This window comes from Allolucifera butyrica (assembly GCF_900476375.1).
In the GTDB taxonomy this organism is placed as follows: domain Bacteria; phylum Bacillota; class Negativicutes; order Sporomusales; family UPPP01; genus Lucifera; species Lucifera butyrica.
Genome location: NZ_UPPP01000134.1, coordinates 57,672 through 115,342, shown reverse-complemented (window position 1 = coordinate 115,342; position 57,671 = coordinate 57,672). Strand labels below are relative to the sequence as shown.

Sequence of the window (57,671 nt, the reverse complement as noted above, 5' to 3'; positions counted from 1 at the left end):
GGTGGCGTTTCCCCGATAATATCCCGGCAGGTACATAACTTCTGCGGGGATTGAACTGTTTTCGCCGTGTGGGATAACTTATGTACAATTTCCTTGGCAATCGTTTGATCGGGAAACAAGGTCTTAACCATAGCCCCGACAATTGTATTGCCTGTTTTTAACGGAAACCGGGCCACTAAAAATTCCTTGCCGTTTAGCCGCAGGGTCTCGCCCCAGATCGAATATCCCTGGCTCACTGTATCCAATAACCGGCAGCCGGGAATTATATCCCATACTTTTTTCCCCACCAGATTTTCCTGACGGGATTGCAGCACCTCGGCAAAAAAACGGTTCAAAAAAATGACCGTTCCCGTTTCATCAATCGCCAGAATTCCCTCAAACGGATTCTCAACAATCCCGTTAAGCCTGGTATCGGCAAAAATCCCGGTCGGTTCCGGACAAACCCCAGTCATGAAGCACCTCTCCCTGTGAGAAAAACCGCTAACGCGGTTTTTCGGTAATTGGTCCTGCATCTGCTACCATTCTTCTCTGCCATGTCGCAAAACATACACTTTGACCGGTTTAATGCCAAAGTGATCCGCCTCTCGGACTGTCGATTTGGCAACATCAATCCGGTTTCCCTTGATTGCTCCGCCGACATCTTCGGCTACGGCATACGCGCCATGCCCGTCAGGATAGCGGATGAAGACACGGGAACCCAGGGGAATTACCCGCGGGTCAACGGCAATCACGCCGGGACGGACCCTAGTACCCATATACGTTTTATTGCCCCACTGATCGTTGTCATGCCTGCCCGGGGCATAGGCAGTTGCCGTAATATTCAGCACTTTTTTAACATCCTCCGGCCTGTGAGCCGGTTCCTGCCGCTGAGACGGTTCCTGCCGGCGCGGCCCAGCTGAAGCGGTACCGGCCGCCGGCGGCTGAGGTGATTTTTCGCTAACGAGATCCGGATTCGGCTGTATCAGCGGACTCGTGGCCGGTGTTTGTCCGGCCGGCGCCTGGGCCGTGGTATTTGCGGCGTCGCCGTTGCCGTTGCCATTACCGTTGACATTGATATAAGGCGAACCGGAGATTCCCGGTACCAGAGCCGCCGATAAAATAGCGGCACCGGCAAGAGCGGCGGCAAGATGTTTATATTTTCTTTTAATTCCTTTATGGCGGCACATATGTTTCATTTCGACGCCTCCCTTGGTCAGATGTCACTTATAGTCTTTGCCAAACTATCCGTGTCATGCTTACCAAATTCTGCATCTACTTTGTCAAATAGTTTTGCCCATTCTCCAATGCCGTATTTGCCAGATCAATGCGTGTATTGGACTCCTGCAGGGCCAGACGGGCGGCATTATAATGCTGCGAATCCTTATCCCCGGTAATCATTTGCTGGCTTTCATGATTCGCAATCCGGCGATAATTAATGACCTGAACGCTCTCCGTTACCGCCAGGCGCACTTCATCCTGAACCGCAACGGACAGAGAATCGACCGCCGGTAAACGGTAAAGCGCATTTTGTAACTCTTCCAGGTCCCGGTCCAGTTCCTGCATACGTTTTCCCGCTGTGACCCGGTCCAGCTCCCCTGTGTCCAGCTTCTCAAACACTTCCTTACTGGCCGTCAGATTGTCCGCCACTTTCCGGCAGTTACCGGTATACGCCGTCTTCCATCCCTGCCATTGGTCCGGATTAGCGGCCGCCATTGCGTAATCCGTATATAAAAACACGACTATTCCCGCAACCAGCATCAACAATGTTCTTTTCATTTTTAGTCTCCTTGTTTCTTCGCTAACCCGGCAATTTTTTTCGCCGGGTGATATCGAAAATTCCACACGCCCCTTGAATTCTCCTCTTATTGTTATATAATGTAAACATTATCTTTTATTTTCGTGTCAAAGGAGTCTTGCTTATGCAGTATCGGTCCAACCTTCTCCTGCTGCTGGCGGCCGCAATCTGGGGATTGGCGTTTGTGGCTCAACGGGTCGGCATGGAGCATGTCGGTCCCTTCACTTTCAACGGGGTCCGGTTCGCCTTAGGCGGTTTTTCGCTAATTCCGCTTCTCCTTTACAGCAACCGGCAGCTTTCTGAAAACAAGGATACCGGACGCAGCTTTTGGAACGGGGCCCAAGCCGGCGTACTGGCGGGTACCGTCTTGTTTATCGCCGCTTCGCTGCAGCAAATCGGCCTGATTTACACAACTGCCGGCAAGGCCGCCTTTATTACCAGCCTGTATATTGTACTCGTCCCTATTGCCGGTATCTTCCTGTTGAACCAGCGTATTTCGGTCTCAACCTGGAGCGGCTGCGCCCTGGCTCTGCTCGGCTTATATTTTTTAAGCGTAAAAGAACAGTTTTCCATTGCTTACGGCGATTTTCTGGAGCTGGCCGGCGCCTTGTTCTGGACGGCACATATCCTGCTCATTGACCGGTTTGCCCGCCGCATGGATGCTTTAAAGCTGGCTTTTTTTCAATTTATTACCTGTTCGTTCCTTAGTCTGGCAACGGCTTTATGGTTTGAAACAATAACGCCCGGCAGTCTTTGGCAAGCCGGACTGCCGATTTTTTACGGCGGTGTCTTTTCGGTGGGCATTGCTTATACCCTGCAGATTATCGGCCAAAAAAATTCCGCTCCCTCGCATGCGGCCATTTTACTCAGCATGGAGACCGTTTTCGCGGCCCTTGGCGGATTTATGCTGCTGGATGAGCGGTTAGGCGCCAAAGAATTGCTGGGCTGCGCATTCATATTTGCGGGAATGCTTCTTTCCCAGTTAAACGGCCTCCGGTCACTCAGACAAAAAACAGCAACAACCTGACTATTAGTCAGGTTGTTTTTTCTTGATATAAATAATAATCACGGATTACCGTCAAGTCGGCAGTAAATTCAAAGATCAGAGGAACTCCCGTCGGTATTTCAAAATCTACAATGTCTTCTTTGCTGATCTGTTTGATATGCTTAGCCAAAGCCCGCAGACTGTTACCATGGGCAACAATAAGCACCTGCTTACCTTGCCGGATCCACGGCGCGACCTGTTCTTGCCAATAAGGCAGGACCCGCATTTCAGTATCTCTTAATGATTCGGCCGCCGGCAGGACGCTGGGCGGAACCTGGGCATAACGCAAGTCCCGTCCGGGAAAACGGGGATCATCGGTTGCCAGCGGCGGCGGCGCTACATCATAACTCCGGCGCCATACCTTTACCTGTTCTTCTCCGTATTTTCGGGCGGTATCCGTTTTATTCAGCCCTTGCAAAGCACCGTAATGGCGCTCATTGAGCTTCCACGATTTATGCTCCGGAATCCAAAGCTGATCCATCTCCCCCAGCACAAGGTGCAGCGTTTTTATCGCTCGCTGTAAATAAGAAGTAAAGGCGAGATCACAATGATAACCGGCCTGTTTCAGAGCAGCGCCTGCCTTCTTTGCTTCCGCCCGGCCCTCCTCGGTAAGATCAACGTCCGTCCAGCCGGTAAATTGGTTGGTTTTATTCCACTCACTCTGTCCGTGCCGGATAAAAACCGCTTTATAACAATTGTCCTTTTTCATGTCGTCCCTCCCATCTCCTCACCCCTTAGCGGTCTGAATATCAAATCATTTCGACAAATAAATTTATATACCTGTCATTATTTACAAATTATAATTTTCCCAAATACTTTCTGATCCCATGAAAAGAATGAATTTATTTGTCGCATTATGCAGGAAAACGGTAACAATATCAGAATATAAGTGACAAGTCCCTTTATAAGACCGCCGGGATGGTCTTTGGTAGGAAACCCGGTGTCTTTAAGCTTTGGAAAGTAGGTTGCTAGAAAACCGGTCCCCGGTTACTAACACTAAATAGAGGACGGTGTAAATCATGGCGAAAGAAAAAGACGGAATTTTGCTGGAAACAGGCACCAATGAATTTGAAATTGTTGAATTCATCGTAGGCGCAGTTCATTATGGCATTAATGTGGCTAAAGTAAGAGAAATTATCAAGCCAATCCCCATTACCAAACTGCCTGGGTTGCCGGCGCATGTGGAAGGAGTCATTGAACTGCGCGGCCGGGTTATCCCGCTGGTCAATTTAGGCAGCCGCCTGTCGGCTGCTGCTTTTGATGAAAAGGAAAAATACATCATTGTTTGTGAGTTTAATCAAACATATATTAGTTTCCTGGTTAACACGGTTTTACGCATCCACCGTATTTCCTGGGAGCGCATGGAATCCGTGCCGTCGGCGGCCGCTACGGAAATTGCCACCGGTCTGATTAAAATGGATGATAAATTGATTGTGCTGCTGGACTTTGAACAGCTGCTCGCAGAAATCAACCCGGAAATTTCCCAAAAACTGAACTTCACGCAAAAATCCAGTGAAACGGCAGCCCAAAAGCGCGCAACAAAGAATATTGTTGTCGCCGAGGATTCAAAGATGCTGCGGGATTTGCTGTCCCATACGCTGCGTAATTCCGGCTATACGAATCTTACAGTGCATGAAAATGGCAAAACGGCTTGGGATGCACTGGAAAACTATGCCCGGCAGCCCGGCCCGGTTGAACAATATGTGAACCTTGTCATTACAGATATTGAGATGCCCCAAATGGACGGCCATCATTTATTAAAACGGATCAAAGAACATGAAAAACTCCAGGTTCTGCCGGTTTTTATCTTCTCTTCCTTAATCAACGAAGAAATGCGCCGCAAAGGCGAAGGCCTCGGTGCCGCCGTGCAAGTAACAAAACCGGAAATTGCTCTGTTAATTGATGAAATTGACAAATACATTTTATAATTCACAGTATCATTCCTTGATTCCGCCGGCTTATGCCAACGGAATCATTTTTTATATCTGGAATCGTCAAACCGTAATCTTCCGCCCGGCAATATACCGTTCCGCAATATCGGCGGCATTGCCCGTATAAATAAACTGCTGCAGTCTTTCTAACAGGGAGCGGCCCCGGGCATGCTCCGCCCGGTCGTCAACGATCAAGGCATCGAACGAATAACCGGGTTCAAAACTACCCACGGCGCCAAAAAAGCGGCCGCCTCCTTTGGTTGCCATATAGAACGCCTCACTAAGCGTCAGCGGTTTGCATTCCGGCTGCATGACATAATATAACTTAGATAGCTGAATCGCGCTTACTATGGTTGCCGGCATAAATAAAGACTGCCCTGCGCCGATATCGGTGCCGAGTCCCACCGGAACTCCCGCCGCCAGCATCTTACGGACAGGCATGATGCCGCTGGCCAGGTTTAAATTGGAATCGGGACAGTGCACAGCCATGACCTGAGCCATTTTCATATGTTGAACCGCCTCTGCCGTTAAATAGATGCAATGAGCCATTACGGTAGGCGTCTGCCCGAACAACTGAAACGAATCATAGACCTTATGATACTCTGCCTGGGCCGGAAATAATTCAGCCACCCATCTGACCTCAGCCTGATTTTCCGACAAATGCGACTGCACCGGTAAATTATATCTGACTGCCAGCGCGCCCAGTCCGCGCAAAAGTTTTTCCGTGCTCGTCGGGGCAAACCGCGGCGTAATAACCGGTTTTACCAGGGGATGGTCCTGCCAGCGCCGGATGATTTCCTCCGTGTCCCGCAGCGACTGTTCCGTCTCTTCCCTCAAATCATCGGGGCAGTTCCGGTCCATATTGACTTTACCTACATAAGCGCCGATTCCCTTCCGGGCCAGAATATTAAATAACAATTCACTGCTCTCTTTATGGATTGTGGCAAAAACTACTACCCGGGTAGTGCCCTGCCTGACAATTTCCGCCGCAAAAGCCTGATAAGCCGCCGCCGCATAATCCCTAGCGGCAAAACGGGCTTCTTCTTTAAAAGTGTATTCATTCAGCCACTCCAACAGCTGCAGGTCCAACCCCAGCCCGCGCTGATTAAACTGGGAAGCATGCGTGTGCAAATCGACAAAACCGGGGATGATCAGCCGGTCCCCATAATCTTCAACCCTGCAGGCCGCATATTCCGCCGGCAAAGACCGGCAAATCTCCCGCACAACACCCCTCTCCACAATCAGGTAGCTTTCCTGATGCAGAGTAAACCCTTCCGGACCGGGAGTAAAAACAATATTTCCTTTCACAGCAAAGACATCCTTGTTCATAAAGCACTCTCCCCATTTCGGTAAAATATCTGCCGGACAAATCAATCTTAGCCGGGACAACAGATAACTTTGAATTCATTCGCCATAAGGAAGAAAATTCCTATCCTACCAGACAAATTCCATTCTGTCCCAATTAGTTTGAGCCAATCATCGCTGCGCTATAATAGTTTTCCTGCTTGGGGGATACAATAAGAAAAACCGCCAATGCGGTTTTTCGGCTCATGGCACAGAGCTCAAAGCGGTTTTTCGCCCATAGAACCGGGCAGGCTCAGGAACAAACCGGTACAGGAGGATTGGCAATGGAACAGACCGAATTGACAGCCGCAGAATCAGGCAGTCTTTGGAACAACTATCTCAACACTAATATAGCGGTATGCATGATGCACCATTTCTTACTACATATTGATGACGTTGAAATACGCTCCGTCGTCGAAGCCGCTTACCAGCTCGGCGAAAATCTTGTCACCGCCGTCGGCAAGCTGCTTACCGCCGACAAGATTCCTCTTCCCACGGGGTATTCCGTGCACCAGGACGTCAATACCCGCGCACCGCGCCTTTATCTGGATTCCTTTTATCTCGCCTATATCAAAAATATGACCCGGATCGGCTTATCTGGATATAGTTCAGCCTTTGCCGCCGCCAGCCGTTCCAACGTGCGCAATTTTTATCATGACTGCATCAAAGCGTCCGCTCTTTTGGATGAAAAAATAACAGCCGTCCAGTTAGCCAAAGGGCTTACAGTCTGTACACCCCATTTGCCAACCGCCCGGATCGGCGAGACCGTCCAAAGCATGGATTTCCTGGGCAGTCTGTTCGGTAAACAGCGCCCCCTGCTGGCCACAGAAATCGACACTTTGTTTTTAAATTTTCAGACCAACAGTGTGGGCAAAGCCTTACTCATGGGTTTCAGCCAGACTGCAGCAACCGACGGCGTGCGGTCCTTAGCCGTCCGGGGTACGGAAATCGCGCATAAGCATATTCAGCTTTTTGCCAAACTGCTCACGTCGGAAGACCTGCCCGCTCCGTTACGCCAGGAGGCTGCGGTCACCGATAATACCATTCCCCCTTATTCCGACCGGCTGATGCTGCATCATCTCCTGCTGCTGATAGCCTACGGCCTGGGAAATTACGGCCTGGCCCTGGCGTTCAGCATGCGGGCCGACCTTGTCACGCTATATACCCGTCTTGGCCTGGAAGTCAGTCAGTATTTGGAAGACGGTATGTACCGGTTTATTAAAAATAACTGGCTGGAATGGCCTCCCCATGCCATTGACCACAAAGCTCTGGCGGAGCATGAGATCCGGCTGTGACTTCGGGGTCAAGAAAAAGGCCGGCAAAATATTGCCGGCCATAGAGGTGGTGGGTATTTAAATTGGATTAATTGATAATGTAGTCCGGGGAAAACTCCAGGCTGTAAAACCATTCAGCATACAGTTCCTCGGGGAAGTCATCGTTTGCGCCAAACAATCCGGGGTTGGAATCGTTAAGAAAACGTTCATTCATCTTGACAGCCCCCTTTGTCACAAAGATTTGAAAATGCAAAAAACCTACGCAGTTTAAATGCGTAGGCCCCATTGCCAACAACTTTATATAAATAATATAACAACTAAAAAGCCCTTTGTCAATATACAGTCACTTATTTTTTTCCCTGAACCAGTCCATAACAAAAGCAGTCCAGGCCCAGTTAATATCCTGCGATGGCTGGCAGTGCACCACTTTGACGTTCTATCAAACGAAAAACCATCTTGCCTAAGCCAATCTCTACCGCCGCTCTGCCGGTGGAGATTGGCTTAAAGTTTCATTTTATGGACCCTCATCATTAATGTCAAGCCGGTTTAACAACGAATCACGTCAACGCCCATGTAGGGCCGCAATACTTCCGGCACAATAACAGAGCCGTCCGCTTGCTGGTAGTTTTCTAAAATAGCGGCTACCGTCCGTCCGATCGCCACCCCGGAACCATTCAGGGTATGCACGAACTCCGGTTTTGCTTTCGGCTCACGCCGGAACTTAATATCAGCGCGGCGGGCCTGGAAATCTTCAAAATTGGAACAGGAAGAAATTTCGCGATATTTATTAAAACTGGGCAGCCATACTTCCAGGTCATAGGTCTTAGCCGAAGAAAATCCCATGTCGCCGCTGCACAGCAGTACGACCCGGTACGGCAGTCCCAGCAGTTGCAGGACCCGTTCCGCATTGTTCGTTAGTTTTTCCAATTCATTATAGGACTCTTCCGGTAAAGAGAATTTTACCAATTCCACCTTGTTAAACTGGTGCTGCCGGATCAATCCCCGGGTATCCCGGCCGGCCGCCCCCGCTTCCGCACGAAAACAGGCGCTGTACGCCGTGTAATAAAGCGGCAGGTCCTTAGCATCCAAAATCTCCTGCCGATGCAGATTAGTCACCGGTACTTCCGCGGTAGGAATCAAATAATAATCCAGTCCTTCCAGCTTGAACATATCCTGGGCAAATTTGGGCAGTTGGCCCGTACCGGTCATACTGTCCTTATTGGCAATAAACGGCGGAAAAAATTCGGTATAACCATGCTGCCCCGTATGCAAATCCAGCATGAAGTTAATCAACGACCGTTCCAAACGGGCTCCCAGGCCCCGGTAAAAGGTAAAGCGGGCACCGGTTACCTTGCCCCCCCGTTCAAAATCCAATATGCCCAGCTTTTCGCCGATATCCCAGTGAGGCAGCGGTTCTTTGTCAAAAGAGCGCGGCGTTCCCCAACGCCGTACTTCCAGATTGTCATTTTCATCCTTACCTACGGGTACGGATGCGTGCGGCACGTTGGGAATGGTCATAATGATGCCGTTTAAAGCGCTTTCCACTTCTTTCACCCGGGTATCCAGCACACTGATGCGGTCGCCGACTCCCCGCATTTCTGCAACCAAATCGTCCGCATTCTGACCGGCTCTTTTCATTTTACTGATTTCCTGCGAAACGGAATTTCGCCGGCTCTTCAGGGTTTCCGTTTCCGCCAATAACTCCCGCCGCTCCTTTTCCAGCGCCATAAATTCATCCAGACTCATGGCGGCGCCCCGGTTCGTCAGCGCCTCCTGGACCTTATCCGGATTACTGCGCACAAACTTCATATCCAGCATATTCCCAGCCCCCTATTAAACTGTTAGCCTATTTACAATCTATATTTTTAACCACAAAAGACACAATAAAAACTCTCAGCCCCGGCAACATCCGGAGGAGAGCAAGCGCTATCCAGGGTGTACTACTATTCTATATTAGAATATTATATATTATTCACCAAAAATTGTAAAGTTGATAAGGCGATTCTTCTGCCGTTAACGGCTATCCTTTAGAACGGTTGGCGCTCTTTAAAAACGCCAACACCGTTTGTCTGCATCCCTGGTTAGAAGCAGACAAGCGGTGTTGGTTTATTTTCTGTATTCCGGTTAAAATCCGGCTTCACCGGCGATGACAACGACAGCGATCCGGTTTTTAAAACGCATCCCATTATGGATAATACCTGTATAGTTGCACATACTGGCCGGCAAATTGCAATTTTCACACTTTCCAGTCAGAGTACAAGGTGTCCGGTGACCATTCCGTTTCGCATTCAATGGCGCTATCTTCTTAATTCGCCGAAAAGCCGCTTCCATATCCTCTACCATTTTGTTTACGCCGGCGACGATGATTACTTTCTCCGGGCCGAAAATCATAGCCGCCACCCGGTTTCCTGAACAATCGGTACATACAATCTCCCCCTTACTGGTGATTGCATTGGCGCCGGTTAAAAAATAATCCGCCGCTAACGCCTCTTTATAATACTTTATATGCTGCGCCGGGGTACAGTCCCGATACCGGTCAATTAACCGGTATTTTCCCGTTCGCAAATGAGACAGGATATCCATTTGCTCCAGAGTAACAGAACCGCCAAGTCCTATGGACACGTTCTCCGGGATCAGTTCCAGCACCTGATCCCGGGCCGCCGCCAGATTTGCGGCGTAGTACGTGTCAAACCCTTTATGGGACAAGACTTCCATCATCCTGGCTGCTATTTCATCATACCGTTCTTTTTTTTCACTGTTCACGCTAACACCTTCATAATTCACTGGCCCTAAAATTTTTCGTTTTTTTAAATTTAAGCCAATTTTGATAGCCAACCGGATTGTTGCCCCATAGATTTTCATAATCCCAGCCTGTCAGACTTTCCACGATACTACGTGTTTTCCCATCGACGGCCTGTTTCGAACCACCGCTTTTGAGACGGGCAATTTCACTTTTTAATATGGCATGAGTCTCATCGGTGATTTTAAATTGAAAAGAGGAAACGATGCCCAGCAGCAGGAACAAAAGGGGAACGATTACCAATACCGCCACAATCGCTGTTAAGGCTTCCGGCGGCTGCCGTGTCACCCCCGATGTAAAATGAAATTCCTGTAATATTACGCCGACTAAAAAAATGGCCAGGGCTTGCGACGCTTTCCGCAAAAAACTCATAAACCCGGCAAAAACTCCTTCTCTTCTGGTGCCGGATATGATTTCATCCACGTCGGGAACAAAGGTATAATTATTCCAGGGAATAAAATTAATTCCACCCCTGCCCAGTCCGGCCACCGCAGAAACAGCGTATAATGCCAGCATACTTCCCATACCGGCTCCATAGATCAGCCAGTAGCCGAAAATACTGACCATAAACAATAACGTCACAACCCGGAACGAAGTCCCCGGACTGAGTTTGATTGTTACATAGGCAGCGATACCGACCCCTAAAATCTGAAACAGATACATGGCCGAAATCAAATTCGAGGCGGCCACCGCATTCTGGAAAAGAGCAAAAACAACAAAATAGGTAAACACGGCATTAAACGTGTCCTGAGCCAGATAGCCCCCGAGATACATGCCCAGATGCGCCCGGAACGTCCGGATCCGGAGGGTTGTAATTAAATCAATATAGATCTTTTGCACATTTTGCCAAAAACTTAATTTACCTTTCGGCAGCTTCGCCTCCGCCGCTTCCACTTCCGCCAGGGACCGTTCCCAGGTAAATAAGTAGACAAGCGCCAATACCACCATGAATATTGCCGTAAAAATAGCACCGGCATACAAAAAGGAAGCTGACGATTCCTTACCCAGGGCGTTGATAAACCGTCCCGGCAGATAAGCGGCCACAAAGGCGGAAAACTGAGCACAATACATTCTGGCGCTGGTAAGCTTGGCCCGGATCGTAAAGTCCGATGTCATTTCCGCCGCCAGGGTGTCGTAAGGAATCAAAACCATGGTATAGACAATTTCAAAGCCAATATAGGTCAGGAGATAATACAAATAAGAAAAACCGCTCACCCAAATGAACGAATAGACGACAACCAAGGGAATGCCCAGCAGCAGAAAGAATTTTCTCCGGCCGAACCGGCGGCCTAAAGAAGTCTTATGAAAATTGTCGGTAATAAAGCCCATAGTCGGACTGGCTACCGCATCCACGACCCGGGCCAGCGCAAAAATGGAACTGGCTGCAATCAGCGACAAGCCGCAAAAGGTAGTATAAAAATACAACAACCACGCGCTCGTTAACGCAAACGCCCCGGCGCCGATAAAATCGTTTATGCCATAGGAAAAGTAATTTATAAATTTCAATTCCCTATTTCTCACGCTCATGCAAACTCACCCAGCCTCTCTCATTTTGTATTCTCACGGTCAACCCGGTAAAAGCCAGCCTAAATAAAGCGGTATAAAAATTCCGTTAAGCACAATATGGCCAGCGATTGCCCATAAGGCATAGAGGTAAGCGGAATCTCTTTATATTCCTGAAGACTATTAAAAACAGGCGTCCCGAATGATACACTTTTGAGCTCGCCGTCAACGCCGATATGCTCCATAATGCCCTGCACCGCCCGCAGGGCCACCGCTTCATATTTCTTACCAACATAGCGTTTCCGTACGGCCTTTAAAATTCCGTAGGCAAACCCCGCGGTGGCCGAGGCCTCCAGGTAGGACCCGGCATCATCCAGAATGGTATGCCATAACCCGCCGCTATCCTGACAGTCCGCCAGGGCTGCGATCTGATTCTGTAAAATATCCAGCAGGAACCCGCTTACCGCTTCGTCCCGTCCGGCTGCCAGCAGTTCGACAAAATCGGGAATTGCAACTGTTATCCAGCAATTTCCCCGAGCCCATAAAGCATTGGCAAAATTATGCCGTCCGGCAAACGTCCAGCCATGAAACCAAAGACCGGTTTTCTTGTCCGTCAAATATTTGCTATGCAGCAAGAATTGCTTTTTCGCTTCCTCTATGTACCCGGGCCGGCCAAGAGCCTTACCGGCTTTGGCCAGCGGCAAAACGCTCATCATTAAGGTATCGTCCCAAAGCTGCTGTTTGTTTTCGCTGTTATACACGATATGCTGAAAGCCGTTCTCTTCGGTTCGCGGCAATTCATGCATCAGCCAGTCCATCCATTGCTCCAGATATGGCAAATAGGCTTTGTTGCCTGTATTTTCGTATAAATAAGCCAGCGTTAGAAACGGAGCAACCGTATTAATGTTCTTGGTTGTCGTTCCTTCCGCAAACCGGTTATGAAACCATTCCCGGATAATCCGCAGCGCTTTCTCACTTTGCGTTAATTCATAATATTTATAGATTCCGTATAAGCCGATGCCGTGCGTCCATTCCCAGCCGCTCCAGCCTTTGGTATCAATAATCCTTCCATCATCCAGTTTCAAAAGAAATTGTCCTGTTTCGTCTTTAATATTAATCAGATTATCCATAAGCAAATTTAATTTCCGGAGAACTTCTTGTCTTTCCAAGCCTGCTGCCTGATTTGGCATGAATGGATTCCTCCCCTTCTCCCCGCATTTTCGTCGTCCCGGGATTCCCGCCCGGACCGAGTTGCAATTTTACTGTTTAAAAAGTTATCAATATTGCAAAAATTAAAGCGATGCTTTAATCACCCCCTGACGTTTATTTTTTTTACTTTACCGGTTCTCACTTCCCTCAAAATATAGTAAAATCAGCTTGTACAGCCATGGGGAAAAACCGCTGATGCGGTCTTTCAGTTTATAATTTCCTATTTGGAAATCGTATTTATTATTTGGAAATTTCATTTGTATTATATATTATTTTGCCAAACTATTCAATTGCAAATAGTGTGTAATTTCTAAAAAATATATAAAAAGGAAGGGTAACTCTATGGACGAAAAAAAACAGCCCTATGGGACTGTTCTGATTAAAGCATCACTGATTCTCGATTTTTTAGCGAATTGTAACGAACCGCAGCCGTTAAACGCCATTGCCAGGGAAACCGGTCTAACCAATTCTACGGCTTTAAAAATTTTAGAAACCCTGCTTCAGATCGGCTACGTGAAAAAGGACCGGGACAAGAAGTTCAGCATTGGCACTTCCCTGATCCACTATTCCCATAAGGCCATTAATGATTTGGAAATCAAAGACATTGCTCAGCCTTACCTGGAAGAACTGCAGCAAATAAGCGGCGAAACGGTTCATTTAGGAATTCAGGATAAAGACAACGTAATTTACATTACCAAAATTGAGAGCACAAAAGCCGTCTGCACATACTCCACAATCGGCAAAAATCTTCCCATGTATTGCTCCTCCATGGGAAAATCCATATTGGCGGCCCGCTCCGATGAATACCTTGCGGGTTACCTGCAGCGAAATCCGCTGCACCCGTTTACCAGGAATACCATTACCAGAGAACAGGACTTCCGGCGGGAAATTGCCAAAGTCAGAGAACAGGGCTATGCGATCGATAACTGTGAACATGAAGAAGAAGTGATTTGTATCGGCACGGCGTTAACCAAAGGAGGAAAAATCCATGGCGCAATCAGCATAGGCATTCCCGAATACCGGGCAACCGCCCCGGTACGGCAGGAGATTATTGCCGCCGTGCTGCAATGCAAACAAAAGACACTGCAGCATCTGGAATGAGAAAGACCGCTGACGCGGTCTTTCAATTTAAAAACTGCTTTGCCGGATTTTCAATTTTGTCGCCACCACCACTTTTTTAGGAATATTTCTGCCATTAAAACTTTCTACCAATAAGTCCACCGCCGTTTCCCCCATGAGCTCCGTATATACTTTTACCGTACTCAGGGGCGGTGAAAAATAACGGCAAATGCTGATATCATTAAAGCCAACAATATTAACCCGGCCGGGAACGGGAATTTCGGCCTCATTCAACGCATTCAGACAGCCAATGGCCATAGAATCGTTGCCGACAAAAAAAGCCGTGGGCAGTTGGTCGCCATGATCATCAATGGCCTTCTTCATTAACTCGTACCCGTCCGTCACGGTAAACCGCCCGCTATAGATATAGTCCTCCCGCAAAAGTTCCTTTTCCTTCATATAAGCCTTAAAGGTAGACCGCCTTCCGTCATAGGCCGACGCTTTATTACCGCCAATATAGCCGATCTCTTTATGGCCCTTTGCCAAAAAATAATCAATCACCTTACGCGTGGCCCGTGCATGATCAATGACAACATAATCGAAATGATCCTCATCATGAACTAAGCAATCGACAAATACCATGTTGGGCGTAATGTCTTTAAAGCAAGCAATTTCCTCTTCGCTATAGACCCCCAGTAAAATAATTCCCTGTATATTCTCCTTGGTAAGCTCCGTAATACTATTGCGGAAAAACTTTACAATCCCCAGGCTAAGCTGGTCACAGCGCCGCTCGATACCCAGCCGGATAGACATATAGTATAAATCATTCAGCTCTTCCTCCTGGGTACGCCAATTAATCAGCGCAATTTTGGAAACTGCCGTCTTACGGGCCGTGCGTTTTTCATAGGCCAGCTCTTCCGCAATCTCAAAGACTTTCTTTTTCGTTTCCTCACTGACCGACAGGGTTGAATCATAATTTAACACTCTGGAAACCGTCGCAGTCGAAACCCCTGCTTTCTCTGCTATGTCTTTAATTGTCGCCATCTTTCTATCTCCTGTTCCTTCCCCCCGGAACGATTTTAGCTGCCAGCGGCACAGTTTGAACCGTAATTTCATCGGGCTGCAAAAAATCATTTTCTCCCTTTACTGTAATAACTCCCGGCTGCCGGGCCGACCGCACATACACGGCCGCCTGCCCTCCCTCAAGCACCAGGGGATTTTCTCCCACCAGACTCCCTGCGCCTTCCAGGAAAAGACGAATTGCAAAATTAGCCAATGACAAGGGCTGATCCTTTTCATCAACCGCCTGCACTACAATCCGGGTCATATCACTCCCGTCGGCGGTGAGTTCACTGTGGTCGGAAAGCAGACGGATACGATACGGATCCCCCTCCAGCTTCAGGCTCTGCTCGGCAACGATTCTGCCGGCTAAATACCCAACAGCCCGGATTTCCGTATCAGAATCAGGCGGCCAGGGCAATACCTTTTTAAAAGTAAAAGGCGGATGCGGCAAATTCGGATAAACAACCCGGTCCGGATTCCGGATGCCTAAGGATTCCCCGTTAACAAAGAGTTCCACCTGGTCGCAGTTGCTGTAAACCGGAATCACGTCCTCGCCGTCTTCTTTAAAGGAGGGAACCAGCCGTCTGGCGATAAATAGGGTAATCCCATACTTTATATCCCGCTGGCTTTGATAAAAGTAGGCGGCATACTTGGGAATCCGGAAGATATCCATCACGCCGTGATAGCAAATATGGTCACCGGCGCCAAAGTTGACATGCGTGTTATAGTCAAAAGCGCACCAGCCGGACGCTCCGGCTAATTCGGGAATCCCATAGGCAACATTTTGAATCAGAGCATGCTTTGCCGCATGCTCCAGCAAACGGCTGTCATTGTCATATCGGCGGGTCGGAAACATATGCCCCATATACTCCGTCACGACAGACGGCTTATAGTTAGGCAAATGCAGCTTTCCTGCCAGATTCTGCAGAAAATCATTAAAGCCGTATACATCTTCCAAAAACTCGCTTCTTTCCAAATAGCGGGTCCCAATCGTCGGCCTGGTCGGATCCAGGCTGTGGGCCAACGCATTGGTTGCCGCATAAAAATCGTGGTCGTCCAGCGACTCGTTAATCCGTACTCCCCAGAGAAAAATAGACGGATGATTGCAATCCCGCCGGATCATTCCTGCCAAGTGATCTTTGGCGATTTCCTGCCAGGCTTTATCGCCGATATGCTGCCAGCCCGGCAGTTCCTCCAGCACCAGCAGGCCGATTTCGTCGCACCGGTCTAAAAAAGACGGATCTTGAGGGTAATGGGACGTCCGGACATAGTTCACTCCCAGTTCATATTTTAATATTTCCGCGTCCTTGCGCTGCAGCCGGTTCCCCATGGCCTGCCCGACATAGGGAAACATCTGGTGCCGGTTTAAGCCCCGCAGCTTCAGGGGCTGATTGTTCAGATAGAATTTCCCGTCTTCCCGGAACTCAATTTGCCGCACGCCAAATATCTGCTCATATTGATCCACATCCCGTCCGTCAATCAAAAGCGTAAGTACGGCTTTATACAAATGCGGTTCATCAATTTCCCACAGTTGAATCCCCTGAAAAAGATCAAACCGGACAGCCGCGACCGTGACAGTCTCCGGGCTCAGCCGTACCTCACCCGAGACCAGTTCGGCAACCCATTCATCCTGATAGACAACAGTTGCTTTGAGCCGGGCTACCTGGCCAGCCTGCGTCTGATTTCTTACTTCCATACGGATATCGACCGCTACGCCGGTTTCATCAATTTGCGGCGTCGTAATACAGGCCGTTTCGATCGCAACGGGATGAACAATCCGCAGGTAGACATCACGGTAAATACCGCCGAAAAGCATATAATCGACAACATATCCTTCCGGCGGAATATCCGGCCTGCGGGTAGAATCCAGCCGGACTGCCAGGACATTGTCGTCCTCGAACAAAAGATAGTCCGTTATATCAAACGAAAACGGCAGATAGCCCCCTTTGTTTTCCCCCAGAAAGTGTCCGTTAATATAAACCCGGGCAACGCTCATAGCCCCGTCAAAATCCACCCATACTCTTTTGCCGCGCCAACCGGCGTCAGCGGTAAAATTGCGCCGGTACCAGGAAACAAACTGATAATCCTGTTCCTTAAAATAGTGATGCGGCAGTTCAATATTTGTGTGCGGCAAATGGACTTCCTCAAAAAGTTGCACATCCAGACCCGGTTGTTCTCCCCCGGCAATATCCCCGGCAATAAACAGCCAGTCTGTATTAAAATTCAGAACTTCTCTGGACATCCGATCGCTCAACTCCTTATAATCCCACTTTTCGCAATCCTCTGTCATTCGACAATAGTCGCTATAAGTTCAGGGTGCGAAATGTGGGTATATTCTTGCCCGGCCAAAAATCTGAACCCGGCAGTTATCCTTTCACGGCGCCGCCATAGATTCCGGATACGAAATATTTTTGGAAAAACAGAAAGATTAGAAACACCGGCAACACACCGATCGCTGCTCCCGCCAGTACTTCCCCGTATTGTATAACCTGCCCCGGCTGAACCAGCATAGACAAAAACAACGGCAGGGTCATCTTCGCCTGATCCTGAAGAATAATCAGCGGCCACATAAAATTCCCCCATTGTTGAATAAAGCTCAGTATCGCTAAGGCCGCCAGCGCCGGATACACCGTAGGCAGTACGATCCGGTGAAAAATACTGAGTTCACTGCAGCCATCAATACGGGCCGCCTCTAACAGTTCGGCAGGAACATTCATCATATTCTGACGCATAAAAAATACGCCGAAAGAGTTAGCCAGCGAAGGGATAATAACTGCCTTCAGTTCATTCTGCCAGCCCAGCGCCGTCATCATTTTAAATAAAGGAATCATAATCACCTGCTGCGGCAGCATCATGGTCACCAGAATGAGAAAGAATAAAGCCTCTTTATACCGGAACCGGAATTTGGCAAAAGCATAGCCGGTCAAAGCCGATAAATACCCTGTCAAAACCGTAAAGGTGACAGCCACAAACAGACTATTGCCAAATGTCGTCCAAACAGGGCCTTTTTCTTGCAAGTGAGACAAATTGGTAACGAGGCCGCCACCGGGCCAAAGATGCGGCGGTAATTGGAAAATCTGGGAATCATTCAAGGTAGCCGCAATAAATAACCAGTAAAAAGGATAGGCCGAAACCACCAACCCGCTTGCCAATAACAGATACGTAAACCAGTTGCTTTTTTGCCGCCGGGAATGCTTCACTAAAATTCACCGCCTTGGGACATGCGAATTTGACAATAGCTTAAAATCGCTATAATCGCGGTCAACACATAAGCTGCCGCCGAAGCATAGCCAAAATGAAAACTTTGAAAGGCATACTGATAAATATACATAACCGGAGTTTCCGTCGCATTATTCGGGCCGCCGTTAGTCAGGAGAAAGGGCTCCGTAAACAGTTGCAGCGTGCCGATAATTGACATGATGGCACAAAATAAAAAAATGGGTTTTAGCAGCGGCAACGTAATCCGGAACAATTTATCGGCTGCCGACGCACCGTCAATATCGGCCGCTTCGTACATACTCGCCGGAATTGTCTGTAAGCCGGCCAAGAGGATGATAGCGTTATATCCAGTCCAACGCCACGTAATCGCGACAATGATAGTGGCTTTAGCCCAGAAGCTGTCTTGCAGCCAATGGATTCCCGGTACATGAAACAGGTGCAGGATAAAATTCAATACCCCGAACTGCTCATTAAATAACAGCGAAAAAACAATGGAGTAAGTAACCAGGTCAATTAATACGGGCATAAAAATCGCCAAACGGAATATACCTCTGCCCTTAATATTTTCCTGATTGACGGCAGCCGCCAGCAAAAAGGCCAGGAATAACATCAGCGGGACCTGTACCAGTAAAATCACGGTAGTATTCCACAAAGAATGCCAAAACAGGGAATCGGTCAATACATTTTTAAAATTCTCCAGACCGATCCAGGTAGAAGTACTTCCCTCCGCCGCCGTAAATGATAAATATAACGAATTGAAAATGGGATAAATCATGAACAGGAAAAAAATCAGAAAAAAAGGAGCAATCAACAGATAAGGCGTCGACCGTTTGCGCACAGTACTGCCTCCCCTCTTAAACAGCAGGGCCAGTGTCGCCCGGCGCAACACCGCCCTGCCGCCTGTTTTCTTTATTTCACGGCTAAGCCTGTCTTTTTGGCTATTTCCTGTGCTGCATCGCTTGTCGCCTGCTCAATGCTTTGGCCGGCAATCACCGCGGCCTGCATGTCGGCAAGCGGTTTCGACGCATCAAGCATAATGGGCCCGCGATGCATAGGCGGAATTTTTTCCGTCAGTTTGGCAAAAAACGAATACAGGGGCCTTCCAAAATAGTCATTCTGTTTCTTAAAGGCGGCACTCTCATAAAAAGGTTCATAGGAAGGGAACAATCCGTACTGCAACATTACCGTCTGCCCCGCATCGGTGGCCAGGCAATATTCAATAAATTTCCAGGCCGCATCGGGATTCCGGGACTGTTTGGTAATCGCCAAAACCGAGCCGCCCAAGTTCGCCTGATTATTGCCGCCTTTCGTGAATGCCGGCAGCGGCATAACACTCCATTTCCCTTTTTGGTCGGCCATGCTGTTCATCAATGTCCCCGCATACCATACAGGATAAATAACGGCAGCGACTTTATTGTTCTTCAGTGCCGTGATCCGTCCGTTCCAGTCTTTAATATCAATGGCAATTCCTGCGCCGGTAATTTTTTTGACCATCGCCAGCGCCTGTTTGGATTGTTCCGACCCAATATCAATCTTCCCGTCAACTGACGTATAATTTCCGCCCAGTTCGCTGAAGAATTGTTCATAGAGGTCAAAATCATCGGCATAAGCAGTCATGGCTACATTGCCGCCAAAACGGGCCTTTATTTTCTGACCGGACGCAATAAAATCATCCCAGGTTTCGATTTTAGACGGCTCAATGCCTGCCTGTTGAAATAAATCCTGCCGATAGTATACCGCCGCCGGGCCCAAATCCCAGGGCATAGCATATACCTTGCCGTCAAAAGTCACCGGTTCCCAGGCGGCGGCGACAAACTTACTCTTCAATCCGGCCACCTTGTCCGTGATATCCACAAATTCGCCGGGAAACTTTTTCATGAAAGCGGGAAAATCCCGGTTTTGCGTTTGAATAATATCCGGCACGTCACTGCCGGAAGCCAATTTAGGCATAATCTTGGTATAGTTGTTATCTACATACTGAACTTCCACCTTAATATGGGGATACTTTTTTTGAAATCCGGCAATCTCCGCCTTTAAGGAATCCGCCGCATCATTCCAGGCCGCGACTTTGATTGTTACCGGCTGCGAACCGCTCTTGCCACCGGAAGAAGGCGTCCCGCCACAAGCCGCTATGAGAACCGCTACCCCCAGCAAAACCACCAGTGCCACCATTAACTTTTTACTCAAAGCAATCCCCTCCCATTTTCATTTGGATTCTTCTTCTTAAAGTAAGCAGCAATCCCATTTTTCGCAGTCCTGTCATTCGATAATAATTCTCCTGAGCAAAATAAACTTTGTGAATTTTAAATGTAATAATAGGTCATGATTTACTTTGCAGCTATAATTGGGGAGAAATATTGTCGCCATAAGTTCAGCGTGCGAAATGTGGGAATAATTACGATGATTTTTCTGAATAATCCATATTTTTCCTTTTTCACTATAGCAAATCCAATATTTGGTTGTCAATGGCATTTAGTAAATCAGATCTAATATTTTAGTTAAAAACGAGAAAGACCGCTTAAAGCGGTCTTTCAGCTAAATTATAGATTGCCTGTTCGGTCTCCGGGTCAAAAACGTGCATATGGTTCATGTCCAAAGTCAGTGATACCTGCTCGCCGATCTTGTACGAACTGCGCGCCGGCACCCGGCCCACTAGAATCTTTCCCGCCAAATTAAGATGAAGAATGGTTTCCGCCCCCAGTAATTCGATAACCTCAACTTTGGCCTTGATTAAAGACTGGGGGAAGGTTTCCAGCATCAGCACTTCATCATGAATATGTTCCGGCCGGATACCAAAGATAATGGTTTTATCCCGGTACTTTTCCAGGGGGCGGACCATACCGCCCGGCACTTCCACCTTAAAGCCCGCGCCCGCAATATACCATCTTTCCGATTCCACCTTAACAGCCGCTGTTATAAAATTCATAGCCGGATTGCCGATAAAACCGGCGACAAACAAATTCTGCGGTTTCTTATACAAATTCATCGGCGTGTCCACCTGTTGAATCACACCGTCTTTCATAACAACAATCCGGTCTCCCATGGTCATGGCTTCGGTCTGGTCATGGGTTACATATATGGTTGTCGTTTTTAGCCGCCGGTGCAGCCTCGTTATTTCAGACCGCATTGTTACCCTCAGTTTGGCATCTAAGTTGGATAAGGGTTCATCCATCAAAAATACCGCCGGCTCCCGCACAATGGCCCGGCCCATGGCCACCCGCTGGCGCTGTCCGCCCGATAAGGCTTTCGGTTTCCGGTCAAGCAACTGTTCAATCTGCAAAATTTGAGCTGCTTCCCGTACCCGCCGGTCAATTTCAGTTTTAGCAACTTTTTTTAGTTTAAGGCTAAATGCCATATTTTCATATACATTCATATGCGGATACAAAGCGTAATTTTGAAAAACCATGGCGATATTCCTGTCTTTCGGTGCCAGATGATTCACCATCTTATCGCCAATGTAAATTTCGCCCGCGCTGATTTCCTCCAAACCGGCGATCATTCTCAACGTAGTTGATTTGCCGCAGCCGGAGGGACCTACGAATACCACAATTTCCTGGTCATTGATTTCCAAATTAAAATTTTTCACGACCTGAACCGCTCCATACTGCTTGCCTACGCCTTGTAAAAATACTTTTGCCATACCGCCTCTCCTCCCGGATAATGTATCTATCAAAGGCTGCTTTGTCTAATTTTCAGTTTCGTCGCGATAATAACCTTTTTAGCGATATTCCGGTCTCTAAATCTCTCTACCAATAAATCGACTGCCGTTTCCCCCATCAGCTCGGTATACACTTTTACGGTGCTCAAGGCCGGGTACGTATAGCGGGAAATACTGATATCATTGATTCCGATAATGCTTACCTTCTCCGGCACAGGGATGCGGGCTTCATTCAATGCGTTCAAACAGCCAATCGCCATGGAGTCGTTAGCCACGAAAAAAGCCGCCGGCAGCTGCTCGCCGTGCTCTTTAACCGCTCTTTTCATTAATTCATAGCCATCACTTACCAAAAGATTTCCCGTATAAATATACTCCTCATTTAACAGGCCCTTTTCTTTTAAACAGGACCGGAAGGTTGTTTCCCTTATGTCTGAGGCTTCTCCAATATAGCCAATGCGGCTTACGTCCTTTTCTAAAAAATAACCAATCACTTTGCGGGTGGCTCCGGCAAGGTCAATCCCCACATAATCAAAAGCATCCTCGTCGCATACCACCGAATCGACAAATACGATATTAGACGTTATATCTTTAAAATAAGCGATCTCTTCCTTACTATAAATTCCGATTACAATCATTCCCTGAATATTCTCTTTCGAAAGTTCGGTTATGCCGTTTTTGAAGTATCTGACAATCCCCATCTTGAGCTGGTCGCAGCGTTTCTCCACTCCCAGCCGGATTGACATATAGTACAGGTCATTTAGTTCCTCTTCTTCGGTCCGCCAGTTGATCAGCGCAATTTTTGCCGTCCGCACTTTGCGGTCTGCCCGTTTTTCATAAGACAGTTCTTCGGCAGTTTCGAAGACTTTTTTTTTGGTTTCATCACTGACCGAAAGTGTCGAGTCATAATTTAATACTCTTGAAACAGTCGCAGTAGATACGCCCGCTTTATCTGCTATATCTTTAATTGTTGCCACTTTCATCTACCTTCCTGGTTTTGTATTCTTTACGAAGGACATTTCCGGTTCATTGTTTGTTTCGATCTTATAGTTAATTTCCGTAAAGAAGAGTATATCCCTTTATTCCTATCATCGATCATCCTAATTAGGCAGGGCGCAGGACCTACGCGACACTCCGCTTTATCCTGCCGGAATTCATAAGCATCCCGGCAGAATAAAAGAGGAGCCGCCGGCATTACCTTTTACTCGGCGTACAATTCCACATCGTCCAGTGTACCCCAGTTGCCGGCGTTGGCATCATTATCAAAGCCAACCGTACATTGGCCGTTGGTCACGCTAATATCTTTTATTACGTACTGATGCCAGTGGTTCCAGCCATCATCCGTAATCCTGGCAGTCAATTTTTCGCCGCCATAATCACTGGCGAATAACTGCAGGCTCTTCTCGCCGCCACCGCCTTGCGCCCAGGCCGTTAATACATATTTGCCGTTTTTAAGACCCGTAACCGTCTGGGACGCCGTAAAATGAAATGCTTTGTCGGCCCAATAATGCAGGGCACTTTTACCGCTATGGACATCGCCGCTGCTTTGAACGGTATTCACCGCACCGGCATCGCCTTGGACCGTCCATTCCGCCAAGCCACCGGTCTCAAACCCGGGATTCTTCACCAAATTCACTTGATCCACAACGTTTATAGCGGCAACCGCATCCCCATTGGCGCCTTCGACCGAACCATGCAACGTATACTCTCCCGGCGCATCAAAGCCTGCCACGTTAGTATCGTCCCATTTGACGGCAACCGGTTTTATACTGTCATCACTATAAACGGCATTCACGAACTTCGGCAATTCAGGCGCTTGCCCAACTTTTACCTTAAGGTTAACCGGATACAGCGATTTGATCACGGACTGCTCCGGTACTCCGGATTCCGATACCCGCCGGAATACATCCAGGGAGGGCAGCACATTCCCTTTAAAATCAAACATCGCCTGATTGTCCCAGCCGTCGCCTTCCCCGGTTTTCCAGCCGGCTCCCTCGACGGGTATCCAGTCCGGTTCCCAATAGAAAATACCCAGTCCCCTGCCGTTCGGCACCTGTGCTACCGCCGCCATGACATCTCTGACAGCGGTAGCCTGTCCCTGTACGCTGCCTCTGTAACCGCCCACGAATTCCTCATTCGGTCCGAAAAGATTTTTCTCTTTGTCCGCGTCTTTCAGGGTAAACCCATACGCGGTTTCGGCAACCACCACATCCTTATTATAACGGGCGCTGATATCATTCATATTGGCTTTGAGCTGAGCCAATGTACCGTGCCAGTAAGGATAATAGGAAAGCCCGATTACGTCAAAATCGGTTACTTGCTGATGATGAATCAATTCGTCAAAAAAGCTGCGGTACAGCGCATTATCCCCGCCATTGGCCAGATGGATCATTATCTTTACGGTTTTGGCAGGATCATTATCGCGCACCGCTTTAATCCCCTGCTCTAAAAGACCGGCCAATCCCGCGTAACCACCGGCGCCGGCGCCGAAAAGCTGCCCGTCGGGCCACAGCATGCCGTTACTTATTTCGTTGCCGATCTGAACCATATCCGGCATAGTGCCTTGTTTTTTCATATCCTGTATCACTTTGCCGGTAAAAGCGTAAACATCCTGCTGCAATCTGGCGCCGCTGTCCCTGGCCCAGGCCGCCGGTTTGTTCTGTTTACTGGGATCGGCCCAGAAGTCACTGTAATGAAAATCAAGCAGCACCTTTAAACCAAGGGTCTTGGCCCTGGCCGCCAGTTCCAGCGTTCTGGCCTCGTCGTTATTTCCGCCGCCGGCCCCGTTAGGATTGTTCCAGATTCTCAGCCGGACCCAATTCACGCCATGGTCTTTTAAAATCTGCAGACAATCCTTCTCCAACCCCTGATCGTAAAACTTGCCGCCGCTAATCTCAATCTGCTTCAGCATGGAGACATCGGCTCCCTTGATAAAATCAGGGCTGATGCCGCTGACCGGATTGACCCGGATGCTTTGACCGGCAGCGTTGGCGCTTGCCGGCAAAAAAGCGGTGAATCCCACGGTCAATATAAACGCCAATATTGGTATCCACCTTTTAGTTTTCACGCTTCTCACCCCGCATGTTTATTCTTAAATAAGGATACCTTCCCTGCTTTTAGCAAGCCCGGGCGTAATCAAAGCTGCGCCGTCATAATGCAATACCCGAAAAACGGTGCAAGAAGCAGAACCTTTGTCATTCCTGACGTGCGCACGAAAATGGCCTGCTTCCCGCCTGTACCGGCAAATTGGGCCCTCCAAAAAGGTAATTTGCCTTCAGGCAACGAAATATAAATTTTCGGGGGTTGTACCTTGCGCGTTTTTACGTTGAGCCTGACCGCTTCACCGGTTTATACGCGCCGGGGAACAATCCCTTTTCTCTTTTGACTTTGTCTCATCATCATTTCTCCTAAAAGCTGAAATTGAGGCTGATATTATACGTATCTTTGTAATCACTAAAGCCGGCGGCGTTGCTGTCATACGGTTTGAGCTTGTAATAGTTGACATCCAGATTCGTCTGCTTGGCGAGCATATAGGAAACTCCCAGCCCCCAGCCCTTTTCGCCATCATTGCCCAGGCCGTCGCCGCCGGCAACGTTCAGGATATGGCCCCAGGCGGTGGAATCAACGGCCCAGTTGCCTAATTTCATGTAATCCAGATAGATCTGGTAGGTCCCCTCTTTCTGCCAATCTTGATTGCCATAAGTCAGACGGCTCCACCAGCCATTCCTCTGGGCGTTGTCGGGCAATCCCGACGCGCTGTTTCTAACGCCTTCCGCCAGCAGTTTCAAATTATCCTGTAATTGAGTGCTAAAACCATAAGCGGTTTGATCCAGCTTATAAGGAGCTTTCCAGGTATTGTTATGATAGTCGTCATGATTGAGACTCAACGTATTATTATTATCACTTGTTTTCAGGTGACCCAAAGTGATATTCGTCTTACTGCTGACATTCACAACTACATTGGCCAGGAAAGCGTCCATTGCATAGTTGCTCCAGTTCTCGGCGCCAAGGTCGCCATAGCCGGCGGACAAGACTACCTTATCAAACTTATAGGTAGTATAGATCCCGTCGACCGGATTGTCATTCCAAATAATCCCTTGCCCAATCGAAACAGGGATACGGCCGAAGGAAGCGCTTAACGGTCCGTTATTCCAATTAAGACCCAGCAGGTCTATATACATTTTGCTGTGATTATCTCCGTATTCATCATCGATATTGTTATCCCATGTGTCTTTGTGATGGTTGGTGTTTTCAGCCTTTAACCGTCCGAGAACACTCAGGTTCGGCGCTATATCCGCATATAAGCCTAACCGAATGCGCTCCTGAAACCTTGTTTCATTCATTAAACTATTATCTGTAGCGGTATTATTGGGGTTGGCTTGATAACGGATCCGGGCATCACCCCACCATTTAAAGGAAGAAGCGTTTTTCTCCAAATTTGCCACGCGCACTCCCAGGTTTTGCAGTTCGCCGGCAAATTCCGCCTCCAGCCTGTCCAAAGCGGCTTTGTTCACCGCATCGGCTTTGTTCACATTTGACATTGCTTTCGCTACCAGTACGGCCATTTCATAGCGGCTAACGGGTTTATCACCGCGGAAATCGCCATCGCCATACCCGTCGATAAGGCCGGCTTTTACCAGATTCTCAATCGCTTTATAAGCCCAGTGACTTACCGGCACACTGGTAAACGGGTTGGTCTCGGCAGCAAAGGCGATACCGGAAAAAGTAAACATAAATACAAAGATCAACCCCAGAGCAATTTGCTTTCTCATTCAATTGCCTCCTCCAAGATTATTTAATTCGCGTGTCACCTAATCTATCTTAAACACCATGAATCACGCGGCTTTTTAAGTGTGCGCACTCCTTATTCTGCCGCGCTCTCCACCGGCAGCAAGATACAGTAATTAACCTTTCACGGCGCCGCCATAAATTCCGGAGACAAAATACTTTTGAAAAAACAGGAAGATCAGTAAAATCGGCAATATACCGACCGCCGCTCCCGCCATAATTTGCCCATACTGGATTACCTGGCCGGGTTGCACCAGCATCGACAGAAAGATCGGCAATGTCATCTTGCTCTGATCCTGTAAAATAATCAGGGGCCACATAAAATTTCCCCACTGCTGCATAAAACTCAATATCGCTAAAGCTGCCAGGGCCGGATACACTGTCGGCAAAACAATCTGGTGAAAAATACGCAGCTCATGGCATCCGTCCACCCTGGCCGCTTCCAATAATTCCGCGGGAACTTGCATCATGTTCTGGCGCATAAAGAACACACCGAAGGAATTGGCCAGGGCGGGAATAATGACTGCTTTCAATTCATTCTGCCAGCCAATGGCCGTCATCATTTTAAATAAAGGAATCATAATTACCTGCTGCGGCAGCATCATCGTTACCAGTACCAGAAAAAACAAGCCTTCTTTGTATTTAAAATTAAACTTGGCGAAGGTATAACCGGTTAACGCGGAAAGATACACCGTACATAACGTAAACATACCCGAAACAAACAGGCTATTGCCAAAAGTCTGCCAGACCGGGCCCTTTTCCTGCAATTGAGACAAATTTTCACTGAAATTACCACTCGGCAAAAGGTGCGGCGGCAGTTGAAAGATCGCCGAATCCTTCAAGGTAGCGGCAATAAACAGCCAATAAAACGGATACAGGGAAATTATCAGGCTGGTAATCAATAATAAATAAGTAAGGAAATTACTTTTTTTCGGCATTAAATTTCCCCTCCTTTGGAAATCCGGATCTGACAATAACTCAAAAGAGCGATTAGCGCCGTTAGCACATAAGCCGCCGCCGAGGCATAACCAAAATGAAAGCTCTGGAATGCATACTGATAAATATACAAAACCGGTGTTTCCGTTGCATTATCAGGTCCGCCGTTGTAAGTCAGTAAAAAAGGTTCCGTAAACAACTGCAGCGTACCGATTACCGACATAATGGCGCAAAACAACAAAATAGGTTTTACCATGGGCATGGTAATCCGGAAGAACCTTGTTACCGGCGACGCGCCGTCTATGGCCGCGGCCTCATAAAGCGTTTCCGGCACCGATTGCAGTCCTGCCAGCAGAATGATGGCATTATATCCCGTCCAGCGCCAGATAATGGCTACTATAATAGCCGCTTTAGCCCAGAAACTGTCCTGCAGCCAATGAATACCCGGAATGTGAAATAAATGAAGAATAAAATTAAGCACCCCATATTGATCATTGAACATCAGGGAAAAGACGATCGAATAAGTGACCAGGTCAATGAGCACCGGCATAAAAACAGCCAGCCGGAAAAGACTTTTCCCCTTTATGTTTTTCGTATTTAAAGCCACCGCCAGCAAAAATGCCAAAAATAACATGACCGGGACTTGCACAACCAGAATGATCGCCGTATTCCACAGGGAATGCCAAAATAACCGGTCCGACAAAACACTGGCAAAATTCTCAAATCCCACCCAGGAAGAAGTACTCCCTTCGGCTGCAGTAAACGACAAATAGAATGAATCCAAAATGGGATAAATCATAAATAGAAAGAATAAAACAAAAAACGGCGCTAAGAACAGATAAGGCATATACACCTTTTTCGCCGGCAACTTCAAATGGAGCACCTCCCAAAATTAGACTGACCAGAAAGGCCCAATGGGAACTTGCAGCCTCTTAAAATTTGTCTTTCAACAAAAGGGTACTATTCACCATAGTACCCTTTGCGCGCTAAAACTACTTTACGGGTAACCCTGTCCTTTTCGCAATATCCTGGGCGGCCGCGGCCGTTGCCTGGTCGATATCCTGCCCGCCGACAACCGCCATCATCATATCCTGCAAAGGTTTCTTGGCATCAAGCATAATGGCGCCATGATTCATCGGCGGAATTTTGTCCGCTTGTTTGGCAAAAAACTGGTATAGGGGAATTCCGAAATAGTCATTGGTTTGTTTAAAGACAGCATTCTCGTAAAAAGGTTTATAGGAAGGGAATAATCCGTACTTCAACATGACCGTCTGCCCTTCATCGGTGGCTAAACAATACTCAAGAAACGTCCAGGCGGCTTCCGGATTCTTCGATTGTTTGGCAATTGTCAAAACAGAACCGCCCAGATTGGCCTGATTGTTGCCCCCTGCCGTAAAGGCCGGCAACGGCATAACGCCCCATTTCCCTTTTTGGTCGGCAATATCGTTCATCAGGGACCCCGCATACCAAACAGGATAAATGACCGAGGCAATCTTGCCGTTTTTTACGGCCGTTATCCGTCCGTTCCAATCTTTTATATTGATTGCAATTCCCGCATCAACAAATTTCTTAATCATCGTCAACGCTTGCTTTGACTTTTCCGAGGCAATATCAATTTTGCCGTCGGGCGTCGAATAATTGCCGCCTAATTCACTAAACAATTCCTCATAAAGGTCAAAATCCGGGCTGTACCCTGTCATTACAACATCGCCGCCAAAATGTTCTTTCAGTTTTTTACCGGCCTCAATATAATCATCCCAGCTAACAATTTTGGCGGGATCAATCCCGGCCTGCTGAAATAAGTCCTTCCGGTAATAAACAGCAGCCGGCCCCATATCCCAGGGCATTGCGTACACCTTGCCGCCGAGCATCGTCGGCTCCCACGCGGCGCTGATAAACTTCTCTTTCAGTTCCGCCGTCTTAGCCGTAATATCTACAAACCCGTTGGGGAACTTTTTCATAAAGGCCGGAAAATCCCGGTTTTGAATGGCAATAATATCAGGCACTTCCGTGCCGGAAACCAACCGCGGCATAATTTTCGTATAATCGGCGTCAACATATTGAACTTCTACCTTGATATTGGGGTATTTCTTCTGAAAACCGGCGATTTCCGCCTTCAAGGCATCGGCTGCAATATTCCAGGCGGCCACCTTGATCGTGATTGGTTCCTCTTTTTTCGCAGTGGATGAAGACCCGCCGCAACCGGCAATCGTCGCCGCCACGATAAATAAAGTCAAAATCAAAGCAATTACCCGCTTAATCAACACGCTCTCCCTCCAGACGTTTTATTTTTCCTAAGAATAGGCCAACCCCCTGCAACAGACACTCCGGCTTTACAGCCGGTATTTTAATAACTTGTCCCCCCCTTCCCCATTAATAAAAAATTAACTTACTTTTCTAAATAATTCCACTTATTAATCTCATCTTAACAAAGCAGTTAAAGAATGTCAATGATATTTAGTAAATTAAGCAAGTAATTTTAGTAAATTAAAGAGGCGAAAAAAATCCACCCCGCCGAATATGTACGCACCCGATTGACAGGCACCGTAACCGGTCCGAAGTGAAATAAATAACAGCTATACAATTATAATCTCGTACACACCCGCGGCTTTAACGAAATGAATTACAGCAGTCTCTTCCGCCACAACCTCCCGCCGGGCCGCCATGGCGGAATCATTTTTGACATAGGATCCTTTTTTTAACGGGGAAACGGAAATATACATTTGTTTCGTCAACAAATTTTGTTCAAATCTTTTAAGGCCGATTTCCCATGCCGTCCCATTACAAAAGTTATCATGAATCAGTTCGCCGTCAATAAAAGCATAACCAATATCTCCTTCATAGCCGATACGAAGAAGGAGTTCCTTCAGACCGGTAAAGCTGTCCGGCGCAAAGGTAAGAACCGCTTTCGAATCGGAAACCCGGTTAATATGAAAGCAAATAGGGTTCCTATTAACAGCAATTAAGTACCCGGCGAAAAGCCCGCTGACGTCTTTCGTTACACAATGCCCGCCGGTGACAGCAATTTCCTCCTGTAAGGGCGGAAACATCATCAAACTTACCCTGTCCCGGTCCACACACTCCAGTTTCAGCCCGTCTTCCGTCGCCAGCACATTGGCCTCCGTAATCAGGATTCTGCCCCTGCCCCGGAAATTGGCTTTCCACAGATTCAAACTTTGTTCCCTGGTCAGGGTACAAAGCGTAATCTTTTTGCCGGTATTCGTCGTCAATTTAATCAAAGCCGTCGTCTGCTCCTCGACATATACCACGGTTCCCCCGGCTGTTTTTTTACAAACCCCATTCTCCACGGACAAATCAGCCAGATTCTCGTCGGCAAAGCAGTACTCCGTTCTCATCCCCTCCGGCGTAAAGAAAAAATAATACGCTTCCCCGTCAAAATCGAGCCGGGTTATTAACTGCGCCGAAGCATACCGCAGGGTGATGCCCGCCAGATTCAGGTTAACAGGCAATATACAGCTGCTGTCCCTGGCCAGCGAAAGTCCGCCGCTGTACGGCAGTTTCAATTGTCCGCCGTCCATAGTAAAGGCAAAGCCGAAATCGGTCTGCCACCGTGTTTCAACATGGTCCTGATAGTTATTGATAAACAAAAATCCCGACCCGTTCTTTACCCTGAGCGCATAGCGCAGGGTTTCAATCTCCTCCGGCTCCAGCTTTGCCGCTTCCGGCGGCAGCATCGTTTTCATCCTGCATAAATCTTGGGCAAAGTCAATAAAAAAATAATGTAATAGTTTGAGCCTTTTATAAGACTCCCGCACTTGCCCGAATTCGCCAAGGGGCGCCTGAAAATCATAGGATATTTTAGGAGTCGCATGTTCATTCAAATAACCGTTCCGCTTCCCCTTCGGGTTCGAACCGCCATGAAACATATAATAGCCGACAAAATTGCAGCCGCCCGCCACTTTAATTCCCGTCATCGCTTCCACGCTTGCCGGCGGCACGGTAAAACGGTATTTATAAAATACAGTCATTCCGCCCCCCATCTCGCAGCAGGCATACGGGTAGTCCTCCGGCTTGTAGCCCGGTTCAAAGTTGTAGCAGCGGGAGAGCTTGTTATTGTGATGATCCCGGAACAGATATTCAGGCGTTGCCGGATGTTCCTTAACGTCATCGTCATAAAAAATCCAGGGCCAGAAAGCATATCCACCCCACAGCGGCAGCATTTCGTCAACCGGCGCGGCAGCTCCACCCCAGGCCGTACAGGTATACACCGGGGTTTCAATCCCGGCCTCCCGGGCCATGGACTTTAATTTTTTCATGTGATCTTCCCCGTCCCCGCCGCTGGAAAGCCACTCATTACTTACTCCTGTGGTTATTTCCCAGGGAGCACCGGCATGCATATATTCATTTTCGATCTGGGTACCGATAACCGCTCCCCCGTCCTTATATAACAATCCCCGAACCTGTTTCCCGATGGCGTCATAAAAGCGGCGGACATAAAACAGATACCCCTCGTCATTGGACCGTATTGCGAAGGGCTGTCCGAAAAGCCAGTCAGGAATACCGCCGTTCCTAACTTCGCCATGATTAAACGGCCCGATCCGGATAAAAACATACAGTCCGTGCTTACCGCAAAGTTCCACGAACCGCCTGAGATTTTTATTTTCTTCCCAGTCAAACACCCCTTCCACTTCCTCATGATGAATCCAGAAAATATAGGTGGAAATAATATTGACCCCGCACATCTTCATTTTGATAATTTCATCCTCCCAGCTGCTTTCCTCATAACGGCTATAATGGTATTCACCGCAAATCCCAAAGAACGGTTCCTTATTCCGTTGCATATAGTAGTTGGTGAAGTCGATTCGCTCCCCCTGCGGATTGGAACCGCCCAGCTTTATGTGCCCGGAGTAAATTTTTTTCGCAGCATTGTCCACATCCAGGTAATACCGTTTCATCCGGTTTTCCTCCCTCCAGTTCATTTCTGAATTAATGTATTTATCGGCTTAACTATAGCAAAGTCAGTAAACAAATGTCAATAATATTTAGTAAATATCGTTATGTATTTTAGTTAAAAACACCCTTTTATTTATTTCAGATAAAAAAACTCCACCTCCGCCACCAACAACACGCATTCTATCAATACGCACTGTCCGCAACCGGAAGTGGAGATTCCATTCCCCATTATTAAAAACTGCTTTGCCGGATAATCAATTGCGTCGCCATGGTTACCTTTTTGGCCAGCGTCCTGCCGTTGAACCGTTCCAGCAGCAGATCAACCGCCGTTTCACCCATTAATTCCGTATCGACCCTTACGGTACTTAATGCGGGAGAAACATATTGCGCCAGGCTTATATCATTGACGCTGATCAGATTCACCCGTTCCGGCACGGCGATCTGCGCCTCATCAAGCGCTTTCAGACAGCCGATGGCCATGGAATCATTGCCGACAAAAAAGGCTGTCGGCAGTTGTTCGCCGTGTTCGGCTACGGCTTTTTTCATTAAGGCATACCCGTCATTCACCGAAAAGTTGCCGCCATAAACATAGCTTGGCCGGAATAAGTTTTCCGCTTGTAAATAGGCTTTAAAGGCCGCTTCTCTGGGGTCCTCAATCATGGCCGTTTTATCCCGGAACGTTTCCCTGCCGCCGATATAGCCAATCTTCCGATGCCCCTTGGCCTGAAAATAATCCATAACCCGCCGGGTCGCCCGGGCGAAGTTTACGCCCACAGAATCAAATTGGTCCTCATCAGGGGAAAAATCCACAAACACCAGATTATTCGTTATCGCCTGAAAGGAACTGACTTCGGTCCCGCTAAACTTGCCTACGGCAATTACCCCTTGAATATTTTCTTTCGCCAGTCCATCCATGCTATCGGGAAAAAAGCGGACGATGCCAAGTTTATACTGCCGGCAGCATTTTTCTATCCCCAGCCGGATTGACATGTAGTAGAGATCGTCCAGTTCTTCTTCTTCCGTAAACCAGTGAATCAAAGCAATTTTCGCCGTTCCCGCTTTACGGGGGGTACGTTTTTCATAGGCAAGCTGTTCGGCGATTTCAAAAACCTTCTTTTTGGTTTCGGCGCTTACGGATAAAGTCAAATCATAATTCAATACTCTGGAGACGGTAGAAATTGATACACCCGCCTTATCCGCTATTTCTTTTATGGTAGCCGTATCATCCACCTGCTTCCCATGCTTTAGTTCAAAGATTGAATAAACCGTTTAAAGGCATTCGCGCCCTGTTCATTCCGTTTAAAAACGCCCGCATCTTCCAGTACCCGCAAGAACTTGGCGGTCGTCGCCTTTTTTACGATTTCCGCCGCATTGGCCGCGTTAATTTGCCCGGCATATTGCTCTTTCAGTTCCTCCGCCCAGGACTGGTGGTAATCGGCCACAGCCGCTCGCCGGCCCAGCAAATATTCTTCCACTTCCTGCAGTTCCGTTTTCAGCCGGGCCGGCAGTACCGCAAGCCCCATGACCTCGATTAAACCGATGTTTTCCTTCTTGATGTGCTGCACATCAAGATGCGGATGAAAAATTCCCAGGGGATGTTCCTCACTGGTGCGGTTGTTTCTGAGAACCAGATCCAGCTCCAACAGACCGTTTCGTTTCCGGGCTATGGGAGTAATGGTATTATGCGGCGTTTCGCCCGTATAGGCGTAAATATCCACATCCGGGTCGCTATACTGCCGCCAGCTGCTTAGAATATGGTCGGCCGCATCGATTAACTGGCCGGCGTGACTGCTTTTCAAACGGATCACCGACAAGGGCCACTTGACGACGGCGCACTCAATGGCCGCAAAGTGTTCCAGCCGGAAGGAATACTCCTCCGCTGCCCTGGCCATGGCAAATTCATACCGTCCGCCCTGATAGTGATCATGAGACAGGATAGACCCCCCCACAATCGGCAGGTCCGCATTGGACCCGAGAAAATAATGAGGCATTCTCTCAACGAAAGCCAGCAGGCGTGTCCAGGTTTGGCGGTCAATTTTCATATCCCGGTGTTCCCGGGACAACACGATACAATGTTCATTGTAATAGACATACGGCGAATATTGGAAATACCATGGCTCCCCCTCCAGTTCCATGCGGATCAGGCGGTGGTTGGAGCGGGCCGGATGTCCGATCCGCCCCGCATAGCCTTCATTTTCCACACAGAGCAGGCAGCGGGGATAATTGGTGCTTTTGACCGTCTTAGCCTTGGCAATATCCCGCGGATTCTTTTCCGGTTTGGACAGATTAATTGTTATATCCAATTCGCCATATTCGGTAGCCGCTTTGTAATTTATATTTTTGGCGATCCGCCGGGTCTGAATATAGTTGCTGTTTTGACTTAACGCATAAAAATAATCGGTGGCCCGCTGCGGCTCCTGCCGGAATTTCTCCCAGAAACTCCGGTTAACTTCCGAGGGCTTGGGCATAAAAATATCCATAATCCGGGCTGCCAGAATTTCCTTTTCATCAAACAAATCTTCAATGATTTTCTGCCCACAGGCGAAATCCACCAGTTCATCCAGCAAATCCGGCATGTCCCTGTCCGTTGTCTCCCGCCCCGCCGGCCCAAAATCATCAAGGCCCACAAGGTACATGATTTGATTGCGGGCATACACTTCATCTTCCCGGTCGATCAGTTGCCGCCTCACCGCGCACTGCACCAATTGTTGAATCACTTGACAGATATTCATATCCATCCCCTCTTCTTCAGTAATTGAATCCGTCAGGATGCTGGCGGTGCCAATTCCAGGCATCGCCGATAATCTGATGAATATCGGTGCGCTTAGGCTGCCAGCCTAAGCCCTGTTTGGCCTTTGCCGACGAAGCAACCAGCTTGCTGGGGTCGCCCGCTCTCCGTTCGCCGGTTTTGGCCGGAATGGGATGGCCGGTCACGCTTCTGGCCGCCTCGATAATTTCCTTAACCGAAAAACCCTGGCTGCTGCCCAAATTGAAAATGTCGCTTTTACCGCCGTTTACTAAATAATTCATGGCCAGAAGGTGCGCGTCAATTAAATCTTCCACATGGATGTAATCCCGGATGCAGGTTCCGTCCGGCGTGGCATAATCTTCACCGAAGATAGTGATCCATTCGCGTTTTCCCAGCGCCACCTGCAATACCAGCGGAATCAGATGGGTCTCCGTTGCATGGTCCTCGCCAATTTTACCGCTCTTTCTGGCGCCGGCCACATTAAAATAGCGCAGGGATACGTACCGGATACCGTAGGCGGCATCACACCATTTCATCATTTTTTCCATGGTTAATTTGGTTTCACCGTAAGTATTGGTCGGGTTCGCCGGCATATCCTCGGTAATGGGCACTCTCTCCGGCTCTCCGTACGTAGCCGCCGTAGAGGAAAATACAATATTTTTAACCCCAAATTCCTGCATTACCTCCAGTAGCACTTGCGTACCATACACATTATTGTCAAAATAGCGCAACGGCTGGGTCATGGACTCGCCGACAAGTGAATTGGCGGCAAAATGAATCACCGTCGTCAAATTTTCCCGGGTAAATACCCCTCTTAAAAAAGCCTTATCCCGAATATCCCCTTTGTAAAAAACGGCTTGCGGGTGAATCGCCTGCTCATGACCGGTCTGCAAATTATCAACCACAACGACCTGCTGTCCGGCATCAATCAGCTGATGCACGGCATGGGAGCCGATATAACCCGCCCCGCCCAAAACCAAAACACTCATTCTAAGACCTCCCCGGTAATCTCTTTGGCGCCGTCGCCAATATTGGCAATATAAAAAGAAGCTTCATAGCCAATCGCATCCTGATAGATTTTTCCCACCGCAGCGATAAAACTCCCGGTCCGTTCTTTTTCCACAATCGCAATGGCACAGCCGCCAAATCCGGCGCCGGTCATGCGGGCGCCCAAAACGCCCGGCTGCCGCCAGGCCGCTTCCGCCAGTGTATCCAGTTCCCGGCCGGTTACTTCATAATCGTCCCTGAGGGAAATGTGGGATTGATTCATCAACCGGCCAAATTCCATTAAATTGCCCTGCTGCAATGCCGCCAGAGCTTTTACGGTGCGAATATTTTCCAGCACCGCATGCCGGGCCCGTTTGATTAAAACTGCGTCGCCAATAAGACTCTTATGTTTCTCAAAGGACGCTTCCTCCAGTTCGCCCAGCGACTTGACCGGCAGCCGGGTTTGTAATTTAGCCAATGCCGCTTCGCATTCGCTTCGCCGCTCGTTGTATTTGGAATCGGTCAATTCACGCCGTTTATTGGTATTCATGATGACAATGTCGTATCGATCCAGGCGGAGAGGCGCATAGGAGTACTCCATCGTCTCACAGTCGAGCAGAATGCCATGGCCGGCTTTCCCCATACCGATGGCAAACTGGTCCATAATGCCGCTGTTTACACCGATGAATTCGTTCTCTACCCGCTTGCCCGCTTTTACCAGGTCGATTTGCTCAATTGCCAACCCAAATAAGCCGGCCAGCATGACCCCTGTCACCAATTCCAGGGAGGCCGACGACGACAAACCCGCACCGTTGGGAATCTCGCCGTAAAACAAAACGTCCAGCCCGGAATCAATAATGCAACCGTCTTGCCGCAGGCAGCGAATCATCCCCTTGGGATAGTTCGCCCAATCGTGCTTTTTATCATACTCCAGGTCTGTCAAAGGAAACTCAATCACACCCCGCTCCGGCAAATTCAAGGAATACAGGCGGACCATATTCCCGGTATTCTTTCGTGCCAGGGCATAGGTGCCAAAAGTAAGCGCGCAGGGAAATACATGCCCCCCGTTATAATCCGTATGTTCCCCGATCAAATTAATCCTTCCCGGTGCGAAAAATATTCTGTACGGCTCCGGCCCAAACAGCTTCTTAAACACACTCTCACACTGATGTAAATCCGTCAACATTCTCCCCTCTTTCCTCTCGCCGCAAAAACGGTTTATAAATTTTAGTAAAATAAGAGTAAGGGTCCGCAACCCGTCTCAGTTTGACAAAAACCCAATCATACCAGGAGCTCATCATTCATTTATAGCGTAACGCCCAGCCCGGCTTCCCGTCAAGTTCTTTTTACTTTTTTACTAAAAAAATATTCATTTAGTGCATTTCTGCCCACAAATGAATATTTTCCATGAATGTCGAATTATATTTTAGTAAAAAACACTACGATCCAATCGCCCGATTAAACAATCCCTTTTTGCAGGATTTCCTTCTTTAAATCAATAATTAATTATAGCGAGATAATACATGGATTGTAAGGTGAAATAATGCTTATAAATGAAAATACGGAAGCAATTACCTGGAATACGCACGGCGAACTCGAACAGGCCTTGCTAGGCTGCTCCCGCTGCCACCTGCGACAGGACGCCAAAGGTCCTACTTCCTATAACGGTTCGCCGGCCAGCCCGCTGGCCATTGTCGGTGAAGGCCCCGGCGGCGTCGAGGATGATTACGGCGTGCCCCTTGTCGGTCCGTCCGGCCAGTTGCTGGATAAGGCTCTGGCCAGCGTCGGCGTCACCCGTGACCGTGTTTACACCACCAATGTTATTAAATGCCGTCCGAAAAACAACCGGACGCCGACCATCGAAGAAGGACAATTTTGCGCCCGGGAATGGCTGGACCGGGAAATGGCTTTCGTCCGCCCCAAAGTCATCATCGCTCTGGGCAGCGTAGCCCTGAAATATTTATATAAGCCCGACGGTCGGATTACGAAAGACCGGGGACAATGGTTCACGACCGCCTATCAGGTGCCGGCGATTGCCACCTATCATCCGGCGTATCTTTTGCGGTTAACGGGCAAGGAACTGGTCAAGGCAAAGTGGGAAGTATTCTATGATTTAAAGGCAGCGGTGGAAAAATGCCGGGAATTGGCCCCCGACTACCCGCTTCAGAGCGACGTCCCGCCCGATCTGCTGGCGCTTTACGCCGGCCGACGCCAGGACCGTCAAGCCGGTCATTCGTAGAACACATAATTGCTTTTTAAATTAGTTCGCCCTTTTTCTTTGGCCCGGTACATGGCAATGTCGGCCTGTTTCATTAAATCCTGTACATTCCTGCCATTAACCGGATACATACTGATACCGATGCTCACGCCTACCCGCAGCCGCTTTCCGTCCAAAGAATAGTCGGCCGACAGACCGTTCAGCACCCGCATAACGAGTTGTTCCGTGTCGGCGGCCGAAACTTGCGGCGCAATCAGCGTAAACTCGTCGCCGCCCATCCGGGCCACCGTATCCTCGGTCCGCACACATTCTTTCAGGCGTAATGCCACGGCCATCAGCAGTTTATCCCCTACATCATGCCCTAAGCCGTCATTAATCATTTTAAAACCATCCAGATCAAGAAACATAATGGCCAAGGATGTTCCGTTCTGTTCGGCCAATAACAATTCCTGGGACAGACGCTGTTGAAACTGCAGCCGGTTAGGCAGGCCGGTCAAAAAGTCATGATAGGCCCTATGCCGGATTGCTGCTTCGAAATGCTTCCGTTCCGTAATATCCCGGATATTAGCCAAAATATATTCTTTCTTGCGCAAGACAATTTTACGCAGAAAAACTTCCGCGTCGAAGACCGAACCGTCATGGGGTCGCCTTGCTTTCCATTCAAACAAGCGGGGATGGCCGTCGATCACGTCCTGCCAAATCGCGGGCAAGCGTTCCAGCGGATTCTCCTTTGCCGAAAAATCTTTTAAAATGCTCAGGGTCCTCGCTTCGGTGCGCGTAACCTGGTATAACTTCACCATCTGTTCATTGACGTCGACGACGGACCCATCCAGCTCGTGGATAAAAATAGCATCATATACACTGTTAAAAATAGTACGCCAGGCTTCTTCCGCCTCCTGGACGCGGGCAGCGACCAGCAAATCGCAGTCTCCTTTTATATCCAATGCCCGTTTCATCCCCGTTCACCTCCCATGCAACAAAGACCCAAAGATCTTTAAGCGGAAGGAAAGTATTCGAAAAATTATACTTTCCGATCCCGCAAGGAAAAGTATACCAACTTGGTATACTTTAAACATTCGCTGCAAATCGCCGGATTCCTTCATAAAACTCACGTTTCGCACCTTGTATGGCGATAATATTTCTCCCAACTTACAGCTACAAAGCGAATAAAATTCCCTCAGTTTATCCTTCTCGGGGGATAAACTCTGTTCACCCTAATTATAAAGAAGCTGGCGTTAAAAATCGCCAACTTCTTTTTTATTCGTAACCGTCATACACTTTTAGAAAGGATAGAAGAAATAAAGCGAAAGGAGTGGTGACGTGCGGCGGCAGAGTATGCTGGGCGCCGTCCGGGTGGCGGCGACGTACACCGGAACTATTATCGGCGCCGGATTCGCCTCGGGACAGGAAATGCTCCAATTCTTTATTGCCTACGGCAGCATTGGCCTTGCCGGCATTCTTCTGGCAGGCGGCCTGTTCGCCTGGCTGGGCAGCCGTATGCTGGAACTGGGATACCGGTTCAAACTGACCGGTTATCCCGAAGCATTGCAACATATCTGTGGCAAAAAAACCGGCTGGATACTGGATTTTCTTACGGCCGGCTTTCTTTTCGGCGTTATGACCGTCATGCTGGCCGGAACCGGTGTCATCGTCGAAAACTATTTTTATGTTTCTGCAGCCGCAGGCATTCTGACAGTTGCCGCCGCCGTAGCGGCAACCGTTTGGGGTGGCATTGAAAACATTGCAAATGCCAATATGCTGGTTACCCCGTTACTGGCTCTGTCGGCACTGATCATCGGCATCCATTCGCTGCTCTATCATGGGCTAAACTTTTCCCTCCTGAATATTCCGGTGCAGGAATTCATCCACCCGGCTCCGCACTGGCTGCTGGCCGCCCTGCTTTACGTATCCTACAATCTGGTTGTCAGTTCTACCGTTCTGGTGCCTTTGGGAGCCCAAATTCGCAGCCACCATATCCGGAAAGCAGGCGGCATTCTCGGGGGACTCTCCCTCGGCTTGCTGGCCGGATTCATTGCGGTGATCATCATGCTGCATTATCCATTGGTCCTGCAGTACGAAGTACCTATGCTATATATTGCCAGCGGGCAGGCTACCTGGATTCACATGCTATACGCCTTTACCCTTCTGGCCGCTATGTATACTACCGCCGTAGCCTGCCTGTTCGGTTGTTCGGACAAGTTGCACACAGCAACCGGCCTCAACCGGTTGCTGTCCATTCTGGTCATGACCGGACTGGCTTTATGGTGCAGTCAAAAAGGATTTTCCCACCTAATCGCCCTCATCTTTCCCCTCTTTGGCTATGCCACACTGTGGTTTACTTTCCGGTTGGTTTGGCTTTCCCTTCCAGGTAGGAAATTGCACTGAGAACCGCCACCAGCCCTTCGCCGGTCGACTTGGCTATTTGCCAGGGCCGCCCTGTACAATCCCCCGCGGCAAAGACCCCGGGTATATTGGTAGACATGTCCCGTTTTACCTTAATGACCTCACCCTCCAATTCCAAACCGGGTAAAATATTCTCCACCGGGTCGGACTCGCGGAGGATAAAAACACCATTCACCTTTAATGTTTCCCCGTCGGTTGCCAGACTGTCCACCTGCGTATCTCCCTGTATGACCCGGGGCTTAGTCTGCATTACCTTGATATTGGAACGTTCAGGGGTAAAATTTCCCTGATATTGCGGCAAATAATATACTTGGCGGCAAAGCTCACCCAAATAGCCTGCCTCCTGTTCTCCTTCCGCAGTATACGAGATGACCGCCACATCCTTATCTTTATAAAACATACCGTCGCAAGTGGCGCAATAGCTGACGCCCCGGCCCAAAAATTCCTTTTCACCCTGAAATAAAAGGGTACTGACCACACCGGTCGCCAGGATAACTGCCTTAGCTTCGTAGGTATCGGACGGAGTCAGCAGCGTAAACCCGTCGTCCGCCGGAAATACGTTTACAACCTTTTCTTTTACCAGAACAGCGCCGTGGCTTAACGCATGGGCAGAAAATTGCTGCATCATTCCCTTGCCGGTAATTTGCGGCAAACCGGGATAATTATCGACTAAATGCGCCTTCTGTAATTTTTGACTGAAATCCAAATGTTCGAAAAGACCGATTTTCTTATTGCGGATTCCGCCGGTAAGAACAGCCGATAATCCGGCCGGACCGCCGCCAATGACCGCAATATCGAAATTCTTTTCAGCCATATACATCTCCTCCTAAAATAAAATCCTGTAGCCCGAATAAAGAAGGGGGGATTGGTATGTACAATCATACCATTACGAAATTACCTTATCTACCGGTTTTTATCCTGCTGCTTATCGCCGGCGTATTTACAGGCGGTGTGTTTGGCATACTAATAGGACTGTTTGAGAAAGATGTCCTCACCATTTCCGGCGGGGCGTTGCTGGGAATCCTGTGGGGGCTGTTTTCCGGCTTGGCAGGTATGTCCTATATTTTTGTCTTCAATTTTCTGGCGCCTGTGACAGGCGGCATTCCGGTACGGGTCGAACCGTTTGCCAAACCCGCTGCGGCCAATTCCGTCTCGCCGCCGGAAACGGCCGGCCCGCCTGCCGGATGAAGCCGTCCCCGGGAAAACGATTCTTATTTTGGTATTAAGTTCGACCCGGTCAGACAGAATCCTGCCAATTTATTCCGCCTAGTGCTCTGTTAACCCTAAATCTGCAGGATGAATTGTGAGAGATTTTTTGTCCTGCACGACGGAGGGCGCGCATATCGAGAATATGTAAGCCGACGACAACAAAGCAGGGCGGAAAATCTCTCGCAAGAACACTATAGAGTTAGGGTTTACAGAGCACCAGTTATGAACAATACACCGTGGCAAGCAGATAAAACTTCTTCCCGGCAAAATCAATGTAATATATTTATGCATTGAAAAATAAACAAAGAAAGAAAAAGCCGGAACCGCATCCGGCTTTATTTCTGTTTAGCACCCAGCAGCGTTTTAGGAATCACCACCGGATCCAGAGGCTGGAACCGGGTTTCTTCCAATGCTTTAATCTCTACCCGCAGTTTACCTAGCTGAGTCTCGATCACACTTGACGTATAATTGTATTCCCTCAATTGGGCCAATGCTTTTTCCAGTTCCTCAATTTTATCTAAATAGTCGTGATGTAACGCTACGATTTCCATGCCGGTTTTTATAGACATTGGTCCTCGCTCCTTGCCTCGTGATATAGTCGCGCCTCATAAACATTATACCCGCATTTCAAATATTTCATGAAAACAAGAAAGATCGGGCCATCAAGCCTGCGTGTGAAGACTGGCGTTCAAAGCGGCAATCTCAGTGGCCAGAGCGATAATATTGGCGAAATTCGTCACCGGACTGATTGCCTGCTGCGCCAATATCTCCTGCAAAACCAACATGGTGAAAACAGTAATTGTATTTCCTGCGACCAGGGCTGAATTGGAAAATGCGGCCAGTTTCTTAGCCTTTTCCAGCAGTTCGTCCGTTTCCGTCCCGCAAAACCGGTCCATAAGTCAGCCTCCTTGCTATTTTCCTATAATAATATAGTATTCGATCCCGGTTGGATCTATGAGCTTGGGGATTGGAGATTGGCAATTAGGAATTGGAAGTCGGGAATTGGAAAGACCCATGAACATAAAAAACGTCCGGGCACTCGGCACACGGACGTTTTCTTTTACAATTCTTTGAAAAAATCAGGCTATACATGAAGAAAACTTATCGGATCACATGCACAACCATGGCATCCCGTAGTTTGGGCTCAAACCAGGTTGATTTCGGCGGCATTATGCCGCCCAGGTCGGCAATGGCCATTAGTTCCTCAATGGCTGTAGGAAATAAAGAAAATGCCACCTGATAATCGCCGCTGTCCACCAGCCGTTCCAGTTCGCCCATGCCGCGGATCCCGCCGACAAAATGGATGCGCTGGTCCGTTCGGGGGTCACCAATATCCAATACGGGCTGCAGCAGATGATCCTGCAGGATGCTTACATCCAGACCGGCCACGGGCCCCAGACCCGTAACCACTTCCGGCTTGACGGCCAGTTCGTACCAGCGGGAGGCCAGATACATGCCGAAGGTCTTCGCCGACTCCGGTTTAACGGGACCCTGCTGGCGCTCATACGTAAAACAGGCCTCCAGCCGTTCAAAAAAAGCAGCATGCGTCAGTCCGTTTAAATCCCGCACTACCCGGTTATAGTCCATAATTTTCATCATCGTATGCGGAAAAATAACCGCCAGAAAATAATTGTACGCTTCCGCTCCGGTATGAACCGGATTGCCGCGCCGCAGAACATCGCGCACTTTAAGAGCTGCCGCCGAACGGTGGTGTCCGTCGGCGATATACAAAACAGGAATATGTTCGAAGGCCTCCGCCAGGGCCGCTGTTGCCGACGGCGCCGCAACAGCGTACAAGGTATGCCGGATGCCATCGTCCGCCGTAAAATCGCAAACCGGTGCTGTTTCCATAGCAGCTTGCATCAAACCGGTAATAACCGCATCTTCTTTATACGTCAAAAAGGCCGGTCCGGTCTGCACGCCCGTGGTCAAAATATGGTCGACCCGGTCCTGCTCTTTATCCGGCCGGGTTAATTCATGTTTCTTGATAATGCCCTGCTCATATTCGTCAACGGAAACAGCAGCTACCAATCCCACCTGAACATGGTCCTCCATTTGCTGCCGGTAAATATAAAAAGAAGGCTGTTCGTCCTGAACCATAATTTTTTCCTGGATCAACCATTCCCAATTTTCCCGTGCCTTCTGATAGACAACCGCCGAATGTATATCAACATCAGGCGGTAAATCAACCTCCGCCTTGGTTACCCTAAGAAAACTCAACGGGTTTTGAGACGTAATTAAGCGGGCTTCTGCCGAATCCATTACATCATACGGCAGGGAGGCCACTTGAGCGGCCAGTGCCGGTACGGGCCGGAACCCGCGAAAAGGTTTCACCGTTGCCATAATTATCCTCCTATTATCAACCAGCGTTAAAATTGACCAGTTTGGCGCCCAGTATCCCGTCTACCGCTTTGATCTTAAGCATCACGGGCGTAGGTATATCCGACTCGGCGGCCATAACCATGATATTCGTGCCGGCCTCTTCCGTCCGTCCAACTTGCATGCTGGCAATATTAATATTATAATCCCCCAAAATGGTGCCGACTTTGCCGATCATACCGGGCCGGTCAATATGGGGGCCGATCAGCAGCCAATCCCGCGGTGCGACATCAACGCGGTAGCCGTCGATCATCACAATGCGCCCTTCCTGCTTCCCAAATAAAGTTCCCGCCACGACATGTTCGTTCTTATCCGTCATGATCCGCACTGTAATCAAATTGGCAAAATGAACGGTTTCCTTGCTTTTGACCTCTTTGACCCTGATACCGCGGGCTTTAGCAATGGCCGGAGCATTCACATAATTGACCGTTTCCTGCAGAATCGGATTAAGTATGCCTTTCACAACAGCCGTCGTCAGCATCTTCGTATCCACATCGGCGATTTCCCCGTTATATTCCAAATCGACCGTATTGATCCGGCCGTCAGTCAGGTGAATACCCAGACAGCCCATCTTTTCCGCCAAATTCAAATATGGCTTAATGACCTCTAACACATGAGGCGCTACCGGTGCCATATTTACCGCCGTTGCCACCGGCTCGCCCCGCAATGCGGCCGCAATCCCCCGGGCAACATCGACAGCCACTCCCACCTGGGCTTCTGCAGTGGAAGCCCCGAGATGGGGTGTCAACACCACACGATCCACCGTTAGGAGCGGATTGTCCGGCTCAACCGGTTCTTTGCCGAATACATCTATCGCAGCGCCGGCCACGATACCGGCTTTAATGGCCTCAGTCAGATCCGCTTCATTAATAATACCGCCCCGGGCGCAGTTAATGATCCGCACCCCTTTTTTCATCCGGGCAAACGTATCCCGGTTAATAAGATTACGGGTTTCAGGAGTCAGCGGCAAGTGCAGGGTAATGAAATCGGCCTTGCTAAAAATCTCTTCCGTTTCCGCCAGTTCAATGCCCAATGCTTTGGCATGGCCGGTTCCGATAAACGGATCATAGGCAATCACATCCATTTCCATAGCCAGCGCCCGTTTAGCCACACCCGTGCCGATACGGCCCAGCCCCAAAATACCCAACACCTTGCCACGCATTTCCACTCCGATAAATTTGCCCCGCTGCCATTCTTTCTGTTTCATGGATGCATGAGCCTGCGGTACATTACGTGCCAGGGCCAGCATCATCGCCATCGTATGCTCGGTGGCGGCAACGGTATTCCCTTCCGGCGCGTTGACTACAATAATCCCCTTTTGCGTTGCCGCCTCCACATCAATATTATCGACGCCGACACCGGCCCGTCCAATAATCTTGAGGTTGACGGCCGCTTCAATCACAGCTTTGGTCACCTTCGTCTCGCTGCGTACAACCAGGGCGTCATAATCCGGGATAACGCGAAGAAGTTCCTCGGCGGACAATTTCGCTCTGACATCCACGGTAAACTCCTGCCGTAGAATATCTACCCCTGCCTGAGATACAGGATCACTCACCAAAACCTTCATACAAACCCTCCACCCTTCATAATCAACCGGCGTTGCCGGAAAGATACAAGAAAGAACAGAGTAATCCGCATTTTCCATTTGGAAAATGGAGATAACAAGGATTTTTTGTCGAAGAGCGCCGGCAAGCCATAAAACACAAAATTCCCCTCATCCCGCCAGGAACGAGAGGTTGGATGGAACTGCCTGCCCGGTACACCGGCTTGCACCCGCCGCCAGGTCTTTTAAAGACCGTTTGCAGTTAGCATTTCCGTTCATTGTGTCAATACGCTATAAACTTAACACGATTATAAGCCATCCACATTACAAAGTCAAGTGTGTTCTTAAGGAGCACAGCTGATGCGGCTTCCGGCTATGCCGGCACCGTCCCCACATGGACGGCCACAATCCCTCCCGTCAACTCATAATAGGTCACATCCCGGAGACCGGCTGCCACAAACAGTTCCCGGACCTCCTGCTGATGCGGATACCGTCGCAACGATTCAGGCAGCCAGCGGTACGCTCCTTCCTGGCCGGTTCCCCATTTTCCTATGTACGGCAGAATCCGTTCAAAATACAAATAATATAATTGCTTAAAAACCGGCAATTCCGGTTTAGCCAGCTCCACCGATACTACCCGGCCGCCCGGCTTGACCACCCGGGCCATTTCGCCGATGACGGCGGCAATGTCGGGCACATTGCGCAGGGCAAACCCGATGGTCGCCGCATCAAAGGTGTGGACAGCAAAAGGCAGTTGCATGGCGTTGCCTTCCAGCAATTGAATTACCGGCTCATAGGGTGTGCGGGAAATATTTTTCACCGCTTCCTGCAGCATGCCGGCGCAAAAATCCAGTCCAACCACCCGGCCACCGCCGCCGACTTTGCCGGCTTGCTCCAAAGTCAGTTTTCCCGTGCCGCAGCACACGTCCAACCCGTAACCGCCTGCTTTCAGACCGGTTTGCGCCACGGCAAACTGACGCCAGTACCGGTCCCGGTTAAAGCTGAGAAGGCTCGTCAGGGCGTCATACCGGCAGGAAATGGCCGAAAACAATTGGTGAATATATGCTTCCTTGCTCTCAATACTGAAGTCCTTCAATTCAGTCTGCCCTCCAAGGTATTTCTCTCTATTATATAATAAAATTCCTTACTTTGGCATATAACTTGTTAACAACAGGAGTTTATCCGGTAAAGCACGAAGTAATAATATTAAGAAAGGATCGTTTTGTCAAATTAAAAAATTTACATATTCAGGGAGGTTTTTCACCGATGAAACAAGTCAGCTATAACGAATACGCCGCCAAAGTAATGGAGGGACTGCCGCAGGGGGCTTTTTTGACGACTGCCCATGCCGGCAAAATCAACTCCATGACCATTGGCTGGGGCTCACTCGGCGTCATGTGGCGCAAACCGGTATTTCTGGTCATGGTACGTCCTTCCCGCTTTACCTTTGAGTTAATTGAAAAAAGCAATGAATTTACAGTAAGCGTCCCTTTACATGACATGAAGCAGGCTTTGTCCCTTTGCGGCACCAAATCCGGCCGGGAGATGGATAAACTGGCCACCGCCGGTCTTAAAGCCGTACCGGGACAAACCATTGCCACTCCCGTAATTGCCGGCTGCGGGCTTCATTATGAATGCAAAGTGATCTACAAACAAGCCATGCTGCCGGACGCACTGGAAAAGGAACTGACTCAATCCTGCTATCCCGCCGGCGACCATCACACATTGTACTACGGGGAAATTACCGCCACCTATCTTGATGAGTGATAGAAAACCGCTAACGCGGTTTTTCGGCTTATAGCGCAGGGCTCAGGGCGTGGAAAGACCCGGTCTTAGGCGCTCATCCAGGCAGAAGGACCGTCTTGTCATAAGCGGAGGTTATCCCACATTTCGCACTCTGAACTTATGGCGACAATATTTTCTCCCAATCCATACCCACATAATAACCTTATACCTCGCTTAAAATTCCCTAAGTTTATCTTTTTTCAGGAGAATTATTGTCGAGTGACAGAGGACTGCGAAAAATGGGTTTAGTGGCAACGGCGAAGCGTTGATAAGTGATCCCGATATAAGCAGAAACCCGCCGACCGGGGATAGTATTCCGGTTGACGGGTTTTCCCTTTATTCCACTTCGTCCTGGTCATCCCGCTTGTGTTTTTTCTTTGTTTTGGGTTCTACGTAATCGTCATCGTCGGGGTCATCATCGTCGCCCGCGAAATCTTTCCCCAGGAGTAAATCCGGCGCCAAGCAGACCGAACCTTGGAAAATATGACAATGGCCGTCATTCACACTGGTTTTACCGCAGTAATAATGTACATGCCATCCGTCGTTCAGATCCACGGCACAATCGGTAACCACTTCATACCAGTGCCAATGACCATGTTGACCATCCGCGTCCACAAAGAAAGTCGTGCGTCCCTTCAAACAGTGTACATGAGAACTGTCTTTCCGGTAAGCCGGCAGACTAACTCCGGCAAGCACATGCTGATGGCAGTAACACGGGTCGGCCGGCTCTACCTCAGTTTGATACAAATGCACATGAATACAGTCCCGGTCCGCTTTGCGTTCATCCTTGTCGTCCATAGATCGTTTTACACCCCCTGCTCGTTTATTACATAATATGCGATAGCTTGCATATTGGTGCCAAACAGCAGGGCAGCACTATGATTTCCTCATTCCGCCGGCGATAAAATATAATGGCGAATGGCGTAGGCCACGCCGTTTTCATCATTACTGCGGGTAATATACTTAGCCGCCTCTTTTACAACCGCCTCGGCGTTGCCGACAGCAATCGGGCAGCCGGCTAACTGAAACATACTCACATCATTGTAATTATCGCCGAACACGGCGATCTGGTCCAGACTCATGCCCCGCTGTCCGGCCAGATACCGCAGCGCGTCTCCCTTCGAAATACCCTGGGCCATAATATCCAGAGCGCCCTGCATGGACTGGACCAGGTACAGTTCCCCTTCCCGGTTATGCCATGCTTCCATGTTCTCCTTCAGGACGGCGTCTGCATTCCAGAGAAAAAATTTCAGCACCGAATCCAGCGGCAGGTCCTCCGGCCGGGCTGCTTCCCGCAAAGGAACCCGGAACTCTTCCGGCATCCGGGCGTTGAAGTCGTGAAAGAGATTCACCCGGTCACTGCCGCGGCTGTAATAAATAAAATCATAGGAATAGGCCAGCATATCAAGCCGGTGGGTAAAGCAATATTCCGCCACGGCCCGGGCCGTCTCCCGGCCGATGGTCCGGCTGAACAAAACCTGCCCCGTCCCGACATCCCGAATCATCCCGCCATTACAGCAGATGACGGGCCCGGCAATGCCCAGCCGGAAGACAAGTTCCTTAATAAAAAGATCGCTCCGGCCGGTGGCCAGGATCAATTCAATCCCGGCTTGCCGCATTTCCTGCACGGCGCGGACCGTTTCCTCGCTTAACCGGCTGTTGGAATCCAGCAAAGTACCGTCCACGTCGCAGACACACCATTGAATCGCCATCAAAATCCGCCTTCCCTCAGTTTATCCAGCACAAACTGTCGGGATCTGGTAATTTCAGCCATCGGGTCCTTCATCTTGTCACCCCACATTTCAATGACAAACGGACCCTTATACCGCAGCGCCTTGAGTTTTTTAAACGCTTTTACAAAATCCACATCGCCTTCACCGAACGGGACATCCCGGAATTGGCCGGCAAAGCTGTCGGTCACCGTTTTGGTTTCTTTCACATGGACGGCTACAATCCGGGGATACCCCAGTTCCAGTTCCTGCTCCAGGTCATTGCCCCAGGCGCTTAAGTTTCCCAGATCCGGATACACAGTCAGCCAAGGCATTTGTATCTGCCGGTCATAAACCATGTATTTTTGTATGGAATTCATAAACGGGGTATCCATAATTTCGATCGCCAACATGACCTGATGTTTTTCCGCCAAGTCTACCGACCGTTTCAACCCCGCCAAAAAATTCGCCTTGGTATCTTCTCCTTGTTCTTCATAATAAACGTCATATCCTGCCAGCTGTATGACCCGGATTCCCACATCTTTGGCAAACTCCATGGCTTTTTCCATTAATTCCAGCGCCTGCCGCCGGATTTCACTGCTCCGGCTCCCCAGCGGGTACCGGCGGTGGCCGCTGAAGCACATCGTCATAATCGGAGTTCCGGCCGCATCAATATATTGAAGCAGGCGCCGCTTTTCCTCCTTGGTCCAGTACAGGCGAAACAAACGGTCATCGCTTTCGTCCACCGACAATTCCAGAAAATCAAAGCCCAGTTGCCGGGCCATTTTCAATTTAGCCGGCCAGTCCATGCCCCTGGGCAGAGCCTTTTCATAGAGCCCCAGTAAATTTTCCATACTGCTCACCAATATTTCGCGAACTCTTCCTTAAATTGCCGCGCCGCCTGCCGCGGATCGGCCGCATCGCGAATCGAGCGTCCGGCAATAAAAACATAAATGGGCAGCTCCTTGAAAAACCGGACATCCTCCACCGTCACGCCACCGGTCACGGTAACCTGAAAGCCCATTTCGCATAGCCGGCCCACCTTTTCGAGATCGGCAGGGCCCCAATTGACCCCGGCGGCCTGGGCATCCCGGGAGCGGTGATAAACCACCTGTCCGACGCCGGCCTTCTTCCATTCCGCCGCCTGCTCAAAAGTCCAATGGCCGGTCAGTTCAACCTGAATATCCTTACCCCGCTCCTTCGCTACCGCTAATGCACCGGCAATGGTAGGAATCTCGGCGCAGCAGATGACGGTGGCCCAATCGGCGCCGGCGTCAAACATCATTGGCGTAATAATCTTGCCGGCATCGGCAATTTTGGCATCGGCCAGAACAATCTTATCCGGATACATGGTTTTCAAATACTCAACGGCCCGTTTGCCTTCGGCACACAATAAAATTGTACCGACTTCAATGACGTCGATTTCGGCGGCAACGTCCCGTAACGCTTTTACTGCTTCCGGAAACGATAAATTATCAAGAGCAATCTGTAATTTAGGCATCATACTATTTCCTCCTTCTATTTCCCTTACAAGAAAGACCAAACGGTCTTTAAGTGGAAGGAAAGTATTTTACTTTTCGGTATTCTTAAAAAGAATATGTTATATTTAGAAACAACCCGAAAAGTTATACTTTCCGATCCCTCAAGAAAAAACCAATTCCAAAAAAGTGAAAGGCACGGCGTCCTCTTTCGGCCGCCGCACCCTTTTCCCGGCCAGAGGCTCAGACGGTTCTTTATTCCGCTTTCCCCTGATTCAAGAGGTATTCTTTAATTTTGGTCTCAATCTCCGCTTCCGACAGCAGATTGACCAGGCCAATCACCTTAGTCCGGGTATTTTTAATGTTAAAATTTCCCGTCAGCGCGGCGGAGCAAAAGACGACATCGTAATTTGCAGCCATGGCCTTCGCTTCCCCGACGCTGGAATGATGAATTTCGGCGGCAATGTTTAATTTTTTAAACACTTTATCGATTTTCATTTTAATAATCTGGCTGGATCCCATCCCATTGCCGCAAGCTGCAATTACCTTAAGCATCAAAGCCACCTACTTTAAAATATTTTTCTCTATTACTTCTATTGTATTGGATTTGCGGAATCAGCAGCATAAGCACCACCGCGATTACGATGCCGGGAATAGCCAGGTTCTTCATTAACACGCCAATGGCCGGCCATAATGTATCCCAGTCAATGTTGCCGTGCCAGCCGCCGTAATTATACAGCTGGAAGTACCAGGCTGCAAAAGCGCCGCCCAATACCTGGATAATCCCGGTACAGAAAGTCAGGATTCCCGCAGCCCGGACACCGCCGAACTTATTGGCAAACACGGCTACCGTGGCATTGTCAAAGAAGACCGGCACAAACCCGGTGATAATCATAATCGGTGACTTAAAGAGAACCAAGCCGGCAATCGCCAGAAACTGGCCGACAGCACCGAATAAAAAGCCAAACGTAATTGTATTGGGGGAAGCAAATCCATACGTCGCCGCGCAGTCCACCGCCGGCAATGCCCCCGGCAGCACCTTATCGGAAATGCCGCGGAACGATTCCGTCAATTCCGCCACAAACATCCGCACTCCGCTGATTAAAATAAACAGATACACTGCAAAGGACAGCGATTTGGAAAGTATATAGGTGAAAAAAGCTATGGTTGGCGGAAAATTTGCCTTATCAATATGCCGGAGGTACGGTTCGCCCAAAACAGTCATAATAATACCGAAGAATAGCAGCATTAACGTCCCCGTTGCGATTACATTGTCGTTAAACATGGACAACCAGCGGGGCAGATTGATGTTCTCCACCGACTTTTCGGGATTGCCGATTTTCGGTGCAATTTTACTGCTCAGCCAGACCCACAACATCTGCTGATGGCCGACGGCAAATCCGCCGCCTTCCGTGAGCTCTTCCGTGGGCTCCACAGTCAGATTCGAAAATACGGCCCAGTAGGTGCCGGCCAGTATGCCCACCGCAATGGCACCGTAAATATTGCGCAACTCCGGAATGGCAAAAAACACCAGCCAGGTCGCGGTAGTGGCCTGCTGAATCATAATATGACCAGTGACAAACAAAGTACGGACCTTGGAATACCGGCGCAGCAGCACCAGCAATATATTCCAGCCAAAACCGATCATTAACGAGATCATGGTCCAGGAAAGCGACATCCCGATGGCCTTGATGGCTTCCCCGGCGGCATTCAGGCCGAAATACGGGTCAATAACCGCAGCGTTCAAATGAAAGCGATCATTCAGTCCGGATAAAATAGGCCGAAACGTCACCACCAGACCGCCGGCGCCGACACTCCAGATCATCATGCCGACCGCGGCTTTGATAAAACCGCCGAAGGCTTCATAAACCGGTTTACCCAGCAGCATATAACCGATAAATACCAATAAGCCGATAACAAACTCCGGTTTAACCATGATATTGTTGCCAAAGGCTTTGGAAAATGCATCAAATGCGGCCCAATAATCCATTTAGAATTCCTCCTCTCTTTAATACCAGACATTACGGACAATTTTAAGGTTCTCCACTTCCCTCCTTTCCAATTCAGGCGATTAAACGGCGCAATTCTTCCATTCCTTCTACTTGCAGCAAATCAGATAAAAACTTCTCATCCGAAATGGCTTCCACCAGAGTCTGCAGCATTCCCAGATGGGAAGTATTGTCCACGGAAGCCAGTACAAATAATAGCCGGGCGTCATGTTCCCTGCTGTCGCTGAAATGAACCGGACGGCTCACTTTCATAAAACTGACCGCATTTTCGCGGACCCCGCTGCCGCCCTGAGCGTGCGGCATTGCAATGTCCGGAGCGATAACAATATACGGCCCGTACTGATTGATACAGGCAATCATGGAATCAATGTAAGTTTCCTCGATCGCTCCGTCCCGCAGCAAAGGTCGGGCCGCCGCCCGCACGGCATCTTCCCAGCTGTCGAACCCGTCGGCAAAAGTAACCCGCTCTTTGGCCATTAACTCCTTAAACACGGTTAAAACCTCCCCCCTCGCAAAGTGCACCGTATGTTTTACAAAAAGGATTTATAAGGCAAATCAATATCTGCTGCAAAACAATCATCAAAGCCGCGCGGATAGTGATATTCCCGTTTGTCCTTATCCGCCGGATAAACAAATTTACCGCCCACCTGCCAGATAAACGGCTTGAAGTTATACTGCAGCCTGTCTTTTTTCATTTCATATAATACATTGATTTCCGCCGGATCGGCCTGGAAATTAGACCAGATATCATGGTGAAACGGAATCACTACCTTGGTCTTCAAGGCTTCCGCCATTCTCAGTATGTCCGAGGCAGTCATCTTGTCGCTAATCCCGCGGGGATTTTCACCGAATGAACCCAGAGCCACATCAATTTGATACTCATTGCCATGTTTGGCATAATAATTGGAATAATGGGAATCGCCGCTATGGTAGACGCTGCCGCCCGGTGTTGTTATCAGATAGTTTACCGCCCGCTCATCCATATTGCCGGGCAGCCTGCCGGTCAGGACGACTCCCGCCGGAGCCGTAATTAAAGCCGTCCGGTCAAAGGACTCCAGCACCGTAAGTTCCGTATCTTTAATCCGGACCACGTCGCCCGGTTTGACAATCCGGCAGCGCTCCGCCGGCACGCCCCAGCTCATCCAAAGCTCGACGCAGGCTTTGGGGCCGATAAAAGGCACCGTTGCGTCGCAATTTTTCATCACCGCCGCTGCCACATTGACGTCGATGTGATCGTTGTGGTCGTGGGTCGCCAACACGGCATCAATTTGTTTTATCGCAAACGGGTCCAGGACAAAGGGTGCTACCCGAAGATTGGGCTGCAGTTTCCTGCCGCCGCTCATTCGCGCCATCTGGTGATGAGTGTCCATCAGAGCTTTTTTCTTGGTTCGTTTGCCGCTGCCGCACCAGAAATCAATGCAAAGGTTGGCATTCCCTTCCGATTTTACCCAGATTCCCGTGCAGCCCAGCCACCACATGGCGAACGTTCCCGGCGCCACAACCTCCGCTTCAATTTCTTCATTCAGCCACGTTCCCCATTCGGGAAACGTATTCAATATCCAGGACTCACGGGTAATTTGATCAATTTTACTCATGTTATCCACCTTTCTCTCAACCCGCATGAAGTACGGCAGCATACCGCGTCGTCAAAAGCCAGATTGACAAAGTACGGCCGGTATGCTTAAATTGAGTTATGCACATTTGCTCATAAAGTAATCATCTGTTCAAGTCCATCATAACAAACTTCGTAAATTGGCGTCAATAAAAAATTGTCATTTGTCTGAATATTGCACATTTGTGCAATATCCCCATTGAAATAGACAGGTTGAGGAGGATAGATCATGTCGGAAGAACTGGAAATACTCTGTGAAGTCGCCCGTCTGTATTACGAAAATAACCTGACGCAAAATGAAATTGCCAAATCGGTTCACACCTCGCGCTCTACCGTATCACGACTATTACAGGAAGCCCGGGACAAAGGCCTTGTCGAAATCATCATTCATTATCCCTGGGACCGTTCCCCCCAATTGGAACAAGACTTCCTGCAGCGATTCGGGTTAAACGATGTTCGTATCATGGACAGCCGCAACCGCAAAGACGACGATGTCCTGAAAGGGGTCTGCCTGCTGGCCGCCCGGTACATCCAGGGATCGCTGAAAGAAAATAGCACCCTGGGCATTTCCTGGGGACGCACGATGTACCATACGGTTCAAATGATGCGCCCTGCAGAAAAAACGCCGATTCGGGTCATCCAGTTATTCGGCGCCGCCAACTCCCCCAACCGGTTGACCGACGGTCCCGATTTAGTCCGTCAATTGGCCAATATGTATAACGGCGAATGCTATTATATTCACGCCCCCTTATTGGTGGAAAATGTCCAGGCTCGCCGGGCCCTCCTGCAGGACCAGCATATTCAAGAGACCTTGCGTCTGGCCCAGCAGGCCGACATTGCCTTAACCGGCATCGGCAGCCTGGAAGCAGCCAGCACAATTAGCTATCTGACTTCCCAGGCGGCGGAAGAACTCCGCCGCCTGGGATCAGCCGGACACATCTGTGCGCAGCATTACGACATTCACGGCCGCGTATTGGCTACGGACATCCATAAATGTCTTATCGGCATCACGCTGGATTCCTTGCGCAAAATCAGGCAAGTCGTCGGCGTTGCTTCCGGTGATGCCAAAGCCGGCGCCATTTTAGGCGCTCTGCGGGGAAAACACGTCAACACCCTGATCACCGACGACCTGACAGCCAGAAAAGTTCTGGCCCTTGACAGTGAGAAAGACCGCTAACGCAGTCTTTCGGCTAAAACTTATACTTTACATTTAAAAAACCCGCTGCCGGCAGCGGGTTTTCGTAATATTTATCAATGGACTTATATACACTAGTTCTACTTGCTCAATGCAGGTACGAATCCAAAACGATACTGCCCGCGCCGGTTACAATGACGTCGTCTCCCAGGGTTCCCCGGCTGAATTCAAGCTGAATCCCGTTGATCCGGCAGAATCTTTCGCGGGCTAATTTCACCGTGGTTTCATAAAAAGCCCGGCTTTTTTTCACTAAAAGACCTCCCAGGATAATCAGGCGGGGATTCAATATATTGGCCAGATTCGCAACGGCGACGGCGAAATGGCCGGCGGCTTCGGCGAGCACTTCAAGTGCCAGCGGATCCCCCTCCTCCGCCGCTGTACAAACTGCATCCAGGGTGATGGCGGTGAGGTCATAATCCACTCTTTCAACCAGCGGCGAGTAGCGGCCCTGTTTTATTGCATCAATGAAACAGGTTAATACCGACTTCAGGGATATATACGCCTCGACACAACCCTGGCCGCCACAGGAACACTTTCGGCCTTCCCGGTCAATGACCGTATGGCCGAAAGAACCTTCATTGGCATTAACCAGTTTATTGTTGGCGATGACCCCCAGCCGCACACCCACGCCGGCAATAATATAGGCCATGTTGTCCAGACCCCGGCCGCAACCCTGGCGGTATTCTCCCAGCACCGCCGCATTGGCGCCGTTTTCTACCAGCGTGACCAGTCCCGTTTTTTCCTCCAGGATTTTCTTAATGGATACGTTTTCCCAGCCTGCGGCGGGAAAATTGACCGGGTTCAGAATGATCCCCCGTTCCCGGTCCACCGGACCGACCGCGCCCACCCCGACGCCGAGCAGCCTTTTCCGGTCAATTCCGATGGTAAATTCATCAATCATCCTGCCGATCTTATTTAGCGTTTCCTCCGGTGTATTTTCAGTAAACATGCCGAACGTACCGGACTTTAAAATCGTCAGCTTCAAGTCCATCAGCGCAACCCGGGTGTAAGTCCGCGAGATATCGACGCCGACAATATAGCCGGCGGCGGGATTAATCCGGAACAGCAGGGGCTTTCTTCCCCCGCTGGACTCGCCAATATCGGCCGCATAAATCAATTCTGCCGCGATCAGCCGGTCCATTGCCCGGGTCAGCGTGGAAAGCTTAAAATCTGTAATTTCCCGCAGCTTCGCCTTCGAAACCGGTTCGTGTTCCCGGATATACGCATACAGGGTTCGGCAATTTCGCACCGCCGTAGTAACGGGGCGTTTCAATTCTTGGAACATGCTATCATCCTTACTTTTAACTTCTGCTACCAATTATACCACTCAAGATATCCCCTAGACAAAAAATACTAAAACTTTTTCTCATAAATAATAAAAGTCCCTCGACCTTTCTACATTTTTCTTAAAGGCCAATATTAAAATTCAACAATCATCTTTGTTTTTTCTACATTGTCTGTTATAATAAAAAATATGCTGGCATAAATTACAAAGCACTTTATTCCTAAATGGTTAAAAGTCCGGCAAAAAAATTTTAGAACAATCTGCAGGAGATGATCTTAAAATGACTGAATTTTTATGGCTCTTACCCCTCGGGTATGTGGTCGGGGTTTTCGGAACCCTAATCGGCGCGGGGGGCGGATTTATATTAGTCCCTATTCTTTTATTGGTTTATCCCCATAAAAGCCCGGATGCAATAACCAGCATGTCCCTGGCCGTAGTCTTCTTCAATGCTTTTTCCGGTTCCTACGCCTACTCCAAAATGAAACGGATTGATTACAAATCCGGTATGCTCTTTGCAGCGGCTACCATTCCCGGGTCCATTCTCGGCGCCATAACTACCTCGTATATACCAAGGCAACTTTTCAACGGCATATTCGG

Annotated in this window: 53 protein-coding genes (2 of these 53 cut by a window edge); 10 read left to right on the top strand and 43 right to left on the bottom strand. The window is 49.1% G+C overall.

What is annotated here, in order from left to right; all coding sequences use genetic code 11:
• The 3 genes from LUCIF_RS25605 to LUCIF_RS25595 all read right to left on the bottom strand — a co-directional run.
• Nucleotides 1-452, bottom strand: the 5' portion of a protein-coding gene (locus LUCIF_RS25605) for a sigma-54 interaction domain-containing protein (RefSeq protein WP_165866174.1). 928 nt of this gene lie to the left of the window's left edge; the window shows 452 of its 1,380 coding nt (coding positions 1-452); the start codon lies at nucleotides 450-452; the stop codon falls past the left edge of the window.
• A 63-nt stretch (nucleotides 453-515) separates the two neighbouring features.
• Nucleotides 516-1,175 (bottom strand): 3D domain-containing protein, encoded by a 660-nt coding sequence (locus LUCIF_RS27130; protein WP_122630724.1) that lies wholly within the window; start codon nucleotides 1,173-1,175, stop codon nucleotides 516-518.
• Between the two features lie 76 nt (nucleotides 1,176-1,251).
• The gene (locus LUCIF_RS25595; RefSeq protein WP_122630723.1) at nucleotides 1,252-1,755 is read right to left on the bottom strand and encodes a hypothetical protein; all 504 of its coding nucleotides are present in this window, start codon (nucleotides 1,753-1,755) and stop codon (nucleotides 1,252-1,254) included.
• Between the two features lie 143 nt (nucleotides 1,756-1,898).
• Between LUCIF_RS25595 and LUCIF_RS25590 the strand changes: the two genes are divergently transcribed.
• On the top strand, nucleotides 1,899-2,801 hold the full coding sequence (locus LUCIF_RS25590; protein ID WP_122630722.1) for a DMT family transporter: 903 nt from the start codon (nucleotides 1,899-1,901) through the stop codon (nucleotides 2,799-2,801).
• Nucleotides 2,802-2,808: 7 nt separating this feature from the next.
• On the opposite strand, the gene gpmA is transcribed toward LUCIF_RS25590, so the two are convergent.
• On the bottom strand, nucleotides 2,809-3,528 hold the full coding sequence (gene gpmA, locus LUCIF_RS25585) for a 2,3-diphosphoglycerate-dependent phosphoglycerate mutase (RefSeq protein ID WP_122630721.1): 720 nt from the start codon (nucleotides 3,526-3,528) through the stop codon (nucleotides 2,809-2,811).
• Between the two features lie 310 nt (nucleotides 3,529-3,838).
• On the opposite strand from gpmA, the gene LUCIF_RS25580 reads away from it, so the two are divergent.
• Nucleotides 3,839-4,747, top strand: coding sequence for a chemotaxis protein (locus tag LUCIF_RS25580; RefSeq protein ID WP_122630720.1), 909 nt, complete (start codon nucleotides 3,839-3,841; stop codon nucleotides 4,745-4,747).
• A 66-nt stretch (nucleotides 4,748-4,813) separates the two neighbouring features.
• On the opposite strand, the gene guaD is transcribed toward LUCIF_RS25580, so the two are convergent.
• On the bottom strand, nucleotides 4,814-6,079 hold the full coding sequence (guaD, locus tag LUCIF_RS25575; protein WP_122630719.1) for a guanine deaminase: 1,266 nt from the start codon (nucleotides 6,077-6,079) through the stop codon (nucleotides 4,814-4,816).
• A gap of 299 nt (nucleotides 6,080-6,378) precedes the next feature.
• On the opposite strand from guaD, the gene LUCIF_RS25570 reads away from it, so the two are divergent.
• Nucleotides 6,379-7,389 carry a DUF3231 family protein gene (locus LUCIF_RS25570; RefSeq protein WP_165866173.1) on the top strand — a complete coding sequence of 337 codons (1,011 nt, stop codon included), beginning with the start codon at nucleotides 6,379-6,381 and terminating at the stop codon, nucleotides 7,387-7,389.
• 67 nt (nucleotides 7,390-7,456) lie between these two features.
• Here LUCIF_RS25570 and LUCIF_RS27125 read toward each other — a convergent pair whose 3' ends face one another.
• From LUCIF_RS27125 to bglB, 5 genes are all read right to left on the bottom strand, one after another.
• Nucleotides 7,457-7,582: a hypothetical protein gene (locus tag LUCIF_RS27125; protein ID WP_279386993.1), complete on the bottom strand. Its 126-nt coding sequence runs from the start codon at nucleotides 7,580-7,582 to the stop codon at nucleotides 7,457-7,459.
• Nucleotides 7,583-7,914: 332 nt separating this feature from the next.
• Nucleotides 7,915-9,186: a serine--tRNA ligase gene (gene serS, locus LUCIF_RS25565; protein WP_122630717.1), complete on the bottom strand. Its 1,272-nt coding sequence runs from the start codon at nucleotides 9,184-9,186 to the stop codon at nucleotides 7,915-7,917.
• A 306-nt stretch (nucleotides 9,187-9,492) separates the two neighbouring features.
• Nucleotides 9,493-10,131 (bottom strand): lactate utilization protein, encoded by a 639-nt coding sequence (locus tag LUCIF_RS25560; RefSeq protein ID WP_207858501.1) that lies wholly within the window; start codon nucleotides 10,129-10,131, stop codon nucleotides 9,493-9,495.
• A gap of 10 nt (nucleotides 10,132-10,141) precedes the next feature.
• Nucleotides 10,142-11,695 (bottom strand): MFS transporter, encoded by a 1,554-nt coding sequence (locus LUCIF_RS25555; protein WP_122630715.1) that lies wholly within the window; start codon nucleotides 11,693-11,695, stop codon nucleotides 10,142-10,144.
• Nucleotides 11,696-11,754: 59 nt separating this feature from the next.
• Entirely contained in the window at nucleotides 11,755-12,861 is a 1,107-nt protein-coding gene (bglB, locus tag LUCIF_RS25550) for a beta-galactosidase BglB (RefSeq protein ID WP_122630714.1), read from the bottom strand.
• Nucleotides 12,862-13,222: 361 nt separating this feature from the next.
• Here bglB and LUCIF_RS25545 point away from each other — a divergent pair, with 361 nt between their 5' ends.
• On the top strand, nucleotides 13,223-13,981 hold the full coding sequence (locus LUCIF_RS25545) for an IclR family transcriptional regulator (RefSeq protein WP_122630713.1): 759 nt from the start codon (nucleotides 13,223-13,225) through the stop codon (nucleotides 13,979-13,981).
• Nucleotides 13,982-14,008: 27 nt separating this feature from the next.
• Here LUCIF_RS25545 and LUCIF_RS25540 read toward each other — a convergent pair whose 3' ends face one another.
• The 17 genes from LUCIF_RS25540 to LUCIF_RS25460 all read right to left on the bottom strand — a co-directional run bounded on the left by LUCIF_RS25540 (nucleotide 14,009) and on the right by LUCIF_RS25460 (nucleotide 37,435).
• Nucleotides 14,009-14,983 carry a LacI family DNA-binding transcriptional regulator gene (locus LUCIF_RS25540; protein WP_122630712.1) on the bottom strand — a complete coding sequence of 325 codons (975 nt, stop codon included), beginning with the start codon at nucleotides 14,981-14,983 and terminating at the stop codon, nucleotides 14,009-14,011.
• Nucleotides 14,984-14,987: 4 nt separating this feature from the next.
• On the bottom strand, nucleotides 14,988-17,243 hold the full coding sequence (locus LUCIF_RS25535; protein ID WP_122630711.1) for a glycoside hydrolase family 2 protein: 2,256 nt from the start codon (nucleotides 17,241-17,243) through the stop codon (nucleotides 14,988-14,990).
• 124 nt (nucleotides 17,244-17,367) lie between these two features.
• Nucleotides 17,368-18,201 carry a carbohydrate ABC transporter permease gene (locus LUCIF_RS25530; RefSeq protein ID WP_122630710.1) on the bottom strand — a complete coding sequence of 278 codons (834 nt, stop codon included), beginning with the start codon at nucleotides 18,199-18,201 and terminating at the stop codon, nucleotides 17,368-17,370.
• Nucleotides 18,201-19,058 carry a carbohydrate ABC transporter permease gene (locus tag LUCIF_RS25525; protein ID WP_207858499.1) on the bottom strand — a complete coding sequence of 286 codons (858 nt, stop codon included), beginning with the start codon at nucleotides 19,056-19,058 and terminating at the stop codon, nucleotides 18,201-18,203. Before LUCIF_RS25525 ends, LUCIF_RS25530 begins: the two co-directional genes overlap by 1 nt.
• 71 nt (nucleotides 19,059-19,129) lie before the next feature.
• Nucleotides 19,130-20,407, bottom strand: a complete 1,278-nt coding sequence (locus LUCIF_RS25520) for an ABC transporter substrate-binding protein (protein ID WP_122630709.1) — start codon at nucleotides 20,405-20,407, stop codon at nucleotides 19,130-19,132.
• Between the two features lie 331 nt (nucleotides 20,408-20,738).
• Nucleotides 20,739-21,860, bottom strand: coding sequence for an ABC transporter ATP-binding protein (locus LUCIF_RS25515; RefSeq protein WP_122630708.1), 1,122 nt, complete (start codon nucleotides 21,858-21,860; stop codon nucleotides 20,739-20,741).
• A gap of 29 nt (nucleotides 21,861-21,889) precedes the next feature.
• Nucleotides 21,890-22,852 carry a LacI family DNA-binding transcriptional regulator gene (locus LUCIF_RS25510; RefSeq protein ID WP_122630762.1) on the bottom strand — a complete coding sequence of 321 codons (963 nt, stop codon included), beginning with the start codon at nucleotides 22,850-22,852 and terminating at the stop codon, nucleotides 21,890-21,892.
• Between the two features lie 224 nt (nucleotides 22,853-23,076).
• Complete coding sequence (locus LUCIF_RS25505) at nucleotides 23,077-24,915, bottom strand: glycosyl hydrolase 53 family protein (RefSeq protein ID WP_207858495.1); 1,839 nt, start codon at nucleotides 24,913-24,915, stop codon at nucleotides 23,077-23,079.
• 367 nt (nucleotides 24,916-25,282) lie between these two features.
• Nucleotides 25,283-26,647 (bottom strand): S-layer homology domain-containing protein, encoded by a 1,365-nt coding sequence (locus LUCIF_RS25500; RefSeq protein WP_207858484.1) that lies wholly within the window; start codon nucleotides 26,645-26,647, stop codon nucleotides 25,283-25,285.
• Between the two features lie 132 nt (nucleotides 26,648-26,779).
• Nucleotides 26,780-27,601, bottom strand: coding sequence for a carbohydrate ABC transporter permease (locus LUCIF_RS25495; RefSeq protein ID WP_122630706.1), 822 nt, complete (start codon nucleotides 27,599-27,601; stop codon nucleotides 26,780-26,782).
• Nucleotides 27,601-28,473 (bottom strand): carbohydrate ABC transporter permease, encoded by an 873-nt coding sequence (locus tag LUCIF_RS25490; protein WP_207858483.1) that lies wholly within the window; start codon nucleotides 28,471-28,473, stop codon nucleotides 27,601-27,603. Before LUCIF_RS25490 ends, LUCIF_RS25495 begins: the two co-directional genes overlap by 1 nt.
• 118 nt (nucleotides 28,474-28,591) lie before the next feature.
• Nucleotides 28,592-29,866, bottom strand: a complete 1,275-nt coding sequence (locus LUCIF_RS25485) for an ABC transporter substrate-binding protein (RefSeq protein WP_122630705.1) — start codon at nucleotides 29,864-29,866, stop codon at nucleotides 28,592-28,594.
• Between the two features lie 309 nt (nucleotides 29,867-30,175).
• Entirely contained in the window at nucleotides 30,176-32,515 is a 2,340-nt protein-coding gene (locus tag LUCIF_RS25480; RefSeq protein WP_122630704.1) for a beta-galactosidase, read from the bottom strand.
• A 229-nt stretch (nucleotides 32,516-32,744) separates the two neighbouring features.
• On the bottom strand, nucleotides 32,745-33,743 hold the full coding sequence (locus LUCIF_RS25475) for a LacI family DNA-binding transcriptional regulator (RefSeq protein WP_122630703.1): 999 nt from the start codon (nucleotides 33,741-33,743) through the stop codon (nucleotides 32,745-32,747).
• A 14-nt stretch (nucleotides 33,744-33,757) separates the two neighbouring features.
• Nucleotides 33,758-35,245 (bottom strand): UDP-glucose--hexose-1-phosphate uridylyltransferase, encoded by a 1,488-nt coding sequence (galT, locus tag LUCIF_RS25470; protein WP_207858480.1) that lies wholly within the window; start codon nucleotides 35,243-35,245, stop codon nucleotides 33,758-33,760.
• Between the two features lie 16 nt (nucleotides 35,246-35,261).
• Nucleotides 35,262-36,251: a UDP-glucose 4-epimerase GalE gene (gene galE / locus LUCIF_RS25465; RefSeq protein ID WP_122630701.1), complete on the bottom strand. Its 990-nt coding sequence runs from the start codon at nucleotides 36,249-36,251 to the stop codon at nucleotides 35,262-35,264.
• Complete coding sequence (locus tag LUCIF_RS25460; RefSeq protein ID WP_122630700.1) at nucleotides 36,248-37,435, bottom strand: galactokinase; 1,188 nt, start codon at nucleotides 37,433-37,435, stop codon at nucleotides 36,248-36,250. The genes galE and LUCIF_RS25460 overlap by 4 nt, the downstream gene beginning before the upstream one ends.
• A 357-nt stretch (nucleotides 37,436-37,792) precedes the next feature.
• Here LUCIF_RS25460 and LUCIF_RS25455 point away from each other — a divergent pair, with 357 nt between their 5' ends.
• The gene (locus tag LUCIF_RS25455) at nucleotides 37,793-38,488 is read left to right on the top strand and encodes a uracil-DNA glycosylase (protein ID WP_122630699.1); all 696 of its coding nucleotides are present in this window, start codon (nucleotides 37,793-37,795) and stop codon (nucleotides 38,486-38,488) included.
• On the opposite strand, the gene LUCIF_RS25450 is transcribed toward LUCIF_RS25455, so the two are convergent.
• Nucleotides 38,479-39,423, bottom strand: a complete 945-nt coding sequence (locus LUCIF_RS25450; RefSeq protein WP_122630698.1) for a sensor domain-containing diguanylate cyclase — start codon at nucleotides 39,421-39,423, stop codon at nucleotides 38,479-38,481. The two genes, LUCIF_RS25455 and LUCIF_RS25450, sit on opposite strands and share 10 nt — an antisense overlap.
• 364 nt (nucleotides 39,424-39,787) lie before the next feature.
• Here LUCIF_RS25450 and LUCIF_RS25445 point away from each other — a divergent pair, with 364 nt between their 5' ends.
• Nucleotides 39,788-40,852, top strand: a complete 1,065-nt coding sequence (locus LUCIF_RS25445; protein WP_122630697.1) for a YkvI family membrane protein — start codon at nucleotides 39,788-39,790, stop codon at nucleotides 40,850-40,852.
• On the opposite strand, the gene LUCIF_RS25440 is transcribed toward LUCIF_RS25445, so the two are convergent.
• Nucleotides 40,803-41,684: an NAD(P)/FAD-dependent oxidoreductase gene (locus LUCIF_RS25440; RefSeq protein WP_122630696.1), complete on the bottom strand. Its 882-nt coding sequence runs from the start codon at nucleotides 41,682-41,684 to the stop codon at nucleotides 40,803-40,805. The genes LUCIF_RS25445 and LUCIF_RS25440 overlap by 50 nt on opposite strands.
• Nucleotides 41,685-41,740: 56 nt before the next feature.
• Between LUCIF_RS25440 and LUCIF_RS25435 the strand changes: the two genes are divergently transcribed.
• Nucleotides 41,741-42,058, top strand: coding sequence for a hypothetical protein (locus LUCIF_RS25435; protein ID WP_122630695.1), 318 nt, complete (start codon nucleotides 41,741-41,743; stop codon nucleotides 42,056-42,058).
• A gap of 356 nt (nucleotides 42,059-42,414) precedes the next feature.
• On the opposite strand, the gene LUCIF_RS25430 is transcribed toward LUCIF_RS25435, so the two are convergent.
• From LUCIF_RS25430 to LUCIF_RS25410, 5 genes are all read right to left on the bottom strand, one after another.
• On the bottom strand, nucleotides 42,415-42,648 hold the full coding sequence (locus LUCIF_RS25430; protein WP_122630694.1) for a hypothetical protein: 234 nt from the start codon (nucleotides 42,646-42,648) through the stop codon (nucleotides 42,415-42,417).
• A gap of 93 nt (nucleotides 42,649-42,741) precedes the next feature.
• Nucleotides 42,742-42,975, bottom strand: a complete 234-nt coding sequence (locus tag LUCIF_RS25425) for a hypothetical protein (protein ID WP_122630693.1) — start codon at nucleotides 42,973-42,975, stop codon at nucleotides 42,742-42,744.
• Between the two features lie 205 nt (nucleotides 42,976-43,180).
• Entirely contained in the window at nucleotides 43,181-44,422 is a 1,242-nt protein-coding gene (locus tag LUCIF_RS25420) for a DUF1015 domain-containing protein (RefSeq protein ID WP_122630692.1), read from the bottom strand.
• Nucleotides 44,423-44,438: 16 nt separating this feature from the next.
• Nucleotides 44,439-46,025 carry a phosphoglycerate dehydrogenase gene (serA, locus tag LUCIF_RS25415; protein WP_122630691.1) on the bottom strand — a complete coding sequence of 529 codons (1,587 nt, stop codon included), beginning with the start codon at nucleotides 46,023-46,025 and terminating at the stop codon, nucleotides 44,439-44,441.
• 349 nt (nucleotides 46,026-46,374) lie between these two features.
• Nucleotides 46,375-47,097, bottom strand: a complete 723-nt coding sequence (locus LUCIF_RS25410) for a ubiquinone/menaquinone biosynthesis methyltransferase (protein WP_122630690.1) — start codon at nucleotides 47,095-47,097, stop codon at nucleotides 46,375-46,377.
• Between the two features lie 170 nt (nucleotides 47,098-47,267).
• Here LUCIF_RS25410 and LUCIF_RS25405 point away from each other — a divergent pair, with 170 nt between their 5' ends.
• On the top strand, nucleotides 47,268-47,768 hold the full coding sequence (locus LUCIF_RS25405; protein ID WP_122630689.1) for a flavin reductase family protein: 501 nt from the start codon (nucleotides 47,268-47,270) through the stop codon (nucleotides 47,766-47,768).
• A gap of 354 nt (nucleotides 47,769-48,122) precedes the next feature.
• On the opposite strand, the gene LUCIF_RS25400 is transcribed toward LUCIF_RS25405, so the two are convergent.
• The 8 genes from LUCIF_RS25400 to ulaG all read right to left on the bottom strand — a co-directional run bounded on the left by LUCIF_RS25400 (nucleotide 48,123) and on the right by ulaG (nucleotide 54,577).
• Nucleotides 48,123-48,584, bottom strand: coding sequence for a YmaF family protein (locus tag LUCIF_RS25400; protein ID WP_122630688.1), 462 nt, complete (start codon nucleotides 48,582-48,584; stop codon nucleotides 48,123-48,125).
• 89 nt (nucleotides 48,585-48,673) lie between these two features.
• The gene (locus LUCIF_RS25395; protein WP_122630687.1) at nucleotides 48,674-49,498 is read right to left on the bottom strand and encodes an HAD family hydrolase; all 825 of its coding nucleotides are present in this window, start codon (nucleotides 49,496-49,498) and stop codon (nucleotides 48,674-48,676) included.
• Nucleotides 49,498-50,349, bottom strand: a complete 852-nt coding sequence (locus tag LUCIF_RS25390; RefSeq protein WP_122630759.1) for an L-ribulose-5-phosphate 3-epimerase — start codon at nucleotides 50,347-50,349, stop codon at nucleotides 49,498-49,500. Before LUCIF_RS25390 ends, LUCIF_RS25395 begins: the two co-directional genes overlap by 1 nt.
• A gap of 5 nt (nucleotides 50,350-50,354) precedes the next feature.
• Nucleotides 50,355-50,999 (bottom strand): 3-keto-L-gulonate-6-phosphate decarboxylase UlaD, encoded by a 645-nt coding sequence (locus LUCIF_RS25385; protein ID WP_122630686.1) that lies wholly within the window; start codon nucleotides 50,997-50,999, stop codon nucleotides 50,355-50,357.
• Between the two features lie 229 nt (nucleotides 51,000-51,228).
• Complete coding sequence (locus LUCIF_RS25380) at nucleotides 51,229-51,528, bottom strand: PTS sugar transporter subunit IIB (protein WP_122630685.1); 300 nt, start codon at nucleotides 51,526-51,528, stop codon at nucleotides 51,229-51,231.
• A complete protein-coding gene (locus LUCIF_RS25375; RefSeq protein ID WP_122630684.1) occupies nucleotides 51,521-52,963 on the bottom strand; it encodes a PTS sugar transporter subunit IIC in 1,443 nt (480 codons plus the stop codon). Before LUCIF_RS25375 ends, LUCIF_RS25380 begins: the two co-directional genes overlap by 8 nt.
• Nucleotides 52,964-53,036: 73 nt before the next feature.
• A complete protein-coding gene (locus LUCIF_RS25370) occupies nucleotides 53,037-53,474 on the bottom strand; it encodes a PTS sugar transporter subunit IIA (RefSeq protein ID WP_122630683.1) in 438 nt (145 codons plus the stop codon).
• Between the two features lie 38 nt (nucleotides 53,475-53,512).
• On the bottom strand, nucleotides 53,513-54,577 hold the full coding sequence (ulaG, locus tag LUCIF_RS25365) for an L-ascorbate 6-phosphate lactonase (protein WP_122630682.1): 1,065 nt from the start codon (nucleotides 54,575-54,577) through the stop codon (nucleotides 53,513-53,515).
• 246 nt (nucleotides 54,578-54,823) lie between these two features.
• On the opposite strand from ulaG, the gene LUCIF_RS25360 reads away from it, so the two are divergent.
• Nucleotides 54,824-55,771, top strand: a complete 948-nt coding sequence (locus tag LUCIF_RS25360) for a sugar-binding transcriptional regulator (protein ID WP_122630681.1) — start codon at nucleotides 54,824-54,826, stop codon at nucleotides 55,769-55,771.
• A 106-nt stretch (nucleotides 55,772-55,877) separates the two neighbouring features.
• On the opposite strand, the gene LUCIF_RS25355 is transcribed toward LUCIF_RS25360, so the two are convergent.
• Nucleotides 55,878-57,074, bottom strand: coding sequence for an ROK family protein (locus LUCIF_RS25355; RefSeq protein WP_122630680.1), 1,197 nt, complete (start codon nucleotides 57,072-57,074; stop codon nucleotides 55,878-55,880).
• Nucleotides 57,075-57,354: 280 nt separating this feature from the next.
• On the opposite strand from LUCIF_RS25355, the gene LUCIF_RS25350 reads away from it, so the two are divergent.
• Nucleotides 57,355-57,671, top strand: partial view of a sulfite exporter TauE/SafE family protein gene (locus tag LUCIF_RS25350; RefSeq protein WP_122630679.1) — the 5' end (the start) only. It continues 499 nt past the right edge of the window; the window shows 317 of its 816 coding nt (coding positions 1-317); its start codon is at nucleotides 57,355-57,357; the stop codon falls past the right edge of the window.

Coding starts and splice junctions, on each gene's coding strand:
- bglB (WP_122630714.1), bottom strand. CDS start 12,861: ATGCCAAATCAGGCAGCAGGCTTGGAAAGACAAGAAGTTCTCCGGAAA.
- LUCIF_RS25495 (WP_122630706.1), bottom strand. CDS start 27,601: ATGCCGAAAAAAAGTAATTTCCTTACTTATTTATTATTGATTACCAGC.
- guaD (WP_122630719.1), bottom strand. CDS start 6,079: ATGAACAAGGATGTCTTTGCTGTGAAAGGAAATATTGTTTTTACTCCC.
- LUCIF_RS25515 (WP_122630708.1), bottom strand. CDS start 21,860: ATGGCAAAAGTATTTTTACAAGGCGTAGGCAAGCAGTATGGAGCGGTT.
- galT (WP_207858480.1), bottom strand. CDS start 35,245: ATGAATATCTGTCAAGTGATTCAACAATTGGTGCAGTGCGCGGTGAGG.
- LUCIF_RS27130 (WP_122630724.1), bottom strand. CDS start 1,175: ATGAAACATATGTGCCGCCATAAAGGAATTAAAAGAAAATATAAACAT.
- ulaG (WP_122630682.1), bottom strand. CDS start 54,577: ATGAGTAAAATTGATCAAATTACCCGTGAGTCCTGGATATTGAATACG.
- LUCIF_RS25375 (WP_122630684.1), bottom strand. CDS start 52,963: ATGGATTATTGGGCCGCATTTGATGCATTTTCCAAAGCCTTTGGCAAC.
- LUCIF_RS25460 (WP_122630700.1), bottom strand. CDS start 37,435: ATGTTGACGGATTTACATCAGTGTGAGAGTGTGTTTAAGAAGCTGTTT.
- LUCIF_RS25395 (WP_122630687.1), bottom strand. CDS start 49,498: ATGGCGATTCAATGGTGTGTCTGCGACGTGGACGGTACTTTGCTGGAT.
- gpmA (WP_122630721.1), bottom strand. CDS start 3,528: ATGAAAAAGGACAATTGTTATAAAGCGGTTTTTATCCGGCACGGACAG.
- LUCIF_RS25535 (WP_122630711.1), bottom strand. CDS start 17,243: ATGTCCAGAGAAGTTCTGAATTTTAATACAGACTGGCTGTTTATTGCC.
- LUCIF_RS25480 (WP_122630704.1), bottom strand. CDS start 32,515: ATGAAACGGTATTACCTGGATGTGGACAATGCTGCGAAAAAAATTTAC.
- serA (WP_122630691.1), bottom strand. CDS start 46,025: ATGAAGGTTTTGGTGAGTGATCCTGTATCTCAGGCAGGGGTAGATATT.
- LUCIF_RS25455 (WP_122630699.1), top strand. CDS start 37,793: ATGCTTATAAATGAAAATACGGAAGCAATTACCTGGAATACGCACGGC.
- galE (WP_122630701.1), bottom strand. CDS start 36,251: ATGAGTGTTTTGGTTTTGGGCGGGGCGGGTTATATCGGCTCCCATGCC.
- LUCIF_RS25425 (WP_122630693.1), bottom strand. CDS start 42,975: ATGGACCGGTTTTGCGGGACGGAAACGGACGAACTGCTGGAAAAGGCT.
- LUCIF_RS25380 (WP_122630685.1), bottom strand. CDS start 51,528: ATGCTTAAGGTAATTGCAGCTTGCGGCAATGGGATGGGATCCAGCCAG.
- LUCIF_RS25405 (WP_122630689.1), top strand. CDS start 47,268: ATGAAACAAGTCAGCTATAACGAATACGCCGCCAAAGTAATGGAGGGA.
- LUCIF_RS25435 (WP_122630695.1), top strand. CDS start 41,741: ATGTACAATCATACCATTACGAAATTACCTTATCTACCGGTTTTTATC.
- LUCIF_RS25500 (WP_207858484.1), bottom strand. CDS start 26,647: ATGAGAAAGCAAATTGCTCTGGGGTTGATCTTTGTATTTATGTTTACT.
- LUCIF_RS25430 (WP_122630694.1), bottom strand. CDS start 42,648: ATGTCTATAAAAACCGGCATGGAAATCGTAGCGTTACATCACGACTAT.
- LUCIF_RS25555 (WP_122630715.1), bottom strand. CDS start 11,695: ATGAGCGTGAGAAATAGGGAATTGAAATTTATAAATTACTTTTCCTAT.
- LUCIF_RS25545 (WP_122630713.1), top strand. CDS start 13,223: ATGGACGAAAAAAAACAGCCCTATGGGACTGTTCTGATTAAAGCATCA.
- LUCIF_RS25390 (WP_122630759.1), bottom strand. CDS start 50,349: ATGGAAAATTTACTGGGGCTCTATGAAAAGGCTCTGCCCAGGGGCATG.
- LUCIF_RS27125 (WP_279386993.1), bottom strand. CDS start 7,582: ATGAATGAACGTTTTCTTAACGATTCCAACCCCGGATTGTTTGGCGCA.
- LUCIF_RS25385 (WP_122630686.1), bottom strand. CDS start 50,999: ATGATGCCTAAATTACAGATTGCTCTTGATAATTTATCGTTTCCGGAA.
- LUCIF_RS25590 (WP_122630722.1), top strand. CDS start 1,899: ATGCAGTATCGGTCCAACCTTCTCCTGCTGCTGGCGGCCGCAATCTGG.
- LUCIF_RS25420 (WP_122630692.1), bottom strand. CDS start 44,422: ATGGCAACGGTGAAACCTTTTCGCGGGTTCCGGCCCGTACCGGCACTG.
- LUCIF_RS25540 (WP_122630712.1), bottom strand. CDS start 14,983: ATGGCGACAATTAAAGACATAGCAGAGAAAGCAGGGGTTTCGACTGCG.
- LUCIF_RS25595 (WP_122630723.1), bottom strand. CDS start 1,755: ATGAAAAGAACATTGTTGATGCTGGTTGCGGGAATAGTCGTGTTTTTA.
- serS (WP_122630717.1), bottom strand. CDS start 9,186: ATGCTGGATATGAAGTTTGTGCGCAGTAATCCGGATAAGGTCCAGGAG.
- LUCIF_RS25570 (WP_165866173.1), top strand. CDS start 6,379: ATGGAACAGACCGAATTGACAGCCGCAGAATCAGGCAGTCTTTGGAAC.
- LUCIF_RS25450 (WP_122630698.1), bottom strand. CDS start 39,423: ATGAAACGGGCATTGGATATAAAAGGAGACTGCGATTTGCTGGTCGCT.
- LUCIF_RS25360 (WP_122630681.1), top strand. CDS start 54,824: ATGTCGGAAGAACTGGAAATACTCTGTGAAGTCGCCCGTCTGTATTAC.
- LUCIF_RS25440 (WP_122630696.1), bottom strand. CDS start 41,684: ATGGCTGAAAAGAATTTCGATATTGCGGTCATTGGCGGCGGTCCGGCC.
- LUCIF_RS25580 (WP_122630720.1), top strand. CDS start 3,839: ATGGCGAAAGAAAAAGACGGAATTTTGCTGGAAACAGGCACCAATGAA.
- LUCIF_RS25400 (WP_122630688.1), bottom strand. CDS start 48,584: ATGGACGACAAGGATGAACGCAAAGCGGACCGGGACTGTATTCATGTG.
- LUCIF_RS25355 (WP_122630680.1), bottom strand. CDS start 57,074: ATGTTCCAAGAATTGAAACGCCCCGTTACTACGGCGGTGCGAAATTGC.